General features: G+C 65.4%; 45 protein-coding genes and 6 tRNA genes (1 of these 51 running past the window's edge). 14 read left to right on the forward strand and 37 right to left on the reverse strand.

Features of this window, described 5'->3' with window-relative positions; genetic code table 11:
• Positions 1–280: hypothetical protein (locus ABG80_RS23650; RefSeq protein ID WP_235513951.1), on the forward strand; the 280-nt coding region annotated here is incomplete at its 5' end.
• Positions 281–996: 716 nt separating this feature from the next.
• Here the strand turns inward: ABG80_RS23650 and ABG80_RS22160 are convergent.
• From ABG80_RS22160 to ABG80_RS18575, 9 genes are all read right to left on the reverse strand, one after another.
• Positions 997–1,599 (reverse strand): hypothetical protein, encoded by a 603-nt coding sequence (locus ABG80_RS22160; protein WP_160322605.1) that lies wholly within the window; start codon positions 1,597–1,599, stop codon positions 997–999.
• Positions 1,600–2,193: 594 nt separating this feature from the next.
• The gene (locus ABG80_RS18540) at positions 2,194–2,943 is read right to left on the reverse strand and encodes an FkbM family methyltransferase (RefSeq protein WP_058089060.1); all 750 of its coding nucleotides are present in this window, start codon (positions 2,941–2,943) and stop codon (positions 2,194–2,196) included.
• A 45-nt stretch (positions 2,944–2,988) separates the two neighbouring features.
• Positions 2,989–4,173: a glycosyltransferase family 4 protein gene (locus ABG80_RS18545; RefSeq protein ID WP_058089061.1), complete on the reverse strand. Its 1,185-nt coding sequence runs from the start codon at positions 4,171–4,173 to the stop codon at positions 2,989–2,991.
• The gene (locus ABG80_RS18550; protein ID WP_152987748.1) at positions 4,170–5,549 is read right to left on the reverse strand and encodes a TolC family protein; all 1,380 of its coding nucleotides are present in this window, start codon (positions 5,547–5,549) and stop codon (positions 4,170–4,172) included. The genes ABG80_RS18545 and ABG80_RS18550 overlap by 4 nt, the downstream gene beginning before the upstream one ends.
• Before the next feature lie 5 nt (positions 5,550–5,554).
• Positions 5,555–6,808, reverse strand: coding sequence for an HlyD family type I secretion periplasmic adaptor subunit (locus ABG80_RS18555; protein ID WP_235513952.1), 1,254 nt, complete (start codon positions 6,806–6,808; stop codon positions 5,555–5,557).
• On the reverse strand, positions 6,805–9,264 hold the full coding sequence (locus tag ABG80_RS18560; RefSeq protein WP_058089064.1) for a type I secretion system permease/ATPase: 2,460 nt from the start codon (positions 9,262–9,264) through the stop codon (positions 6,805–6,807). Before ABG80_RS18560 ends, ABG80_RS18555 begins: the two co-directional genes overlap by 4 nt.
• Positions 9,265–9,301: 37 nt before the next feature.
• Positions 9,302–11,185 carry an O-linked N-acetylglucosamine transferase, SPINDLY family protein gene (locus tag ABG80_RS18565; RefSeq protein WP_058089065.1) on the reverse strand — a complete coding sequence of 628 codons (1,884 nt, stop codon included), beginning with the start codon at positions 11,183–11,185 and terminating at the stop codon, positions 9,302–9,304.
• Positions 11,186–11,354: 169 nt separating this feature from the next.
• Positions 11,355–11,428, reverse strand: a tRNA-Cys gene (locus ABG80_RS18570).
• Positions 11,429–11,477: 49 nt separating this feature from the next.
• A tRNA-Gly gene (locus tag ABG80_RS18575) sits at positions 11,478–11,553 on the reverse strand.
• A gap of 235 nt (positions 11,554–11,788) precedes the next feature.
• Between ABG80_RS18575 and ABG80_RS18580 the strand changes: the two genes are divergently transcribed.
• Positions 11,789–11,880, forward strand: a tRNA-Leu gene (locus ABG80_RS18580).
• 70 nt (positions 11,881–11,950) lie between these two features.
• Here the strand turns inward: ABG80_RS18580 and ABG80_RS18585 are convergent.
• From ABG80_RS18585 to ABG80_RS18625, 9 genes are all read right to left on the reverse strand, one after another.
• Positions 11,951–12,024 (reverse strand) — tRNA-Cys (locus ABG80_RS18585).
• 97 nt (positions 12,025–12,121) lie between these two features.
• Positions 12,122–12,197: transfer RNA gene (locus tag ABG80_RS18590), tRNA-Gly, on the reverse strand.
• Between the two features lie 130 nt (positions 12,198–12,327).
• Entirely contained in the window at positions 12,328–14,748 is a 2,421-nt protein-coding gene (gene lon / locus ABG80_RS18595; protein ID WP_058089066.1) for an endopeptidase La, read from the reverse strand.
• Between the two features lie 118 nt (positions 14,749–14,866).
• Positions 14,867–16,144 carry an ATP-dependent Clp protease ATP-binding subunit ClpX gene (gene clpX, locus ABG80_RS18600; RefSeq protein WP_058089067.1) on the reverse strand — a complete coding sequence of 426 codons (1,278 nt, stop codon included), beginning with the start codon at positions 16,142–16,144 and terminating at the stop codon, positions 14,867–14,869.
• Between the two features lie 59 nt (positions 16,145–16,203).
• Positions 16,204–16,812: an ATP-dependent Clp endopeptidase proteolytic subunit ClpP gene (gene clpP / locus ABG80_RS18605; protein WP_058089068.1), complete on the reverse strand. Its 609-nt coding sequence runs from the start codon at positions 16,810–16,812 to the stop codon at positions 16,204–16,206.
• A gap of 320 nt (positions 16,813–17,132) precedes the next feature.
• Positions 17,133–18,452 (reverse strand): trigger factor, encoded by a 1,320-nt coding sequence (gene tig, locus ABG80_RS18610; RefSeq protein WP_058089069.1) that lies wholly within the window; start codon positions 18,450–18,452, stop codon positions 17,133–17,135.
• Between the two features lie 43 nt (positions 18,453–18,495).
• Positions 18,496–18,582: transfer RNA gene (locus ABG80_RS18615), tRNA-Leu, on the reverse strand.
• Positions 18,583–18,733: 151 nt separating this feature from the next.
• Entirely contained in the window at positions 18,734–21,880 is a 3,147-nt protein-coding gene (locus ABG80_RS18620; protein ID WP_058089193.1) for an efflux RND transporter permease subunit, read from the reverse strand.
• A 45-nt stretch (positions 21,881–21,925) separates the two neighbouring features.
• The gene (locus ABG80_RS18625) at positions 21,926–23,095 is read right to left on the reverse strand and encodes an efflux RND transporter periplasmic adaptor subunit (protein ID WP_058089070.1); all 1,170 of its coding nucleotides are present in this window, start codon (positions 23,093–23,095) and stop codon (positions 21,926–21,928) included.
• Positions 23,096–23,337: 242 nt separating this feature from the next.
• Here ABG80_RS18625 and ABG80_RS18630 point away from each other — a divergent pair, with 242 nt between their 5' ends.
• Positions 23,338–24,207 carry a phytoene/squalene synthase family protein gene (locus tag ABG80_RS18630; protein ID WP_160322606.1) on the forward strand — a complete coding sequence of 290 codons (870 nt, stop codon included), beginning with the start codon at positions 23,338–23,340 and terminating at the stop codon, positions 24,205–24,207.
• 3 nt (positions 24,208–24,210) lie between these two features.
• On the opposite strand, the gene ABG80_RS18635 is transcribed toward ABG80_RS18630, so the two are convergent.
• On the reverse strand, positions 24,211–25,296 hold the full coding sequence (locus ABG80_RS18635) for a TIGR03790 family protein (protein ID WP_058089194.1): 1,086 nt from the start codon (positions 25,294–25,296) through the stop codon (positions 24,211–24,213).
• Between ABG80_RS18635 and ABG80_RS23045 the strand changes: the two genes are divergently transcribed.
• Together ABG80_RS23045 and ABG80_RS18640 are read left to right on the forward strand one after the other, a co-directional pair.
• Positions 25,286–25,444, forward strand: a complete 159-nt coding sequence (locus ABG80_RS23045; RefSeq protein ID WP_160322607.1) for a hypothetical protein — start codon at positions 25,286–25,288, stop codon at positions 25,442–25,444. The genes ABG80_RS18635 and ABG80_RS23045 overlap by 11 nt on opposite strands.
• Before the next feature lie 47 nt (positions 25,445–25,491).
• On the forward strand, positions 25,492–26,247 hold the full coding sequence (locus ABG80_RS18640; RefSeq protein WP_058089072.1) for an IclR family transcriptional regulator: 756 nt from the start codon (positions 25,492–25,494) through the stop codon (positions 26,245–26,247).
• 93 nt (positions 26,248–26,340) lie between these two features.
• Here ABG80_RS18640 and pbpG read toward each other — a convergent pair whose 3' ends face one another.
• The 6 genes from pbpG to ABG80_RS18670 all read right to left on the reverse strand — a co-directional run bounded on the left by pbpG (position 26,341) and on the right by ABG80_RS18670 (position 33,143).
• Entirely contained in the window at positions 26,341–27,561 is a 1,221-nt protein-coding gene (gene pbpG / locus ABG80_RS18645; protein WP_083506270.1) for a D-alanyl-D-alanine endopeptidase, read from the reverse strand.
• A gap of 151 nt (positions 27,562–27,712) precedes the next feature.
• A complete protein-coding gene (locus ABG80_RS18650) occupies positions 27,713–29,254 on the reverse strand; it encodes a 2-isopropylmalate synthase (protein WP_058089073.1) in 1,542 nt (513 codons plus the stop codon).
• An 82-nt stretch (positions 29,255–29,336) separates the two neighbouring features.
• Positions 29,337–30,185, reverse strand: coding sequence for a CDP-diacylglycerol--serine O-phosphatidyltransferase (gene pssA / locus ABG80_RS18655; protein WP_058089074.1), 849 nt, complete (start codon positions 30,183–30,185; stop codon positions 29,337–29,339).
• Complete coding sequence (locus ABG80_RS18660; RefSeq protein ID WP_058089075.1) at positions 30,182–30,829, reverse strand: phosphatidylserine decarboxylase; 648 nt, start codon at positions 30,827–30,829, stop codon at positions 30,182–30,184. Before ABG80_RS18660 ends, pssA begins: the two co-directional genes overlap by 4 nt.
• Positions 30,826–32,085, reverse strand: a complete 1,260-nt coding sequence (locus ABG80_RS18665) for a mechanosensitive ion channel family protein (protein ID WP_058089195.1) — start codon at positions 32,083–32,085, stop codon at positions 30,826–30,828. Before ABG80_RS18665 ends, ABG80_RS18660 begins: the two co-directional genes overlap by 4 nt.
• Positions 32,086–32,207: 122 nt before the next feature.
• Complete coding sequence (locus ABG80_RS18670; RefSeq protein WP_058089076.1) at positions 32,208–33,143, reverse strand: histone deacetylase family protein; 936 nt, start codon at positions 33,141–33,143, stop codon at positions 32,208–32,210.
• Positions 33,144–33,218: 75 nt separating this feature from the next.
• Between ABG80_RS18670 and ABG80_RS18675 the strand changes: the two genes are divergently transcribed.
• The 5 genes from ABG80_RS18675 to ABG80_RS18695 all read left to right on the forward strand — a co-directional run bounded on the left by ABG80_RS18675 (position 33,219) and on the right by ABG80_RS18695 (position 39,218).
• Positions 33,219–34,169 carry an AAA family ATPase gene (locus ABG80_RS18675; protein WP_058089196.1) on the forward strand — a complete coding sequence of 317 codons (951 nt, stop codon included), beginning with the start codon at positions 33,219–33,221 and terminating at the stop codon, positions 34,167–34,169.
• Entirely contained in the window at positions 34,166–35,221 is a 1,056-nt protein-coding gene (locus tag ABG80_RS18680) for a DUF58 domain-containing protein (protein WP_058089077.1), read from the forward strand. Before ABG80_RS18675 ends, ABG80_RS18680 begins: the two co-directional genes overlap by 4 nt.
• Positions 35,218–37,356 carry a transglutaminase family protein gene (locus tag ABG80_RS18685; protein ID WP_058089078.1) on the forward strand — a complete coding sequence of 713 codons (2,139 nt, stop codon included), beginning with the start codon at positions 35,218–35,220 and terminating at the stop codon, positions 37,354–37,356. The genes ABG80_RS18680 and ABG80_RS18685 overlap by 4 nt, the downstream gene beginning before the upstream one ends.
• 185 nt (positions 37,357–37,541) lie before the next feature.
• The gene (gene mltB / locus ABG80_RS18690) at positions 37,542–38,720 is read left to right on the forward strand and encodes a lytic murein transglycosylase B (protein WP_235513959.1); all 1,179 of its coding nucleotides are present in this window, start codon (positions 37,542–37,544) and stop codon (positions 38,718–38,720) included.
• 30 nt (positions 38,721–38,750) lie between these two features.
• Positions 38,751–39,218: an H-NS histone family protein gene (locus ABG80_RS18695; protein ID WP_321166069.1), complete on the forward strand. Its 468-nt coding sequence runs from the start codon at positions 38,751–38,753 to the stop codon at positions 39,216–39,218.
• Between the two features lie 106 nt (positions 39,219–39,324).
• Here ABG80_RS18695 and ABG80_RS18700 read toward each other — a convergent pair whose 3' ends face one another.
• The 12 genes from ABG80_RS18700 to ABG80_RS18755 all read right to left on the reverse strand — a co-directional run bounded on the left by ABG80_RS18700 (position 39,325) and on the right by ABG80_RS18755 (position 53,720).
• A complete protein-coding gene (locus ABG80_RS18700; RefSeq protein WP_058089198.1) occupies positions 39,325–42,012 on the reverse strand; it encodes a M16 family metallopeptidase in 2,688 nt (895 codons plus the stop codon).
• 136 nt (positions 42,013–42,148) lie between these two features.
• Positions 42,149–42,700 carry an outer membrane lipoprotein gene (locus ABG80_RS18705; protein ID WP_235513954.1) on the reverse strand — a complete coding sequence of 184 codons (552 nt, stop codon included), beginning with the start codon at positions 42,698–42,700 and terminating at the stop codon, positions 42,149–42,151.
• 96 nt (positions 42,701–42,796) lie between these two features.
• Complete coding sequence (gene ntrC, locus ABG80_RS18710; protein WP_058089081.1) at positions 42,797–44,386, reverse strand: nitrogen regulation protein NR(I); 1,590 nt, start codon at positions 44,384–44,386, stop codon at positions 42,797–42,799.
• 52 nt (positions 44,387–44,438) lie between these two features.
• A complete protein-coding gene (gene glnL / locus ABG80_RS18715; protein ID WP_083506275.1) occupies positions 44,439–45,563 on the reverse strand; it encodes a nitrogen regulation protein NR(II) in 1,125 nt (374 codons plus the stop codon).
• Between the two features lie 28 nt (positions 45,564–45,591).
• Positions 45,592–46,107 (reverse strand): hypothetical protein, encoded by a 516-nt coding sequence (locus tag ABG80_RS18720; RefSeq protein WP_235513955.1) that lies wholly within the window; start codon positions 46,105–46,107, stop codon positions 45,592–45,594.
• 184 nt (positions 46,108–46,291) lie between these two features.
• Positions 46,292–47,710, reverse strand: coding sequence for a type I glutamate--ammonia ligase (gene glnA / locus ABG80_RS18725; RefSeq protein WP_058089082.1), 1,419 nt, complete (start codon positions 47,708–47,710; stop codon positions 46,292–46,294).
• Positions 47,711–47,982: 272 nt separating this feature from the next.
• Entirely contained in the window at positions 47,983–48,801 is an 819-nt protein-coding gene (locus tag ABG80_RS18730; protein WP_058089083.1) for a competence/damage-inducible protein A, read from the reverse strand.
• Positions 48,794–49,696 (reverse strand): EI24 domain-containing protein, encoded by a 903-nt coding sequence (locus ABG80_RS18735; protein ID WP_083506301.1) that lies wholly within the window; start codon positions 49,694–49,696, stop codon positions 48,794–48,796. The genes ABG80_RS18730 and ABG80_RS18735 overlap by 8 nt, the downstream gene beginning before the upstream one ends.
• Positions 49,697–49,795: 99 nt before the next feature.
• Entirely contained in the window at positions 49,796–50,773 is a 978-nt protein-coding gene (locus tag ABG80_RS18740; protein ID WP_407638779.1) for a sterol desaturase family protein, read from the reverse strand.
• A gap of 52 nt (positions 50,774–50,825) precedes the next feature.
• The gene (locus ABG80_RS18745) at positions 50,826–51,656 is read right to left on the reverse strand and encodes a polysaccharide deacetylase family protein (protein WP_083506276.1); all 831 of its coding nucleotides are present in this window, start codon (positions 51,654–51,656) and stop codon (positions 50,826–50,828) included.
• Positions 51,640–52,656 (reverse strand): YncE family protein, encoded by a 1,017-nt coding sequence (locus tag ABG80_RS18750; RefSeq protein ID WP_235513956.1) that lies wholly within the window; start codon positions 52,654–52,656, stop codon positions 51,640–51,642. The genes ABG80_RS18745 and ABG80_RS18750 overlap by 17 nt, the downstream gene beginning before the upstream one ends.
• 239 nt (positions 52,657–52,895) lie before the next feature.
• Complete coding sequence (locus ABG80_RS18755; RefSeq protein WP_058089085.1) at positions 52,896–53,720, reverse strand: TIGR00266 family protein; 825 nt, start codon at positions 53,718–53,720, stop codon at positions 52,896–52,898.
• A 118-nt stretch (positions 53,721–53,838) separates the two neighbouring features.
• Between ABG80_RS18755 and ABG80_RS18760 the strand changes: the two genes are divergently transcribed.
• The 4 genes from ABG80_RS18760 to ABG80_RS18775 all read left to right on the forward strand — a co-directional run.
• The gene (locus ABG80_RS18760; RefSeq protein WP_058089086.1) at positions 53,839–55,077 is read left to right on the forward strand and encodes a GGDEF domain-containing protein; all 1,239 of its coding nucleotides are present in this window, start codon (positions 53,839–53,841) and stop codon (positions 55,075–55,077) included.
• A gap of 49 nt (positions 55,078–55,126) precedes the next feature.
• Positions 55,127–56,413: a BaiN/RdsA family NAD(P)/FAD-dependent oxidoreductase gene (locus ABG80_RS18765; protein ID WP_058089087.1), complete on the forward strand. Its 1,287-nt coding sequence runs from the start codon at positions 55,127–55,129 to the stop codon at positions 56,411–56,413.
• Positions 56,414–56,432: 19 nt separating this feature from the next.
• On the forward strand, positions 56,433–57,164 hold the full coding sequence (ubiE, locus tag ABG80_RS18770; RefSeq protein WP_058089088.1) for a bifunctional demethylmenaquinone methyltransferase/2-methoxy-6-polyprenyl-1,4-benzoquinol methylase UbiE: 732 nt from the start codon (positions 56,433–56,435) through the stop codon (positions 57,162–57,164).
• Positions 57,165–57,254: 90 nt separating this feature from the next.
• A protein-coding gene (locus ABG80_RS18775) for a MerR family transcriptional regulator (protein ID WP_152987750.1) crosses the window boundary here: on the forward strand, positions 57,255–57,671 show its 5' portion. Its footprint extends 435 nt past the window's final position; the window shows 417 of its 852 coding nt (coding positions 1–417); the start codon lies at positions 57,255–57,257; its stop codon lies off the right edge, out of view.

Below are 57,671 nucleotides of genomic sequence, written 5' to 3' on the forward strand. Positions count from 1 at the left end.
ACCCCAATTGCGCCACTACAAAGCATTCATGCAGTTGCCACTACAAAACTTCCGCAAAAATGTGCATAAGTCGTTGATTCACATGGAAACGGCTTCACCAAAAATGCGAAATCGGCATTTTGGTGTCGAACTCGGGCGGGCAGGCTTCAAGGGTGACGGTCCTGCCTGCGGCAGGACTGCCCTGCGGTGCTCGACTCGCTCAGGTGGCTGCGGAACTCGCCCCCTTCAGGGGCTCAAACAGTCCTCGCCATCCCCTTGGCTGCGCCAAGGGGCAACCTGATCGAATCTCCGCTCCTCGGCGCCACCCAGGCGCCCGCCCGCACAGCGCCTCCGCCCTTTTTCGCCTCGCTGGTGGCGTGCGGTGGTTTTTGTCGTGCGTGCGGTTGGGCTTTGGGGGCCGGTGGTTGACTGCGGCCGGTGGGGGGCGGTGGGGGGCGGTGGTGGCGCGGCGGTTGGCCGCTTGGGCAGCGTGCGCCGAGCTGATTGGGTGGGGCGCCAAGCTTTTTCGGTGGCGCATGGCGCTTTTTGGGTGGCGCGCCGAGTGTTTTGCTCGGTGAGCCGAGCTCTTGGGGTGGCACGCCGAGCTCGGAGCTCGGTGAATGCACCTCGATGGGGCGTGAACGGGTGTTGGAGCTCGGCGTTTGTCTGAAATTACTCGGATCTTGTCCGGAAAAGACTGGCGGGTGGGTGTTGGCGCAGGGGTGCTGTCGCAAAATAGCGCGCAGCCCACACCAAAGTTCAGGGGCGTACGCTGAGCGTGGGTGCAACCCGCGGTGGCGACGGCGCCCGTGCCACATCCCATCAGGCCTCTACGCGAAAACACAGTGTGGTGAATTTCTAGCGGTTCACATGGAAGTAGTACGCGTTGCCCAATTTGTACCGCTCGCTGTGCACACCGTGCTTAAAATTCAGTCAAACCGGAATATCAGGCACAGACAGCCAAATTAACCTTGTTCACAAAAACGATACGAAGACACCACCCCCATTAAAGGCAGGCTACAGAAATTCCAATAGCTGCGGAGTAGTAAGAATTTCGTGACCCATTTGCCGAAGATCGCAGAGATGCCCATAAGGCACAGGTCCACCCACCTCCTTTTCGTCCATATGAAAAAATATATTAACCACCCCATCTCGAAGAGCAGCATATTCTGGGGTGAGTCTCTCATCTACGTGAGCCCCCCCGTCTTTGTTGGCTGCCCCCAGCACGATTTGCATTCTAGAAATATTTTTCCCATTTAATCTATAAATGGTTTGCTGCCCCCATAATTTCCACGGCATAAGCAACTGCTTCGGCTCGCGCGTGTCCAGGTTTGGCATATGAAAAGAATTAAACGACCCATCTTCAGAAACCATCAACCTCGTGGTGCTTAAGCCTCCAGTGAAGTGAAAAACATTATCCTCAAGAAGATAGCAGGTTGTTCTTAGATGGAGGTCATTGATACCCAATTGAGTAAATAGTGATGTCGACCTCGCTGTGTCGTGCACGAGTACCCTTAGAACGACTGCGATTCTGACAGCCTCGTCACAAAAGCCCTCATCAAAGCTGGCACAGGATCGCTTGAGAAAGCCCATCTGCTTTCTTAGGTGTTGGATGAGCATATTTTTATCTTGCACTTCTCACACCATAATAAAAATTTCCAAAAACGCCCAACAAAACCAATATCAAACCAAACAAGAAGACCACAATCGCGAGCTAGCTGCAAATGATCGGCCTGCACAAACATTGGCTCTCAATGGATTTTTATGTGGGGACTTGGGGATAGCCTAAACCAACCCACCCAAAATGTGGAGTCCCCACGCGCCACACCTCCACCGCAAGCCCACAGCGGGGCACAAAGCGCGAAGCCGGCATCGGCTCGGGCGCCTTGCGGGTGCCGAGGAGCGCAGCGGCAAGGTGGGCGCGCGCAGCGCGCTTCGTCATCTAGCTGGCCTGAGTTGTTTGAGCGGAGCGCCCAAAGGGCGCGCAGCGAGTTCGAAGGCCCCACCTTGCCGCGAGCACCGCAGGGCAGTCATGCCGCAGGCATGACCACCCGCTTGGCGCCCGAGCCGATGCCGGCGCAGCGCCGCCCCGCGCTGCCCCGACAAAGCGCCCCACCCCACGCACGCCAGGACAAAAACAAAAAGGCCCCACCAACCAGGCAGGGCCCCCTCACCTCGCGAAGGCCCAACAGCCCTCGCCAGCATCAAAACCAATCAGAACGGGTTCATCACAATGTCCGCCCGCCCCGGGTGATTCGGCCTGTCCAACGGCCCCGGAATCGGCTCGTTCGATCGGCAAGGGAAGCTGTCCAGGTCACGCCGCAAAAAGCTCAGCTCGATCACCGACGGCATCGGCACGCCTTCCACCAGCACCACCCCCGCGTAGTTGTTGGCATGCAAGTGCACCGGCACATGGCTCACCAGCATCTTCTCCATCGTCTGCCGAAACCGCGCATGGAAAGCCGGCTCCGCCAACTTGCCCAGGTCGTGCAGCTCGCAAGCGATCACGTCAAAGCGCTTGAGGTCGGCATCGGCCACCGTCGGCAAGGCCTCGTACTCCGCGCCTTCCACGTCGAACTTCAGCAAAGCACGCTTGGGCTGCAGCGCATCCATGCGCCGCACCATCTCCGCAAAGCTCACGAAGTCGCCGAAGGTCTCCGACGCCCAGCCCTTCTTGTCGAAGATGAAGTTGGCGTGCGGCGTCGGCGGGCCCTCCACCGTGTGGTCGAACTGCAGGATGCGCGCGCCGCGCTCGGCCATCACGTGGTCAAAGCTCACGTCGTGCCCCACCCCGATGGACAGCACCACATCGCATTGCAGCGCCACGGCCGGCAGCACGTAGCCGCCGTCGTAGTCGTTGCCCACGCGAACCTTCGGTGTGCGCCGCGTGGCCCAGGGCCGCAGCAGGTCCAGGGCTTCCAGCACGTCCTGCTGGGTCAGCGGTCGGATCTCGTTCATGTTCATCGTGGGCTCCGGTCGGAGAAAACTGGGTTGGGGTGAAGGTCGCGCTCAGTCGTCGCGGCCAATGAGGGTTTCGAGCCGGTCCACGGCGCGGGCCCAGGAAAACCGTTGCGCCAGGTCCATGCAGTGGTCCTGCAGGCGCGGGCGGGCGCTGCGCCAGCCGTCGACGTGCGCCAGCAAGGCCTGCACAAAGGCTTCGTCGTCGACCTCGCGGTAACGGCCGGCCACGCGGCCTTGCGCGTCGAGCTGGTCGCCGGGGCGGCTGGCCACGCGAATGGCCACCTCGTCGCTGACGAAGTCGTCGGTGGCGCCGCCGTCGGTCACCACCACCGGCGTGCCGCAGGCAATGGCTTCGAGCACCGGCAGGTTGAAGCCCTCGCCACGGTAAGGCGAGGCGTAGCAGTCGGCCACGCCGTAGAGCAGGCGCAGCTCGGCGGGGTTGAGGTTGCCCGGCACCACCATGATGGCGTTGAGCACGCTGTCGGTGAACAGCGCGGGGTGTCGCTGCACCACGTCCTTGATCACCGGCTCGATCGACAGGCCGTAGAGGTCTCGCTGGTCTTTGAGGATCAGGCGCAGGTGGCCGTGGCGTTGGCGCGCACGCGCAAAGCCGATCAGCAGAAGGTCCAGACCCTTGTTCCAGGTGGCCACGCCGAGGTTCAGAAAGACGAACTCGTCGTCACGCAGGCCCAGGTTGGCGCGGTTGGTGGCGCGTTCTTCGCGGCTGAGCGGGTGAAAGGTGGCCATGCGCACGCCGTGGCTGACCACCTCGATGCCGTCTCCGTCAAAGCCGAAGTCCACCAGCCGGTCACGCGACCAGTTCGTGGGCGTGACGATGCGGTTGCCGCCAGCGGTGTAGGCCGCGGTGAGGGCCGCGCGGTCGGGCGCGCCGCCCTCGAAGCTTTTCTCGCCCAGGCCCAGCTCGGTGACCATGAAGGTCAGCTGCCGCACGCCGTCCTGGCGCACCGGCGCAATCGGCGAGGACAAGCTCAGCACCACGTCGGGCCGCTCGTCGCCCGGCTCGGGGATGGCGTCGATGCGGGCCATGTCCTCGGGCGTGAAGCCGCTGGCGTTGGCCTGGCGGTTCCAGCTCGCGATGGCAAAGGGCCGGTCGCGGTGCGACAGGCGCAGCGTGGGCCGCCTGACCAGCTCCAGCAGCTGGTGCTGGTTGACCAGGGCGATGGAGTGGTTGACGCCGCGCCAGCCTTCGACCAGGAGGTGTTTTTTCGTCATGGGCGGGCCCAGCTCATCAGGCCCTCGCCCACCGAGCGCAGGCTGGCGTTGGACTGGGCGCTGTCCATCAGCGCGTTGACGTAGGCCACGCGCTGCGAGAAGTGGTCCGTCTCGGCCGACATCACGTCGAACAGCGAGCGGCGGCCCAGTTGCGACCATTGCTGGAAGGTGGCCAGGCGCACCTTCTCGGTGTCACGCAGCAGGGCCACGTAGCGGCGCGCGCGCTCCATCGAGGTCTGTGCGGCGTCGTGCAGTTGGGCGGCGCGGGTCTGGCGGTCCAACACGGTCTGGCTCAAACCGGCGCGGGCCGACTGGGCGCGCTTGTAGGCCGCCATCGAGGCCGCTTCCTGCGCGCCACCGTTGAACAGCGACACGTTGACCGACACGCCGGCGCTCCAGCCGCGCACGGTCTGCTCGCCACTGCGCCCGCCGTTGCCGGAGAACTGCCAGTTCAGCTGGGGCTTCTGGCCGGCCTTGACGGCCTCGGCGTAGCTGTCCAGCGCCTCGGCTTCCTGGCGCGCGCGCAGCACCTCGGGGTGGCGCTCGATCAGGCGGTTGACCTCGCCGAGGTCGGGCGTGGCCATCAAGGCGCCCACGAAGCTGTCGTTGAGCGAGACCTGCTCGCCCACGAACTTGCGAAGCGTGAACTCGACCTGGCGCACCAGCGCCACCGACTGGTCGCGCGAGAGTTCGGCCTGCTGCAGCGACTTGCGCGCCTGCACCAGCTCGCTGGTGCGGCCCTTGTCGGCGGCCACGATCTGTTCCAGCGCGTCCACCAGGCAGCCCATCTTGCGCACCTGTTGTTGGTAGACCTGCGATTGCAGGCGGTAGCGCTGGCGCTCCAACGCGGTGTTGACCACCTCCAGCGCCACGCGCTCCTGGCTGACGTTCTCGCCCAGCTTGGCGGCGTCGGCCAGGCGCGTGCGCCAGTCGATCAGGGACTGCAGCCGGCCGAAGTCGTACAGCGGCGCGGACACGTTCACGCCCACGGTGGCGCGCGCGCCATTGGCCGTCTTGCTCACGCCATCACCGTAGGTGCCGCCAGCACCCAGAAAACCGTTGAGGCTGACCTGGGGCAGGCGACCGGCGCGGATCTCATCGAGGTCGAACCCGGCGGCTTCGGCCAGCAAGCGCGACGCCCCCACCTCCTGGCTGCGGCGCACGGCCTCGCGCACCAGCAGTTGCAGGCTGCTTTGGGGGTCCAGCGGAGCGGCCTCGCCCTGGTTCAGGGGCACGGGCTCGCGGATGCCGCGTGGCTCCGAGTTGGACAGGTCGTTGCAGCGGCCACCTGTCTGGGCCAGCGCCAGGCCCGACCACAGGCACAAGCCAGCGGCCAGCGTGGACAACAGCTGCGGGGAACGTCGATGAGCGCGCATGGCCTTCACCTCTCTGTGAAGGCTTCGTTGTATCGCAGCATGGGTTTGAGCAAATAGCGGAGAACAGACTGTTCTCCGGTGCGTATTTCAACGCTCGCCGTCATGCCAGGGATGATCGGCAGGGGCTTGCCGTGCTGTTGGAGGGTCGACAGCTCGGTGCGGATGAGCGCCCGGTAGTAGCTGGTGTCGGCCGACGCGGCCTTGCCCTCTTCGGTCAGCGCGTCCGGGCTGATGTAGTCGATGCGCCCCTGCAGGCCGCCGTAGGTGTAGTAGTCGTAGGCGCTGAGCTTGACCAGGGTCGACAGGCCCAGGCGCACGAAACCGATGTCCGCCGGCTTGACCCGCGCTTCGACCAGCAGCTGCGCGCCCACCGGTGCGATCTCCATGATGGGCGCTCCCGCCTGCACCACGCCGCCGATCGTCGCCACCTTGATGTGCTTGATCACGCCTCGGATGGGAGATTTGAGCGAGGTGCGTTGCAGCACGTCCTGCTTGACCACCATCTGCTCTTCGATCTGGGCCAGCTCGGTGCGGGCCTTGACCAGGTCGCTGCTGGCGTCCTGCCTGAAGCGGTTGGTGCGGTCCTGGATCTGCAGCATCAGGTCGTTGACCTGGCGGCGCAGGCGCATCACCTCGACGTCCGACAGCAAGCCCCGGCTCGCCAGGGTCTCGGACATGCGCAGCTCGCGCTGCAGCAAGCCCAGGTTGCGCCTGTTCACGGCCACGGCCTCGTCCAGCGAGAAGCGCCGGGCATCGAAGGCATCGCGCTCGCCTTCGACCAGGGTTTCGTCCTTGGCCACATCGGGCGGGAACTTCAAAGGCCGGCCCGTGGCCTCGGCGCTCAGCCGCGCGATCATGGCCTTGAGCGCCAGGCGCTTGGCCTGGCCTTCTTGCTGGGCGGCCTCCACGCGCGTCGGGTCGAGCTGCGCCAGCTCCTGGCCCTTCTCGACGACCATGCCCTCGCGCACCTTGAGCTCACGCAGGATGCCGCCTTCCAGGCTGGAGATGACCTGCTCGCGCCCATCGGGCACGACCTTGGCCTCGGCGCGCGTGATCATGTCCACGCGCGCGGTCGCGGCCCAGAACACCGTCAGCGCCACGAAACCGGCCATCAGCCACAGCACCCAGTTGGCGCGCGGCGTGCCCTCGGCCATGCGGGCCTGGCTCACGCCAGACAGAAACTGCTCGTCCCCGGGGAAGAAACGCCCCGAGGACGGCGAGCGGTTTTTGCGACCGAAACCGGGCAGCCTCATCTTCATGATGGCACCCGGTACGGTGGGTCAGACAAGTCGACGAAGGACTCATCTGGTTGATCGGGCGGACCTGGTGGCGGCGTGGGCTGCGCCTGCGCCGCTGCGGCCACCGTTTGCGGACGCGGTGCGGTGGGTGCCGGCTGCGTGGCGCCTGCGGCCACCGCAGCGGGCGCCGCACCAGCCGCCGCAGCGGCACCCACTGGCGCCCCACCCTGCGGGCTGGCCACCGGCGAAACCGGCTGGCGCCCGGAGAGCGCCGCCATCACCTGGGCCTTGGGCCCGCTGGCCACCACGCGGCCCGAGTCCACCACGATGACGTGGTCCACCAGCTCCAGCAGCGCCGGCCGGTGCGTGACCACCACCAAGGTGCGCTTGGGCAAGATGCCCGAGAGGCGCCGCACGAAGTCCACCTCAGCCTGCGCGTCCATCGCGCTGGTCGGCTCGTCCATCAGCAGCACCGCGGGCTTGGTGATCAGGCAGCGCGCCAGGGCCACCAGCTGGCGCTGGCCACCCGAGAGCATGCAACCGCCCTCGCCCACCTGCATGTCCAGACCCATGGGGTGGTTGGCCACCACCTTGTCCAGGCCCGTCATCTGCAGCACCGAGGCCAGCAGGCGCGGGTCTGCATGCGCTCGGCCCAGGATGACGTTGTCGCGCAGCGTGCCGGTGAACAGGCGCGGCTCCTGCGCGACGAAGCCCACGTGGGCACGGTAATCGGTCGGGTCCACCTGCCGCAGGTCCAGGCCATCGACCTCGACCATGCCGTCGGTCGGCTGGTAGAGCCCGGCCAGCAAGCGCAGCACGGTCGACTTGCCACTGCCCATCTTGCCCAGGATGGCCACGCGCTGGCCCGGCAGGATGTTGACGTTCAAATCCTTGAGCACCGACTGCGCGTGGTCGTGCGCGCCCTTGGGGTAGGCGAACGACACCTCGCGCAAGGCCAGTTGCCCGCGCAGCTTGGGCATGGGCAGGTAGGGCCGGTCGGGCACGCGCTCCGAAGGTAGGCCCATGATGCGGTCGAGCATGCGCAAGGCCGCGCGCGCGCCCTGGTAGCGCGTCGCCAGGCTGATGACGCTGCCCAGTGGCGCCACCGCACGCCCCGCGAACATCACCGAGCCGATCAGCGCGCCACCGGTGATGACGCCGTCGTGCACCAGGTGCACGCCCCACACCAGCATCACCACCGTGATGAGTTGCTGCGACACCGTAGAAGCGTTGTTGACCCAGCTGGAGAGCGCCCTGGCCCGCACGCTCGACTGCGACGCCGCGGCGTTGGCCTCTTCATAGCGGCGCAGGAAGTGCCCGGCGGCCCCCGCAGCGCGGATGTCCTCGATGCCTTCCACGGCCTCGACCATCACGCCCTGCATGTCCGCGTGCTGCTTGACGTTGGCGTTGAGCAGCTTGGCCAGCACACCCTGGATCAGCCACGACAGCCCCAGCAGCACCGGCACCGCGATCACCAGCACCCAGCCCAGCGGGCCCGCGGTGATGAAGGTCATGGCGATGAACAGGAACACGAACGGCAGGTCGGTCAGCGTCGACAGCGTGGCCGAGGCGCTGAAGTCGCGCACCGTCTCGATCTGCGTGAGCTGGTGCGTGAAGCTGCCCGACGAATCGGGCCGGTTCTCCAGTCGCAGGCTCAATGCCTTCTTGAACAGGATGTTGCCCAGCATCAGGTCGGCCTTCTTGCCGGCCAGGTCAAGCAAGTGGCTGCGCAACTGGCGCGCCAGCAGGTCGAAGACCAGGGCCACGAACACACCGGCCGCCAGCGACCACAGCGTCACCAGCGCCTGGTGCGGGATCACGCGGTCGAACACCACCGACGAGAACAGACCTGTGACCAGCATCAGCACGTTGGTCAGCAGCGCTGCGATCATCGCCGAGCGGTAGTACGGCATGAAGCGCTTGAGCGTGTGCCACAGCCAGTGGCCATCGGGCTCGGTGAACTCGCCGTCGCGGTGCACCGTCTCGCTGGCCGTGGGCGAGGCCATCAGCGCAAAACCCGTGTACTCGACCAGCAGGTCGGCCGCAGCCGCCTCCATGGTGATGCCTTCCACGGGCATCACCACCTCATAACGTTCCTGCCCAGGCGATGCCGCATCCGACTCGATGCGACGCACCAGGATGCAGACCTCGCCACCACGCAGCAGCAGCACCACCGGGAACAGCAGCCCCAGGATCTGGTGCGGCTCGCGCTTGACGATGGCCGCCTGGAACCCCGCGTCGCGCATCACGCGCACCGCGTTGGTCGGCATCAGCGGCGAGGTGAAACCGGTTTCGCCCAACAAGGAAGCCGCCGTGCGCTCGCGCCCATGGTGACGGCACAGCCACAGCAGCGCGTCCAGCAGCGGGTCTTCCGCGCGCGCATCCGCCGCCGTGCCCGGCGCGGGCTCGGTGTTGCCAGGCGGCACCGTGGTGTCGGCCGGCAGCTCGGTGGGGGGGGCGCTGTCCTGCTGCGTCAAGTAGAACTCCGTCGCGTCACGTCGTCGCTGTGGGGCCTCAGCCCTCGCTCAGGGTGCCGGCCACGAGGGCCTCGAGTTGGTTTTCAAGGTCGCGCACCAGGCCCGGCGTGTCGAACAGCGGGGTCTGGAACCGGTGCTCGGCCAGGTAGCGGCGGTGGCTGGCCACGCGCGCCGGCTCGCGGCCCAGCGTGATCGCCATGCGCTCGTAGGCCTCGGGGCTGTCGGTCACCAGGTCGGGCAGGCCGACCGCGTGCAACAGGCTGCCCGCCATGCGCGACACGAAGGTGCGCCCCGAGCAGGTCAGGATGGGCACGCCCATGAACAACACGTCGTTGGCCGTGGTGCCCGCGTTGTAGGGGAAGGTGTCGAGGATCAAATCGGCCGCCGTGAAGCGGGCCAGGTAGTCGGCTGGTGCCACACGCGGCGCGAAGTTCAGCCGAGCCGGGTCCACGCCATGGGCGCTCGCCTCGGCGCGCATGTTGGCCTCGGCCCAGCGGTTGTCGGCCAGCAGCCACAGCACGCTGCCCGGCACCTGCGCCAGCACGCGCATCCACAGCTGGAACAGCGCCTGCCCCATCTTGAAGTTGTTGTTGAACGAGCAGTAGACGAAGCCCTCTTCGGGCAGGCCGCACTGCGCCCGCGTGGGCGGCTCGGATGCCACGCGCTGGCGGTCGCTCGACTGGAAGCACTTGCTCAGGTAGAGCGGCCGCTCGGTCATGTAGGGCAGCAGCTCGGGCGGCATCACGAAGCGGTCGGCGATGACGCGGTCAATCGACGGCAGGCCCGTGGTGCCCGGAAAGCCCAGGTAGGTCAGTTGATGCCGCGCAGGACGCCAGCTCAGGATGTCGGCGCGCGCGCCCGAGGTCAGGCCCTGCAGGTCGATCAGCACGTCGATGTCGTCGGCAGCGATGCGGCGCGCCACGGCCTCGTCGCTCAGGCTGGCCACGGGCACGTGGTGATCGAGCGATCCACGGATACGGGCCTGCAGCGCGCTGCCGTCCTCGCGGCTCCAGCAATAGGCAAAGGTCTCGAAGCGGCTTCGGTCGATCAGCTCGATGAGCTCGACCGTCAGCAGCCCGACGGCGTGCATGCACAGGTCGCCCGACAGGAAGGCCAGGCGCAGCTTGCCGGGACGCTGGCGCACCGGGGCAGCCAGTTTGGTGGTCACGGGCTTGACGCGCTCGTGCACGAAGGTGCGCGCGGCCAGCAGCTGCATGGCCGGGTCGTCGCTGGCGCCCAGCATGGCCAAGGGCGAGGTGCCCAACTGCAGCGCGCAGGGCGTCACGCCAGGCACGGGTGCGTAGACCGGCCATTCGCACTGCTTCTGGCGGATGTGCACCAGGTGCTGGATGACCCGCGACTGATCGGGCTGCAGCAGCAGGCTGCGCTTCATCGCGGCCTCGGACTCGTCGTAGCGGCGCTGCTGCTCGAGCATGCGCGCGGAATTGTTCAGGGCGTGCAGCGGCAGCTCCAGGTCCACCTGCTGCCCTGCCTGGCCTTGCTGCGCCGAGAGCTGCAGCACCATGTCCCAGGCAGCCAAGGCCTCGTCATGGCGGCCCTGGTGCTCCAGTTGGTGGCCCAGGTTCAGGTGCGCCTGCATGAAGCCTGGCGCCAGCTGCAAGGCCTCGCGGTAAGCGGCTTCGGCGGCCACGTGCTCGCCCATGCCGCCCAGCACCGTGCCGTGGTTGAACAGCGCGATGTGGCGTTGCGGCGACTGGGTGTTGGCCAGCCAGGCCTCATAGAGGTCGCGCACGAGCTCGGCACGCGCCACCACCTCGGGGCGCTGCGCCACCTCCAGCAAGCTCATCAAGGGCATCTGACCCGAGCGGGCTTGCGCCAGCGCCTGCTCGAACGCACTGGCGGCCAACGGCGGCTGCCCTGCCCCTTGGCGCATCAACTGATCGTCTCGGCTTCGGTCCATCGACACACGTCCTGTTCTGCCCCCTTGGCAGGCGCCATGGGGGATGTGTCGATGCTAGGCAAAGGGCCGTGGGGGCTTGAGCCGGATTACAGCGGCTGGAGGCGGCCAATTCTGGCCTCAGCCAACAAAAAAGCCCCACCAGCGTGAGCGAGTGGGGCTTTGTTGATTCTGGAGGCGCGGCCCGGAGTCGAACCGGGCTAGACGGATTTGCAATCCGGTGCATAACCGCTTTGCTACCGCGCCAGAGCTTGAAAAAAGGGAAGCCAAGTCAAACCGGGCTTCCCTTCGAATTTGGAGCGGGATAAGAGACTCGAACTCTCGACCTATACCTTGGCAAGGTATCGCTCTACCAACTGAGCTAATCCCGCATGTGTTGCAACAACTCAGAGCTTTGCAACGCTCGCTTGGCTGAACTTTTCAGTTTTTGCCTTGATCCCGTCTGGTGTCGCGATCAGCGAAGAACGCAACTATACATCGAAATTCTCGGCTTTGGCAAGGTGTTGCAAGTTTTCATCGCCGTCGTGACGCGACACCCCGCCTGCGGTGGGCCGCCAGGTCCAGCAGGCGGGTGTTGCACCTGGCCGGCTTACACTTGCCGCCCAGGCCCCGATGGTGAAATCGGTAGACACAGCGGACTTAAAATCCGCCGCTTGCTGAAAGGCAGCGTGCCGGTTCGACCCCGGCTCGGGGCACCAACACGCCCATGGCACCGAGGTGCCCAAACAAAAAGCCCCACCAGCGCGAGCGAGTGGGGCTTCGTTTTTCTGGAGGCGCGGCCCGGAGTCGAACCGGGCTGGACGGATTTGCAATCCGGTGCATAACCGCTTTGCTACCGCGCCAGGGTGTTGAGAGTATCCAGCAAAACCGGCGGCAGGTGCGCACGCCATCGACTTCACCAGAGAAAAAGGGAAGCCTTTTGGGCTTCCCTTCGGAATGTGGAGCGGGATAAGAGACTCGAACTCTCGACCTATACCTTGGCAAGGTATCGCTCTACCAACTGAGCTAATCCCGCATTTCGCAGGCTTCAGATTGCTCTTTCAGCCTACCGTCTTCGCTTGCGTTGATCGCGTTTGGCGCGTGATCAGCGAAGACCTGAACTATAGCGCGTTTTTAGCGCCTTCGTCAACGTGCTCTCAAAATTTTCAGTGTTTGAGCAACTCGTTGCTGACGGGCGACGCCGCGGCTTCCGGTTTGGCTTCCACGACCTTGGCTTCTTCTTCCGGCAGCGGCGTCGGCTGACGCTCCAGGGCCACCTCGAGCACCTTGTCGATCCACTTGACCGGCACGATCTCGATCTGGCTCTTGACGTTCTCGGGGATCTCTGCGAGGTCCTTGACGTTCTCTTCCGGGATCAGCACCGTCTTGATGCCACCACGGTGAGCCGCCAGCAACTTCTCCTTCAGACCACCGATGGCCGTGACCTCACCGCGCAGGGTGATTTCACCCGTCATGGCGACGTCAGCGCGCACCGGGATGCCCGTCAGCGCCGACACGAAAGCCGTGGTCATGGCCGCACCGGCGGACGGACCGTCCTTGGGCGTGGCGCCATCGGGCACGTGGATGTGGATGTCGCGCTTCTCGAAGAGGTCGTCCGTGATGCCCAGGCGGCGAGCACGTGAGCGCACCACCGAACGGGCGGCCTCGACCGACTCCTTCATCACGTCGCCCAGCTGACCCGTGCGGATGATGTTGCCCTTGCCCGGCATGATCGCGGCTTCGATGGTGAGCAGGTCGCCACCGACCTCGGTCCAGGCCAGACCCACGACCTGGCCCACCTGGTTTTCCTTGGTGGCCTCGCCGTAGCTGTACTTGCGCACGCCCAGGAAGTCGTTGAGGTTCTCGTCGGTGACGACGACCTTCTCGGTGTGCTGCTTGAGCGCAAAGCCCTTGATCACCTTGCGGCAGATCTTGGAGACCTCGCGTTCCAGCGAGCGCACGCCGGCCTCGCGGGTGTAGTAGCGGATGATGCCGCGGATGGCGCTTTCAGCCACCTCCAGCTCGCCTTCCTTCACCCCGTTGTTCTTGATCTGCTTGGGCAGCAGGTAGGTCTGAACAATGTGTACCTTCTCGTCTTCAGTGTAGCCCGCCAGGCGGATCACTTCCATCCGGTCCAGCAGCGCCGGCGGGATGTTCAGCGAGTTCGACGTGGCGACGAACATCACATCGGACAGGTCGAAGTCGACCTCGATGTAGTGGTCACCGAAGGTGTGGTTCTGTTCGGGGTCAAGCACTTCCAGCAGCGCCGAGGACGGATCGCCCCGGAAGTCCATGCCCAGCTTGTCGATCTCGTCGAGCAGGAACAGCGGGTTGCGCACGCCCACCTTCGAGAGGCTCTGCAGCACCTTGCCCGGCATGGAGCCGATGTAGGTGCGGCGGTGGCCACGGATCTCGGCCTCGTCGCGCACGCCGCCCAGGGCCATGCGCACGAATTTGCGCCCGGTGGCGCGGGCGATGGACTGACCCAGCGAGGTCTTGCCCACGCCAGGGGGGCCGACCAGGCACAGGATCGGGGCCTTGACCTTGTCGACGCGCTGTTGCACAGCGAGGTACTCGAGGATGCGTTCCTTGACCTTGTCGAGGCCATAGTGCTCTTCGTTGAGCACGGTCTCGGCCAGGGCCAGGTCGTGCTTGACCTTGGACTTCTTGCTCCAGGGCAGGTTGACCAGGGTCTCGATGTAGTTGCGCACCACCGTGGCCTCGGCCGACATGGGCGACATCAGCTTGAGCTTCTTGAACTCGGCATCGACCTTCTTGCGCGCCTCCTTGGGCATGCGAGCGGACTCGATCTTCTTGGCGATCTCTTCGAGGTCAGCGCCCTCTTCGCCTTCACCGAGCTCCTTCTGGATGGCCTTGACCTGCTCGTTGAGGTAGTACTCGCGCTGCGACTTCTCCATCTGGCGCTTGACGCGACCACGGATGCGCTTTTCGACCTGCAGGATGTCGACTTCGTGCTCGAGCAACTCGAGCAGCTTTTCCAGGCGGGCGGACACGGTCACCAGGTCGAGCACCGACTGCTTGGCTTCGAGCTTGAGCGGCAGGTGGGCGGCGATGGTGTCGGCCAGGCGACCGGCGTCGTCGATGCCGGAGATCGAGGTGAGGATCTCGGGCGGGATCTTCTTGTTGAGCTTGACGTACTGGTCGAACTGCTGCGTCACGGCGCGGCGCAGGGCTTCGACTTCGGGCGTGACCTGGGCCTCGGGCGGCACGGGCACGACCACCGAGGTGAAGAACTCACCGCTGTCGTCGATCGATTGCGTGTTGGCACGCTGCACGCCCTCGACCAGCACCTTCACGGTGCCGTCTGGCAGCTTGAGCATCTGCAGGATGCTGGAGACGCAGCCGACGTCGAACATGTCGTCGGCCTTGGGCTCGTCCTTGCCGGCGGCCTTTTGCGCCACCAGCATGATCTGGCGGCCGGACTCCATGGCCGACTCGAGGGCCTTGATGGATTTGGGGCGTCCCACGAAAAGCGGGATGACCATGTGCGGGAAGACCACGACATCGCGCAGCGGCAGCAGCGGCAGCGAGATGGGATCGGAAGGAAGAATGGGGTGTCCAGACATGATGGGCTCACTTTCTCTGAAGCCCACTTGGGGCCTCAGTGGCTAAACACAAGGGCACCGCGAAAACCCGTTTGGAAAAGGTTCTCAGCGGTGCCCCACGGAGCGCATTCAATCGCGCTCAGGCACTGGCCTTGGCCTGTTCCCGATACACCAGCAATGGCTTGGCGTTTTCCTCAATGGTGGATTCATCCAGCACAACTTTTTGCACGCCCTCCTGTGTGGGAAGTTCGAACATGGTGTCCAGCAACGATTGTTCCAGGATGGAACGCAGGCCACGGGCACCGGTTTTGCGCGCCAGTGCCTTGCGGGCGATGGCGGCCAGGGCGGCCGGCCGGATTTCCAGCTCGACACCGTCCATGTTCAGCAACTGCTGGTACTGCTTGACCAGCGCGTTCTTGGGTTCGGTCAGGATCTTGACCAGGGCATCTTCGGTCAACTCGCCCAGCGTGGCCACCACCGGGAGGCGGCCCACCAATTCGGGGATCAGACCGAACTTGATGATGTCTTCGGGCTCGACCTCGCGGAAGACCTCACCGGCCTTGCGATCGTCCTTGCTCTGAACCGATGCGCCAAAGCCGATGCCCGACTTGATCGAGCGGTTCTGGATGACCTTTTCCAGGCCATCGAAAGCACCGCCGCAGATGAACAGGATGTTGGTCGTGTCGATCTGCAGGAAGTCCTGGTTGGGATGCTTGCGGCCGCCTTGCGGGGGCACCGAAGCCATCGTGCCTTCGATGAGCTTGAGCAGGGCCTGCTGCACGCCTTCACCCGACACGTCACGCGTGATGGACGGGTTGTCGGACTTGCGCGAAATCTTGTCGATCTCGTCGATGTAGACGATGCCGCGCTGGGCCTTGTCCACTTCGTAATTGCAGTTCTGCAGCAGCTTCTGGATGATGTTCTCGACGTCTTCGCCCACGTAACCGGCTTCGGTCAGCGTGGTGGCGTCGGCGATCACGAAGGGCACGTTGAGCAGGCGGGCCAGGGTTTGGGCCAGCAGCGTCTTGCCGGAACCCGTGGGGCCGATCAGCAGGATGTTGCTCTTGTTGAGCTCGATGTCGGGCTTCTTGCCGTCGCCCGAGCCCATGTGCTTGAGCCGCTTGTAGTGGTTGTAGACCGCCACCGACAGCGTGCGCTTGGCCGTGTCCTGGCCGATCACGTACTGATCGAGGCTGGCCTTGATTTCGCCGGGGGTGGGCAGGTCACCGCGCGAGGGCCTGGTCTGCTCGGACTCCGCCGCCACTTCGTCGCGGATGATGTCGTTGCACAGGTCGATGCACTCGTCGCAGATGAAGACCGACGGTCCGGCGATGAGTTTCTTGACCTCGTGCTGACTCTTCCCGCAGAAGGAGCAGTAGAGGATTTTTTCGCTGGAAGAGCCTTTTTTGTCTGCCATGGTGCAGGCCTGTCAGGTGTCGGCAAGGGCCGGAAAAGAGGATTGCGGAGAGGTGGTGCTCAACCGCGCTTTTCCAGCACCTTGTCGATGAGTCCGTAGGTGGCGGCCTCTTCGGCCGTCATGTAGTAGTCGCGTTCGGTGTCGTTCTGGATTTTCTCCAGAGGCTGGCCGGAACGCTCGGCCAGGATTTTGTTGAGCTGCTCGCGGGTTTTAAGGATCTCGCGGGCATGGATCTCGATGTCGGTGGCCTGACCCTGGGTGCCGCCCAGCGGCTGGTGGATCATGATTTTGCTGTTGGGCAGCGCGAAACGCTTACCCTTGGCGCCAGCGGCCAACAGGAAAGCGCCCATGGAAGCTGCCATGCCCATGCACAGGGTGGACACATCAGGCTTGATGAAATTCATCGTGTCGAAGATCGACATGCCTGCGCTGACGGAGCCACCGGGCGAGTTGATGTAGAACGAGATGTCCTTGTCGGGGTTCTCGCTCTCGAGGAACAGCATCTGAGCGACCACCAGGTTGGCCGTGGCGTCGTTGACGGGGCCAACCAGGAAGATCACGCGCTCGCGCAGCAGGCGGCTGTAGATGTCGTAGGCGCGCTCACCGCGACCCGATTGTTCGATGACCATGGGCACCATGCCCAGGTTTTGAATGTCCAGTGCGCTCATGTGCTTCCTTGTACGCGTAGGTAGCGAGGCCCCCGCCGGGGGAAATCGACCTCGGTTGAAATCATTATGACGTGCGATGCGGGTGCGCCGAAGGCCGGAAAAGGCGTCGCTACCTTGACGTCGTTTTTCCGTTGCGCGCAAACAGCGCGGAAAAACACCGCAGTGGCCTGTCAGCCTCAGGGAATTTCCCGTGACGAAATCCTCAGATCGCGTCCCAGAAGGTTGCACAAAACAAAAGGCACCGGCAATCACTCAGGATTGCCGGTGCCTCGGGCTGAGCCGCAACTGAAAGCCCGCCAGGGCGGGTTTCAGTCAGGCGATCAGGCGCCTTGCTGGCCCATCAGCTCTTCGAAGCCCAGGGCCTTGTCGGTCACCTTGGCCTTGGACAGCACGAATTCAGCCACGTTGCCTTCGATGACGACGGCTTCGACTTCGGCCATGCGCTGGCGGTCGCTCATGTACCAGGCCACCACTTGGGCGGGCTGTTCGTAGCTCTGGGCCAGTTCCTGGATGTGGGCTTGCAGTTGCTCGGGCTTGGCCTGCAGGTTGTTGGCCTTGACCAGCTCGGCCACGGTCAGGCCCAGGCGCACGCGACGCTCGGCCTGGGGCGTGAACATTTCGGCGGGGATCGGTGCCTTGTCGGCGTCGGGGATGCCGCGCGACTTCAGGTCGGCGCGAGCGGCCTCGACCATGCGGTCGGTTTCGGCGGCCACCAGGGACTGGGGCAGGTCGAAATCGACAACCTTCAGCAGGGCTTCCATGACGGAGGCCTTGTTGCGGGCCAGGACGCGGAACTTGACCTCGCGCTCGAGGTTGCGCTTGACGTCGGCGCGCAGGGCTTCAACGGTGCCTTCGGCCAGACCCAGGGACTTGATGAAGTCTTCGGTCAGCTCGGGCAGGTTCTGCTGCTCGACCTTCTTGAGGGTGACCAGGAAGTCGGCTTCCTTGCCGGCCACGTCCTTGCCGTGGTAGTCCTCGGGGAAGGCCAGGGGGAAGGTCTTGGAGTCGCCGGTCTTCATGCCGCGAACAGCCTTCTCGAAGGCTTCGAGCATCTGGCCTTCGCCGACCAGGAACTGGAAGCCTTCGGCCTTGCCGCCGTCAAAGGGCACGCCGTCGATCTTGCCTTCGAAGTCGATGGTGACGCGGTCGCCGTCTGCGGCGCCTTCGGCAGCCGGACGCTGGGCGAAGGTGCGGCGCTGCTTGCGCAGGATCTCGACGGTGCGGTCGATGGCAGCGTCGTTGACTTCGGAGCTCACGCGCTCGACTTCGGCTGCGGTCAGGTCGCCGATGGTGACTTCGGGGTAGACCTCGAAGGTGGCGTCGAACTGGAGTTGGCCTTCAACGGGGCCGCCTTCCTTTTCGGCGATGCGGGGCTGGCCGGCCACGCGCAGTTGCGCTTCCTGGGCGGCCTTGGCGAAGGCTTCGCCGAGTTGGTCGTTGATGACTTCGTACTGGACGGAGTAGCCGTAGCGCTGGGCCACGACGTTCATCGGCACCTTGCCGGGGCGGAAGCCGTCGGCCTTGGTGGTGCGAGCCAGCTTCTTGAGGCGGGCATCGACTTCGCTCTTGAGGGCATCGGCTGCCAGCGACAGCGTGATGCGGCGCTCCAGCTTGTCGAGGGTCTCCACGGTGATCGCCATGATTTGAACTCTCTGCAAAAGGTAAAAAGAAAAGGGTTGTCTGTGGTGCGCGGGGGGGGACTCGAACCCCCACACCATTGCTGGCGTCAGGACCTAAACCTGGTGCGTCTACCAATTTCGCCACCCGCGCACAGACAGCGGAAGGTTCGTCGGCGCACCCCTGGAAACTCCAGAAGCGCCTGCCGGCGAACCAGGTGATTCGGTCTGAACCTGGGATTCTACTGCGGTGCGGGCCACGTTTTGCCCAAGGCGCGCCAAAGGAAAACGCGCAGCCGCAGCCGTCAGGTGGCAGCCTCCTCGGGACGGCGCACCCTGAACCAGGCCGCGTACATGGCCGGCAGGGCCAGCAGGGTCAGCAAGGTGGCCACGATCAGCCCGCCCATGATGGCCACGGCCATGGGGCCCCAGAAGACGCTGCGGCTGAGCGGGATCATGGCCAGCACCGCAGCCGCCGCCGTCAGCACGATGGGGCGGAAGCGCCGCACGGCCGCACCCACGACGGCATCCCAGGCCGGCACGCCGCGGGCGCGGTCCTGCTCGATCTGGTCGATCAGGATGACGGAGTTGCGCATGATCATGCCCATCAGGGCGATGACACCCAACAGCGCGACGAAGCCGAACGGTCGGTTCAAGGCCAGCAGGGCCATGGCCACTCCCGCGATGCCCATCGGGCCCGTCAGGAAGACCAGCATGGCGCGCGAGAAGCTCTGCAGCTGCAGCATCAGCAAGGTGAAGATGATGAACAGCATCACCGGCATGTTGGCGAAGATGGAGCCCTGCCCCTTCGAGCTTTCTTCGGCGGTACCGGCCAGCTCGATGCGGTAGCCCGGCGGCAGCTCGGCCTGCATGGCCTGCAGCTTGGGCCACAAGGCCATGCTCACCGTCGGCCCCTGCACGCCGTCGCGGACGTCGGCCTGCACGGTGATGGCGAAATGGCGACCTTCGCGCCACAGCACGCCCGGCTCCCAGACCAGCTTGGGCTTGGCCACCTGCAGCACCGGGATCATGCGACCCGTGGCGCTGGGCACATAGGCGTTGTCCAGGGCTTCGAGGGTCAGGCGCTCGGATTGCGGCACGCGGAATTCGATGTCGATGAGGCGATCGCCCTCGCGGTACTGCGCCAGCGTGGCACCCGATGTCAGGATGCGGCTGGCCTGGGCGATGGACTGCGAGCTCACGCCCAAGGCGCGGGCCTTGTCCTGGTCCACAGACAACCTGATGGCCTTGACCGACTCGTTCCAGTTGTCGTTGACACCGTGGAGGTCGGGGCTGGTGCGCAGCACGTCCTTGGCGCGGTCGGCGATGCCGCGCAACACCGTGACGTCTTCCCCCACGATGCGGAACTGCACCGGGTAAGGCACGGGCGGGCCGTTGGGCAGCAGGCGCACGCGACCGCGCACCTCCGGGAACTCGGTGGCCAGGATTTCCGGCAGTGCTTTGCGAAGGCGTTCGCGCTCTTTCGGGGTCTCCGGAATGAGCACGACCTCGCTGATGTTGCTCTGCGGGAAGATCTGGTCCATCGGCAGGTAAAAGCGCGGCAGGCCACTGCCGATCCAGGTGCTGACGGTCTTGACGCCCGGCTCCTTGAGCATGCGGGCCTCGAAGCGCCTTGCAACATCCTCGGAGGCACGAACGCTGGCGCCCTCCTCCAGCCACAGGTCGACGATGAGCTCGGGGCGACTGGAATCCGGGAAGAACTGCTGCTGTACCTTGCCCATGCCCATCACGCCCAGCACCAAAGCGGCGATGGTCAGACCGATGGTGACCCAACGGTGCTGCACACACCAGTTCACCAGCGCGCGAAAGCGGGCGTAGAAGGGCGTGTCGTAGAGGTCGGCGGAGTTGCCTTCGGAGACCTTCGGCTTGGTCTTGAGCAGCAGCAGGCCCAGGTAGGGCACGAAGTACACCGACACCAACCAAGACAGCAGCAGCGCCGCTGCGGTGACTGCGAAGATGGCGAAGGTGTACTCACCCACGGCCGACTTGGCCATGCCGATGGGCAGGAAGCCTGCCGCGGTGATCAGCGTGCCGGTCAGCATGGGGATGGCCGTGATGTCGTAGGCGGCCGTGGCGGCACGCACCTTGTCGTAGCCTTCTTCCAGCTTGTGGACCATCATCTCGACGGCGATGATGGCGTCGTCGACCAGCAGGCCCAAAGCGATGATGAGCGCGCCCAGCGAGATCTTGTGCAGGCCCACGTTGGCGTAGTACATGACCAAGAAGGTCATGGCCAGCACCAGCGGGATGGTGATGGCCACCACCAGGCCAGGCCAAACATCCAGGCGCAGCGGCTTGGTGTGCAGACCCAGGCTGATGAAGCTCACGGCCAACACCACGACCACGGCCTCGATGAGCACCTTGAGGAACTCGCCCACAGAAGAAGACACCGCCTGCGGCTGGTCCTGGAGCTGGTCCAGCTCGATGCCCACCGGCAGGCTGGCTCGGATGCGCTCTGAGGCCGTCCTCAGGTCCTTGCCCAGGGCGATGATGTCACCCCCCTTGGCCATCGAAATACCCAGGGCGATGACCTGTTTCCCTTGGTGGCGCACCTTGACGGTGGCCGGGTCCTGGTAACCGCGGCGGATCTGGGCGATGTCGCCGAGCTTGAGGTTGCGCGACTGCCCGGTGGCCGGGTTGGTGACGCGAATGGGCACCTGGCGCAATTGATCGATGTTCTGGAACGCGCCGTTGACGCGCATTTGCACCGTCAGGCGCTCACCGGTGTAGACACCGCCGCTCTCGATGGCGTTTTGCGCGTTGAGCTCCGACACCACGTGGTTCATGTCGATGCCCAACTGGGCCAGCTTTTGCTGCGGGATCTCGACAAACACCTTTTCGGCTTGAACACCGAACAGCTCGACCTTGGCGACCCCAGGCACGCGCAGCATGTCCGAGCGAGCCCGCTCGGCGAATTGCCGCAACTCCTCTTCCGTGAACCCATCGGCCGACAGCGCATAGATGCTGCCGTAGACGTCGCCGAACTCGTCGTTGAAGAAAGGACCGATGACACCCTGGGGAAACGTGCCCCGCATGTCACCGACCTTCTTGCGCACCTGGTACCAGAGGTTGGAGATCTCCTTGGGCGGCGACGAGTCCTTGACCACCATCAGCGTGAACGACTCGCCCGGCTTGGTGTAGGACTGGATGCGGTCGGCGTAAGGCACCTCCTGCAGGGTGCGCTCGATCTTGTCGGTGACTTGCTCGGCCATCTGCTGAGCCGTGGTGCCGGGCCAGTAGGCGCGCACCACCATCACGCGAAAGGCAAACGGCGGGTCCTCGTCCTGCCCCAACTGGAAGTAGGCCGCAAAACCCAGCAGCATCAGCACCACCATGAGGTAGCGCGTGAGGGCGCGGTGCTCCAGCGCCCAGCGGGAAATGTTGAAGCGCTGAGCCTGGGGCTCAGCCGTGTCGTGTTCGGTGTGACTCACCACCAGCTCCTGATCGGGTCGGTTGCTCGATGATCCGCGCAGGGATCAGGAACGAGATGGCATCGGGGTCGACGCCGAAGACGCCGCAGCAGGCGGCACGGCCGGGCGCTCACCCAAGCCGGGCTCGACGTAGCGCTTGACCTTCTGCCCAGGGTTGAGGACGTGCACACCAGCGGTCACCACCTCCTGACCAGGCTTGAGCCCGTCGGCCACCAGGACCACGTTGCCAACGATGTCGCCGGTGACCACGGGCTGCGGCTTGACGGTCATGGACTGGCCATCCAGCACCCAGACCACCGAGCGGCCTTCGCGCTGTGCCAGGGCGTGCAGAGGCAGCTGGATGCCACCCTTGATGCGGGTGGGGGTGCGCACGAGCACGGCAGCCGTCTGGCCAAGCTCGGCCTGGAGTTCGCCGATGTCGGCCTTGACCAGCAGGGTGCGGGTGAGGCTGTCGGTGGCGCCCGCCACCTCACGCACCTTGGCCGCTGACCATTCCGTCGCGCCCCAACGGCGCACCTGGATGCCTGCGGATTTGCCAATCAACGCGCGCACAGCGGGGCCCATGTCTTCCGGCACGGCAAAAACAACGTCACGGGGGCCGTCCTGAGCCAGCGTCAACACGGGCTGCCCTGCCCCCACGACCTGCCCTGGCTCGACATCAACCGAGGTGATCACGCCGGCAGCGCCCGCGGTCAGCGACGCGTAGCCAGCCTGATTGAGCTGAACACCAGCCTGGGCACGAGCCTGGCGAAGGCTGGCCTGCGCAGCGCGTTCGGCCGTGGTGTGGCGCTCGAGCTCGGCTTCGCTGATGAAACCTTGTGAACGCAGCTCTTTGAAGCGCGCCAGGTCAGCGCCGGCCTGCCCTGCCTGGGCCTCCGCCGCAGACAAGGCCGCTTTGGCCGCGTCGGCGCCCAGCCTCAGGTCCTGCGGATCGACCTGTGCCAACAACTGGCCAGCCTTGACCCGTTGCCCCAGCTCCACCGCGCGCTGCGTCACCTTGCCACCCACCCGGAAGGACAAGCGAGATTCGGTGCGGGCTCGGATGTCGGCAGAAAACTCTCGTTGCAACGAGGCGCCGCCATCGGACAGCACCATGGTGCGCACGGCCCGAATCGGGGCCACTTGCTCGGCCTGCTTGCCGCAAGCAGACAAGAAAACAGCAGAGACGAGGAGGATCGCGACCAGGGGCGCGGCAGAAGGCGCAGAACGAGACATGGAGGGAGCAGGAGTTGCCAGGGGCCAGCGCATGGTGTGCAGGGGTTCGGATGCAAGGAGGACAACCGCCGTCGCGGTCGGGTCGGATCACCCATGCCAACCTGGTGGCGCAGCAACTGACCCGCGGGTCAGTAATGTAGGCACGCGCGCCTGCCCATGTCAATTCAGCTGTTGAGACAATGGCGACCTCTTTGTCCGCCCCTTGTTGTTTGTTGCGGGCAAACCCGAACCCTCACACCACCATGTCCGAGACCCCCCATCCCTTGTCGCCAGATTTTCCTCGCCCTGGCAGCAGCCTGGCTCACGCGATGCGCCTAAGCCCTGCGGCGCACGCACCCGCCCTGCTCTGCTGGCTGAATTGGTGGCACGAAACGGCCCGCATCCCGTTGGACGTCCAGGACCCGGGCGTGGCCGAAACCAAGCTGCGTTGGTGGGCCAACGAGCTGCAGGCAACCGAACGGGGCGAGCCCAACCACCCCCTCACGCGCGAGAAAAACAACTTGCGCCTGCCCGAGGGAGCCACTTGGCCAGAAACCGCCGTTTGCATGACCCAGATCGAGGGCCTGGTTCAACTGGTGCATCAAAACCGCTGGATGGACGAAGCCCACTTCGTGCGCCACGCTCAGCAGACCACCGGACTGGCCTGCGAAAGCGCTGCACGCCTGCTGGGGGCCACGAGCGATGAGGCGCGCTCGGCCGCCGCCTTGCTTGGCACCGGCCTGCGCCTGAGCCACCGACTGGGGCGCCTGGGCCAGGACGCACGCGCTGGCTGGGTCATGGTGGGCATCGATTTGTTGCAGACCCACGACGTCAAGGCACACCAGCTGGTCAAGCCGGTTCCTGAGCAGGCGCCGCCAGGCTGGCCGCAGCTGCTGGCGGACCTCGCGCAACGCGCTCGCACGCCACTGCATGAATCCCTGGGTCAGATTCGGCGCCTGCCCAAAGATCAGTCCAAGGCCCTGCGACCGCTGGTGCTGCTGGCGCACCTGGCGCTCACCCAGGTCGAGGTGGTGGCCAACGCGGGCGACGCCGTGCTGCACCAGCGCCTGCTGCTGACGCCCTGGCGCAAGGCCTGGACCGCTCAACGCGTGGCCTGGGGCTGGATGCGCTGAACCTCAGCGGCCAAAAGGCGCGGCCAGGGGCTCACCCACGAACAGGCTCTGACGGGGCCATGCGACGCTCTTCCAGTAAGCCTCCATGGCCGAGGCCCCCTGGGCATAGAACAACAGCAGCAACTGTGGGTGCGGGAACTTCTGCAGGTGTGCGCAAGGCTCGCTCACCGTGCCATGGCTGGCCGTGGCGCCAGCCTGTATCCAGGACATCACCGTCATCTGGCTGTTGGGCTTGTCGAGGACACCTCCGAACGAGGTCAGGTGATCGGCCAAGGCGCCTGGCAGGAAGTTGACGCTCTCGAGGCCGTCCACGTGCGTGCGACCGGTCAGGTACATCAACACCCGGTCAGCGTGACGCAAGGCGTCGGTCTGGTCCAGGTGGACGTCGATGCCAAAAGCCGGCACCGGACCGGCCGGCGGAAACAGTTGACGACGCACGCTGCGCAGGGCGTCGGACGTGGCCACGAAATGCACGTTCGCAGGCTGCGCCCCACGCTCACCGAGTGTGCCGTCCGAAGCCACCCCGCGGTTGATGAGGGCCCTGGCCTGGGCCACGTCGGGTGCGGCCAGCAACATGCTCAGGCGAACGCCCAAGTCACGCATCGGGTGGGTGCTGGAGGAGCCGAAGTACCGCGATGGCTTGCTGGGTGCGCAGGTCTTTTCACAAAGTGCCGGATCGAACCCCAGGGCCAGCGCCCCGGTGATGCTGTGGCACTCGACCGCGTGCGGCTGGCGCCAAGCCAGGGCCAGGCCCTGGGTTCGCACGCCGAAAAAGCCATCGACCTGGCGCCTGAAAGCCTGGAACTCCTGGCGATCCAGGGTGGGCCTGACGGGCAGGCGCAACCTCAGCACCTGGCTGGGCGAGATCTTGCGCGCGCGGATGTAGTGCTCGCCCACCTCGACGGAGTACGGGTCGTCCACGTTGATGACCACACCGAGTTCTTCTGCGGTGATCCGCCCCCACACCCGCGGCACCCTGATCCATTGGCGGCTGCTGGCGTTGGCACCAGCGCCCTCGTCGGATGCCTCGACCGCACGAGATGCCGCTGGCGACGTGGCCGATTGAGCCCGCACAGGCGTGGACGCCATCGAGCAAATCAGGGCCAGGAAAGCGGACGCCAACACGGCGGCGCGGGGCAATGAAGAACCAAACCTGTGCATGGCCGTATCAGATGCCAAAAAAGGCACATGGGAAAAGTGGAACTGCACTCAAGGAACCGCCAGTTTCGCCGATTGATGCTTCATCCCACGTCCCAAAAGGCCATTGCGCCGAAGGAAAACCCGATGAGCGATTCCAGACCAGACGGCACGTCGATCCAGGTGTTGGGCAGGATGTTCTCCCTGCTCGACACCCTGGCCCACGGCAACGAGGCCATGTCGTTGAAGTCCATCAGCGAACAGACCGGCCTGCACCCCTCCACCGCCCACCGCATCCTCAATGACCTGGCCTCGGGCGGCCTGGTCGAGCGCTCGGGTCCCGGCGCCTACCGGCTGGGCATCCGCCTGCTGGCCTTGGGCAATCTGGTCAAAGCCAGGCTGGACGTGCGTGACCTCGCGGTTCGCCCGATGCAGGAACTCCATCGCGTCACCGGTCAATCGGTGTCGCTGTTCGTGCGCCACGATGACGAAGCGCTGTGCGTGGAGCGCACCGTCTCAGAGCGAAGTGGCGTGCAGGTGACGCGGGTCATGGGCTTGCGCTTGCCGATCACCGGTTGCGCCGCCGGAAAGGTCCTGCTGATCAACGAATCGGGCCTGGTGCTCAACGCACTGAGCCAATCTGCCAACTTGCGCACCGAAAACCTGCAGGCCGAACTCAGCCAGATCAGACAGGCTGGCATGGCCATCGACGTAGAGCCGGGCGAGCCGGGCTCTCAAACGGTGGTCGCACCCATCCACGATGACCTGGGCGGTGTCGCCGCCAGCCTGGCGCTGAACATCGGCCATTCTCGCGGGCTCCCCGCAGAGTGGCAGGAAGCACTCAAGGGCTGCGCCCAGCGCATCTCGCTGGCCCTGGGCTGGCAGGACCCCTCGGTGACATGAACCAGCGGGTGCAGCGCATTCAAATGGAAAACGGGCCCTTCGGGGCCCGTTTCACGAATGGAGCTGCCGGATTGCCCCCGACGCCGGCACCCGTCAGGATGTGACCTTGGCCGAAGCATGGGTGCTCAAAGCACCCTTTTGTGCGGCGTTCTCGATCCAGCGGCGAACGCGCTCGGCATCGGCCTGGCGAGAGTACTTGCCCGCAGAGTCCAGGAACACCATGATGAACTTGCGGCCGGCCATGCTCGCTTGCATGACCAGGCAGCGCCCGGCCTCGACGATGTAGCCCGTCTTCTGAAGACCGATGTCCCAGGATGGGCTGCGCACCAGGCTGTTGGTGTTGCGGAACTGGAGCTGGCGGTTGCCCAGGCGAACCGCGTGCTCGGGCGACACAGACAGTTCACGGATCAGAGGCTGCTGATAAGCGGCCTTGACCAGCATGGCCAGGTCTCGCGCGGTGGCCTGGTTGCCACTGTTCAGACCGGTCGGGTCAACGTAGCGGGTGTCGTGCATGCCCAGCAGGCGGGCCTTGGCGTTCATGGCGCTGACGAAGGCAGGCATCCCGCCTGGGTAGGTTCTGCCCAGGGCATGGGCGGCGCGGTTTTCGGACGACATCAGCGCCAGGTGCAGGAGCTCGCCTCGGCTGAGGCTGGAGCCCACTGCCAAGCGAGAGCTGCTGTTCTTTTCGGTGTCAACGTCGTCGTTGGTGATGGTGATCGAGTCGTCCAGGGGCAGGTGCGCCTCAACGACAACCACCGCCGTCATGAGCTTGGTCAGGGACGCGATCGGCAGCACCGCCTCGGGGTTCTTCGAGAGCATGACCTCGTTGGTGTCCTGGTCCATGACGAGGGCGACGCTGGACTTGAGCTCGAGCGGGTCTTGCGTCTGGTGCAAGCCGTACAGTTGCCCGAAGGACGCGCCCTTGGCGCCAGATGCGGCGACCAGGCTGGCCGTGGGACGGGACAAAGCGTTGGGCGAACTCACCGCGATGCGCGAGAACGCGGGAACTTCTGGGGTGCGAGCGACGCTGGCGGCTTGGGCGCGTGCCGAGGAAGCGGAGCGCTTGCCCGTTGCTCGCGTGGCTGCAACCCGCGACTCGCTCCGGGAGCCGACCACCTTGCGTTGGCGAGCCTGGGCAGCGGCCGTGCGCTTGCCGGCCTGTTTGCGAGAGGCCACCTTGGACTCTTTGGCTGATTTGGCCTGCTTGACGACCTTGACCTTTTTGGTGGCCTGGGACTTGGCCTCGCGTGGGGTCGACTTGGCCTCGGCCAGCTGGGGCTGAGAAAAGCCTGCCACGCAGGCCACCAACGCCATCAACACCCAGTGGGATGCCTTCAATTTTCTGTCCACCACGTTACAGCCCTTTCGTCCACACAGGGAGTGTAATGAAAATGACGCGTAAATCAAGGACTTACGCGTCATTCATCAAGCGGCCTGGAGCATCAGGCCATCGGGGCGAGGGTTTTCACCCCTGAGCGGCCACCCTTTCGGCCTTGCTGTGCAGCTTGTTCAGGGCTGCCAGGTAGGCTTTGGCGGACGCCACCACGATGTCCGGGTCGGCTCCGACCCCGTTGACGACGCGACCGCCATGCTGCAGACGGACTGTCACCTCACCCTGTGATTCTGTGCTGCCGGACGTGATGGCATTCACGGAGTACAGGAGCATTTCCGCGCCACTTTTCACGACAGCCTCGATGGCCTTGACGCTGGCGTCCACCGGGCCATTGCCTTCGGCCTCGCTGCGATGCTCGACGCCGCCGGCCGCGAACACCACCTGAGCCTGAGGCCGCTCACCCAGTTCAGACTGCTGCGACAGCGCGACCAGGCGGTAGTGCTCCTGCTCGCTCGTGACGCTTTCATCGCCAACCAGGGCGATGATGTCCTCGTCGAAGATCTCGCTCTTGCGGTCGGCCAGTTCCTTGAACTTGGCGAACGCGGCGTTGATCTCGGCTTCCGAATCCAGCTCGATGCCGAGTTCCTGCAGGCGCTGCTTGAAGGCGTTGCGACCCGAGAGCTTGCCCAGCACGATCTTGTTGGCCGACAGGCCGACGTCCTCGGCGCGCATGATCTCGTAGGTGTCGCGGGCCTTGAGCACGCCATCCTGGTGGATGCCCGAAGCGTGTGCGAAGGCGTTGGCGCCCACCACGGCCTTGTTGGGCTGCACGACGAAACCGGTGGTCTGCGAGACCAGGCGCGAGGCCGGCATGATCTGGCGGGTGTCGACGCCGACGTCGAGGCCGAAGTAATCGCGGCGGGTCTTGATCGCCATGACGATTTCTTCCATGGCGCAGTTGCCGGCGCGCTCACCCAGGCCGTTGATGGTGCACTCGACCTGGCGCGCACCGCCGATCTTCACGCCGGCCAGCGAATTGGCCACGGCCATGCCCAGGTCGTTGTGGCAGTGCACCGACCAGATGGCCTTGTCGGAGTTGGGCACCTTGGCGCGCAGCTCGCGGATGAAGTTGCCGTACAGCTCGGGGATGGCGTAGCCGACCGTGTCGGGGATGTTGATGGTGGTCGCGCCTTCGGCGATCACGGCCTCGCAGACGCGGGCCAGGAAGTCGATCTCGGAGCGGAAACCGTCTTCGGCCGAGAACTCGACGTCGGAGGTCAGGTTGCGGGCAAAGCGCACCGAGGAACGGGCCTGCTCCAGCACCTGCTCGGGCGACATCCGCAGCTTCTTTTCCATGTGCAGCGGGCTGGTCGCGATGAAGGTGTGGATGCGCCAGGCGTTGGCGCCCTTCAGGGCCTCGGCCGCACGGGCGATGTCGCGGTCGTTGGCGCGGGCCAGCGAGCACACGGTGGAGTCTTTGATGACGTCGGCGATGGCCTTGATGGCCTCGAAGTCGCCGTTCGACGAAGCCGCGAAACCGGCCTCCATCACGTCCACCTTCATGCGCTCGAGCTGGCGGGCGATGCGCAGCTTTTCGTCGCGGGTCATGGAGGCGCCGGGCGACTGTTCGCCATCGCGCAAGGTGGTGTCAAAAATGATCAGCTTGTCGGTCATGGGGGTCTCCTCGCCCTGTGGTGGGGCAAGCGGGGGCGGCGGTTCGCACCCCGTGTCAATCAGCTTGGGTGGGCTTAACGCTTCAGCGGTGCAAACCAGCTTCCTCGGGCTCGTCCGTGGAGGTGGAAATCACGCTCACACGCTTGCCCTGACTGAGTTTCCAGGCGTAGACGCCGTAGCCGGACAGGCCATACACCACGAACACGCCGAACAGCACGATCGGCGGGTGGATGGTGATGACGGCGATGCCCAGCGCGATCGCGACGATCACGATGAAGGGCACGGTCTTGCGGAAGTTGACGTCCTTGAAGCTGTAGAACGGGATGTTGGTGACCATGGTCAGCCCCGCATACAGCGTGAAGGCAAAGGCCAGCCAGGTCAGCCAGATGGCATCTTGCGGCACATAGCCGGCATCGGTCACAACCCAGATCAGGCCCACCACCAAGGCGGCAGCAGCCGGACTGGGCAGCCCCTGGAAGAAGCGCTTGTCGACCACCGCGATGTTGGTGTTGAAGCGCGCCAGTCGCAACGCGGCGCAGGAGCAGTACACGAAGGCGGCGATCCAGCCCCACTTGCCCATGCCCTTGAGCGCCCATTCATAGACGATCAGAGCCGGCGCGGCACCAAAGGACACCATGTCCGAGAGGCTGTCCATCTGCTCGCCAAAGGCGCTCTGCGTGTTGGTCATGCGCGCGACGCGGCCGTCCAGGCTGTCGAGCACCATGGCGCAGAAGATGCCGACGGCAGCCTGGTCGAAGCGGTCGTTCATGGCCATGACGATGGCGTAGAACCCACCGAACAGCGCGGCCAGGGTGAACAGGTTGGGCAGGATGTAGATGCCCTTGCGGCGCGGGCGAGGCGGCTCGGACGGGGTTTCGGCGCAGGCGTCAACGGCCTCGTCGGCACCCGATTGAGGATCAGGGAGGTTCATGCGGTCACCAGGGTCGCCAGGACGGTGGTGGTGGCGGACACGCGCTCGCCTGGGGCGACCTTGGGCACGGCGTGCGGCGGCAGGTAGATGTCAACGCGAGATCCGAAGCGGATGAGGCCATAGCGCTGGCCACGGGTGAGCGTGTCACCGGGCTTGACGTGGCAGAGGATGCGGCGGGCGATCAGGCCGGCCACCTGTACCAGGGTCACCAATTGGCCATTGGACTCGATGACCACGGCATTGCGCTCGTTGCGTGGGGAGGCAGTGTCCAGGTCGGTGTTGATGGCTGCGCCCGGGAAGTATTTGACGTCACGGATCACGCCATCGACGCTGGCGCGGTTGGCGTGGGTGTCGAACACGTTCATGAACACGCTGATGCGCAGGGCCTCGCGGTCGGCGTAGGGATCACGCGCCTTTTCGATGCGAACCACGCGCCCATCAGCGGGGCACAGCACGGCACCCGCCTGGCTGGGCACAGGGCGCGGGGCGTCTCGCCGGCTGAGCATCAGCCAGAAGGCTGACAAGGCGAGCGCCAGCAGGCCCCAGGCGTCGCTGACCAGGAAGGCCAGGAGCACGGTTGCCAGCAGCAGGCCCAAAGTGAGTGGGCGATGGGTCCGGGTGAACAACTGCAGGATGGACATCATGGTGCGGGCGAGGATACCACCCCGCCCGCCTGGGGCGCCGAGGGGAGACTGGCCTGGCGCAGCACCCGCTGCGGAAAAGGAATTTCAACACCCAGCCGGTCCAGTTCGGCCAAAAGAGCCAGGTTGACGGCCGAGCGCACGCCCAACTGGCCGATTTCCGGGTCCATGATCCAGAACGACACGGTCAACTCCAGGCCGTCGGCCGCAAACTGGGTCAACAAAACCGACGGCGGCGGATCCTGGACCACACGGGGCACCTGGGCGACAGCGGCCTGCAAGCAGGGCATCACCGACTGCAGGTCGGTGCCATATGCCACCTGCACCACCGTCGTGACCGACACGCGCCGGTCAGCCAGCGAGGCGTTCTCGACCCGCTGGGTGATGAGCACCTCGTTGGGCACGATGGACTCCCGCCCGTTCGTGGCCCGGATCACCGTGAAGCGGGTGTTGATGTCGGTGATGACGCCCTCGAAGTTGTCCACCCGCACCAGGTCACCGATGCGCAGGCTGCGCTCGGCCAGGATGACGAAGCCGCTGACGTAGTTGGCCGCCAGCTTCTGCAGGCCCATGCCCACGCCCACGCCCAGGGCGCCACCGAACACCGACAGCGCCGTCAGGTCGATGCCCACCGCCGACAGCGCCAGCATCAGCCCGGCCACCAGCAGCAACGCACGCAGGATGTTGGCGGCCATCTTGCGCAGCGAGAGGTTGTCCGTTGCCCCCTTGAGCAACCTGGCTTCCAGGGCCGAAGAAAGCGACAGCGACAGGATCATCACCAGCACCGCGCTCAAGGTGCCCTCGATCAGGTTGCGCAGGCTGACCCGGCTGGAGCCGATCTTCCAGGTGATCTCATCGAGTTCCATCAGGATGATGGGCAGCAAGCCGGTGATCCAGAGCACCGTGGCCAGCCAGGCGCCCCAGGACACCGTGCGCTCGACCACCCTCAGGGCGCTGGACGCCGGGAAAGCAGCGCCCAGCACCTTGACCGTCAGTCGGATGACCGCCAGGGACGAGAGCACCGGTATGGCAACGCGAAACACCGCCAGCGGGATCGCCTCCTGCAGCACACGCCGGGCGATGAGCGCCAGCAGCAGTGCCAGCACCGGAAACAGGATGCCGTCGATGACGTGGTGGCCGAACCAGATGGAGCTTGGATCAGGCTGTTTACCCCGCAGGAATCGGATGAGCAGCCACGCAAAACCCAGACAGCCGATGACCACCCCCAGCTCGATCAGCGCGGTGGGCTGCTGCAGCATGGACAACAGTTGCTCCAGCTCGGCGGCGGTCAGGGGGCGGGTGTGGGCGCCGGCGAAAGCAGCCGACGAGGGAGCCGACGCTGCGGCAAAGGAAACAAGGGAGGTCACAGGCAGAAGAAGGGTCAGTATTCGATCAGCGTGCGCACATGTGCCGCGACGCTTCGCGCCAGGGCGTTGAGGTTGTAGCCGCCCTCCAGGCAGGAGACGATGCGGCCCTTGGCGTGCACACGGGCGATGTCCATGACTCGCTGAGTGATCCAGGCGTAGTCGGCTTCGACCAGACCCAGGCCGCCCATGTCGTCCTCGCGGTGAGCGTCAAAGCCGGCCGAAATGAAGATCATCTCGGGCTTGAAGTCTTCCAGTCGGTAGAGCCAGTAACTCTCGATGACATCTCGGACCACCTTGCCGTCGCTGCGCGCCGGCACCGGCACGTTGACCATGTTGCCAGCGCGGCTCTCGGCACCGCTGAACGGGTAAAACGGGTGCTGGAACAGCCCGACCATCAGCACTCGGTCGTCGTTGGCCAGGATGTCTTCGGTGCCGTTGCCATGGTGAACGTCGAAGTCGACCACCGCCACGCGCTGCAAGCCCCGCACATCCAAGGCATGGCGGGCCGCCACGGCCACGTTGTTGAAGAAGCAAAAGCCCATGGTGTGGTCGTGCGTCGCGTGGTGCCCGGGTGGGCGCACGGCGCAAAACGCATTGGCCAGCTTGCCGTCGATGACCGCATCCGTCGCGGCCACCGCCGCCCCCGCGGCACGCCAGGCCGCCGATCGGGTTCCCGGGCACCCCCAGGTGTCAGGGTCCAGCGCGCGGGTGTCCCCCGTGGCCTCGAGCTGCTGCAGGAAGTCATCGAGCGTGAGCACGTAATTCAAGTCGTGCGCCAGTGCCAGGTCCTGGTTGGACGCCATGGGCACGTCCTGGGGCAGCATGAGCACGTCCAGGCCCACGGCACGCAGGTGATCGTCGATGGCGTGCAGCCGGGCCGGGCACTCCGGGTGCCCCTTGCCCATGTCGTGAGCAAGGCAGTCCGGGTGAGAGAAATAGCCGGTGGTCATGGTTCAGAAAGCGCTTCGGCGCTCCCGGGAATCGGTTAAGGTCTTGCCATGCTTCGCAACGATTCGCACGCTTCCATGCCCGCCAGCCTGCCATCGGGTTTGACTGCTGGGAAGGCCACGCACCTCACGTCGCTCATCGATCAGGTTAGCACGATCATCGTGGGCAAGAAGGAGCAGGTCTCGCTCAGCGTGATCTGCCTGCTGGCCAGCGGGCACCTGCTGGTCGAGGACGTGCCAGGGGTCGGCAAAACCACGCTGTCGCAGGCCCTGGCCAGGTCGCTGGGGCTGAGTTGCGCTCGCGTGCAGTTCACCGCCGACTTGCTGCCCTCCGACCTGATCGGGGTGAGCATCTACGAGCGCCAGAAAGAATCGTTTGTCTTTCATCCCGGGCCGGTGTTCGCGCAGGTGCTGCTGGCCGACGAAATCAACCGGGCCGGGCCTCGCACCCAAAGTGCGCTGCTCGAGGCCATGGAGGAGCGGCAGGTTTCCGTGGACGGGCAGACCTTGCCTTTGCCAAGCCCCTTCTTTGTGATCGCCACGCAAAACCCGGGCGAGCAACTGGGCACGCACCCGCTGCCTGAATCACAACTTGATCGCTTCGCGATGCGACTGTCGCTGGGCTACCCCGATGCCATCGCCGAGCGCTCGTTGCTTCAGGGCTCGGACAGGCGCCAAGCCCTGCAGTCACTGCAGCCGGTGATGTCGCCCGAGTCCTGGCTGGCCTGCCAGAGACAGGTTGACAGCGTGCACGTGTCGGACAGCCTGCTTGACTACGTGCTGGCGCTCATCCATGCCACCCGGGACGGACGCTGGTTCGCGCAGGGTCTGAGCCCGCGCGCAGGCCTGTCGCTGCTGAGGCTGGCCCGTGCGCGGGCCTTGGTCATGGGCAGGCAACACGCCTCACCGGAAGACATCCAGGTGCTGTGGGTGCCAGGCGTGGCCCACCGGTTGCAAGCACTGAACCAGTCAGGGCGCAGCGCCGCAGCCCAGGCGCGAGCCCTGCTGGAGGCGACGCCGGTGCCATGATGGCCGCCGTGACGTCGCGCTTGAGGCAACGCTGGTCGGATTGGTGGGAGGCCAGGTTGCCCCGCCAAGACAAGTTGCGGCTCACGCAGCGCAACCTGTACATCCTGCCCACGCGCGCTGGCTGGGGATTTGCCGCCGTGGTGAGCGTGCTGTTGCTGGCCTCCATCAACGAGCAGGTCAACCTGGGCTACGCGCTGGCCTTCTTGCTTGGCGGCTCAGGTCTGGCGGCCCTCTACCAAACGCACGGCAACCTGCAAGGCATCAGCCTGAGCCTGGGCAGCCCGCCCAGCGTCCATGCCGGGCAATTCGTGCAACTGCCCGTCACGATCACCAACCAGCACAAACGGCTGTGGCGCTGTGCGTTGGCAGTATCGGCTTCGGGCCCTGAGCCCAGGTTGGCAGGCGCAGTGCAGTTCGCCGACCTGCCCCCCGGGCAGGACACCTGTTTGCTGATCGACATCCCAGCGCAGCAGCGCGGCCAGCAAGCCCTGCCTCGCCTGGTCATCGAGACGCGTTACCCGCTGGGGCTGTTCAGGGCCTGGTCGTACTGGCGCCCGCGCTCGCAGGTGCTGGTGTGGCCCGCACTGGACACCCTCGCCCCGCAACTGCCTGACAGCGACAGCGTCGACCCCAACCTGGCCACCACCCACCAAAGCCGTCAGGGACAGGACCTGCCCGAAGGTTTGCGTGACTACCGCAGGGGCGACCCGGTGCGCTGGATCGCCTGGAAAAAATCCAGCCTGACGCTGGCCACCGGCGCAGGTCTGGTCACCCGCGAGCCTGCGGCGAGCAGGGCACCCGATCGCTGGCTGGACTTCGAGCGCAGCCCAGGGCTGGCGAACATGGACACAGAAGAACGGCTGTCTCGGCTGACATCGTGGTTGTTGATGGCCGAACAGGAGTCTGCGGCACTGGGGCGCGCTTATGGCCTGAGGCTGCCGGGACAAGTGGTCGCCTGCGGCCAGGGGCCCGCCCACCTCAGGCATTGTCTGGACACCCTCGCCACCTGGCCAGGTGGTGCCGGGTCTGCCCGCGGAGGTCGCCACCCTTGAGCCGCCCCCGCACCAGCCTGAGCCGGGACGGCCGCGACACATTGTGGTTGCTGGCCGTGATCACGGTTTGCATCCTGCCTCACCTCGGTCGCCTGCCGATTTGGTGCAGCGTGGGCACGGGCCTGGCCATCGCCTGGCGCGCCTGGCTCGCCTGGCGCGACGCCCCACTGCCGCCACGCTGGATGCTGGTGTTGGCCTTGATCGCTGCCACAGGCCTGACCCTGCTCACCCACCAGTCCATTTTTGGGCGGCAAGCCGGCGTCACGCTCGTGACCCTCCTGACCGCCCTCAAGACCCTGGAGCTGCGAGCCAGGCGCGATGCCTTCGTGGTGACATCGCTGGGCTTTTTCCTGGTGCTGACTCAGTTCCTGCACTCTCAGGCCATTGGCTTGGCTGCACTGATGCTGGTGGCCACGCTGGGCCTGCTCAGTTCGCTGGTGCTGGCGCAGCGGCAGCAAGGTCGCCCGCCCATCACCGCGGCCGTGGGCGCTGCCGCCCGGTGCATGGTGATGGGCGTGCCCGTCATGCTCGCGCTGTACCTGCTGTTCCCCCGGTTCGGACCGCTGTGGAGCGCACCGTCAGACAGCGGTCCACGCACCGGCCTGTCCGACAGGATCGAGCTGGGAGAGATGTCCGAGCTGGCCCTCGACGACAGCGTGGCCATGCGCGTTCGCTTCCTGGGGGCAACGCCGCTGCACCACGAGATGTACTTTCGGGGGCCGGTGCTGGACCGCTTCGATGGCAAACACTGGACCAGCAGCGCGGCGCTTCGCCAACCATCCCCGATGGGCGCAACGGCCGCGACGACCTCTCAAATCGACGCACCCGAAGCCTTGGGCCGACAAATCAACTACCAGTTGACGCTGGAGCCCAATCGCCTTCGCACCGTGCCCTTGCTGGATGGCACGCTGGTCGCCAAGCCGGCGGCCAACGGCTCGACCACGACGCTGCAGCGAGACGGGCTGAGCTGGCACGCGCGAGCCCCCTTGACCGAGCGAACCCAGGTTGACGCGAGCGCGTGGATGGGCACCCGGGACACGCTGGATCCGCGCACTCGCGAGACCGGCCTGGGCAACCTGGCCTTGCCTCTGGGCCACAACCCCCGCACCCTGGCCTGGGCGGCCCAATGGCGGGAGCGAGGCAACCTGAAGGAAGCCGACGCTGACGCGCTGGCGCAGTCCCTGCTCAGCCACATTCGCCAGGGCGGCTTCAGCTACACCCTCGCGCCGAATGATGGCCCAGGGGATGGCTCGGAGCCCCGCCCGCATCCCATCGACCGTTTCTGGCTGGATCGCAAGACCGGTTTTTGCGAACACTACGCCACCGCCTTCGTCGTGATCTTGCGGGCGATGAACGTGCCCGCGCGAGTCGTCACCGGCTTCCAGGGCGCCGAGGTCAACCCTGTCGACGGGCTGCATGTGGTGCGCAACAGCGACGCCCATGCCTGGGCGGAATATTGGTCGGTGCAGCGAGGCTGGGTGCGCATCGACCCGACGGCCGCGGTCGCGCCGAATCGAATCGACCGCCCTCGCCCACCGATCCGCTACCCCGAGCAACTGCCACCGGCCCTGCGAGGGCTTGACCCGGCATTCTGGAGCGGCCTGCGAGCCTACACGGATGCCGCGAACCACCGATGGAACGTCTGGGTGCTGCAGTATTCAAGGCAACAACAGATGTCCCTGCTTCGCGACTGGGGTTTCGAGTCCCCAGACTGGGTCACGCTGGTGCGGATGTGCGCAGGCATCGTCGGCGCACTCGCCATCGCGGGGCTGTTGTGGCTTTGGTTGCAACGTCCCAGGAAGGGTCGATCTCCCTGGCATGCCCCGCTGATGAAAGTGCACCGTGCATTGCTGGCGGCCGGACTAAAGGCCCCAATCGATTGCCCTGCCCCGGCGCCAGCGTTGAATTGGGCCAGCGCCATCGAGCGACAAGCACCGAGCCGCCGTCATCCGGAGCTTGCGCTGGCGCTCATCGAACGGCTCCAACGCCTGGACGCATTGCGCTACGCCCCCGAGCAGCCCCGCGCGCGACAACAACGGCAGGCCCTGGTCAAAGAGGTCACGAAGCTGGCTGCGCAGTGGGCCAGTCAGTCAGGTCGCCCCCACACCACGCCCGTGATGCGCCCACGTGGCTGAGCGCCGCGGCATTTGGCACACTGCCCCCTCGCGTGCGCCAAAGCACACGCCCATGCACACGCCCATGCACACGCCCATGCACACGCACCATGCCCCGCTCCTGCCTCGCTCCCATGTTAGACCGCCCCACTCGAGCCCTGCCCGCATCGCCCTGTCACACCAGGCCGCTCATCTCCTTGACCTCTGTGCTCCTGGCCTTGGGCGTTGCGGCCTGTGGCTCGTCGCCCAGCACCGCCCCTGACACGGGAGCCGCCATCCCCGCAGCGCCCCGTGCGCTCGAGCAGCCGCTCCAGCAGCCCACGCCTTCGGCCCCAGCTCCTGCGGCATCCTCACCAGCGCTGGTGGCGACCCCCATCGCCACGTCGAGCGCGCAAAACGAGCAGCCCAGGCCATTGCCGGCAGACCAGGCCAGCTACGCGGATCGCGGCGATGCAACGCAGCTCGCCGACGAGCTGGCCCGCCGCCATGACCTGCCCGCGCCGTGGGTGCGAGAAGCCATCGCCCAGGCTCGCTACCGCGAGGTCGTGGGCAAGCTGATCATGCCGGCGGCCAACCCAGGTGCCAAAAACTGGGCGGCTTACCGCAGCCGGTTCGTCGAGCCCCAACGCCTGCGTGCCGGACAGCGCTTCTGGCAGGCGCACGCCGCCGACCTGCAACGCGCCGAGGCACGCTACGGCGTGCCGGCGCACATCATCGCTGGCGTGATTGGCGTGGAGACCCTTTACGGACGGGACACCGGTCGCTTCCGCGTGCTCGACGCCTTGACCACGCTCTCACTTGACTTCCCGAAAGGTCGCAGCGATCGCAGCGCTTTTTTTCGACAGGAGCTCGGTGAGTTCCTGACGATGTGCCACGAGCAGGGATTGGAGCCGGGCCAGGTGCTGGGCTCGTTCGCCGGCGCCATTGGCTGGCCACAATTCATGCCGAGCTCGATTCGTCGCCATGGCGTGGATTTCGATGGCGACGGACACATCGACCTGATGAACAGCCCCAGCGATGCGATCGGCAGCGTCGCGAATTTCCTGGCCGCGCACGGCTGGCAGGCGCAATGGCCCACCCATTTCTCCGTGCAAGCGCCCGGCAGCGGGCCACAACTCGACACCCTGCTGGCGCCGGATATACGCCCCACATTCACCGCAAGCCAAATGCAGGAGCTCGGCGCCAAGCTCCCAAAAACCGCGATGGATCACCCCGGGCCCCTGGCCATGGTGTTGCTGCACAACGCCGGCAAGCCCCCCACCATCATCGCTGGCACCCGGAATTTCTACGCCATCACGAGATACAACCAGTCCAGCTATTACGCTCTGGCGGTGATTGAACTCGGGCAGGCGATTTCCAGCCCACCGAAGCGCGACAATCAATAAGCGATTTACCTTGATTCACACTTGCTTGCCATGTGGATTGGCGGCGGCAAAAACCTGGGTATAGAATTCGCCAATCTGCCGCGCCCCTCTTTATCCACCGCCGCAGATCCGGACTGGTCCTCGATTAAGTATCCAAGCCTGGGCATCGGGCAACAAAGGAAGCACATGAGCAACTATCAGGAACTCCTCGCGCAGAAGGCAGCTCTCGAAAAACAAGCCGCCGACCTCGAAAAGCAACTTCAAGAGGCCCGTCGCGCAGAGCGCTCCTCCGTGATCAACCAGATCAAGTCCATGCTGGCCGAGCACGGCCTGACCGTCGCTGACCTTGGGATCAAGCCCGGCAAACCTGCGGCTTCCGGCTCCACCGCAGGCAAGAAGGTCGCCCCCAAGTACCGCAACCAGGCCACCGGTGAAACCTGGACAGGCCGTGGCCTGCAGCCCAAGTGGATTCAGGCTGCCATCGCGTCGGGCAAGAAACTGGAAGATTTCGCGATTTGAACGGCTTCAAACCCGAATGAACCCAAAGGGCCGGAATCATCCGGCCTTTTTCTTTTGCCACCCAAACCACGCTTGGCGCTGCCCCCAACTCACGCAGCCATCTGGCTCAGGGCGCCGACGCAAAGTCTCCGGCCACACCCCTGACAAAAGCCTCAGGCCGAATGTGGCGCCGCCAGACGTCGTTGACCTGATCCAGCGTGAGCGAACGCAGGGCTGCATCCACCCTGTCAGACAGCGAAAAATCCCGCCCCAGCTCAAGGTTATTGGCCCAAGCGCTCGCCAAACGGCCGTCATTGGCACGCCCAAGCTGCCTGAAACTCAGCAAGCTGCCCTGAGCAGCGCTCAACTCGGCTTGCGTGAAGCCGTTTGCGAGCGAACGCTCCAATTCTTCCTGGAACGCCCTTTCGACCTTCAACCGATTTTGCGGTGCGAAAATCGCACTGACCACCCATTGCGAGTTCAGGTCACGTTGCCCCCACTCGATGGCGCTGTGAACACTGTATGACAAGCCCTCTTGCTCGCGGATGCGGCGCCACAACCTGGCATCGCCACCGCCACCCATGAGGTGATTGGCCATCATCAATGCCGGGTAATCGGGATGGCTGTCGTTCACGGGCATGCCCAGGCGCACCACCATCGTGGCGTTTTGTTTGTCCGGCGTTTGCAAACTCAAGCTGACCGCTGGCACAGACAAAAGCGGCATCGCAATGGGTGCGCGAGCCTCGTGTGAGCCCCAATCGCCAAAGGCCTCACTCAAAGCCTGGCGCACCTGCTGCACATCGAAATCACCGACGATGCCCACGCGCGCATGCGAGGCCGACAAGAAGCGCCGATGGAAGGCCTGCACCTGCGCCAGGTTCACACCGCGCCAGTCGGCTGCCATCTCATCGAAGGAGCGCGCGTGACGCACGTCGCCCGCCGGATAAGGGTCACCGTGGCGAGACAGCGCCTCGGCAAGCACAGCTGAGGGCTCTTTGCGCTGTGCCTCGATCGCGGACAAAGCTTGCCGGCGCACCTCCTCCAAACCCTCGGCCGGAAGCAATGGGCGTCGCAGCATGTCGGCCACCACGGAGATGGCCGCCAGCAAGTGCTCCCGCCTGGACGACAAGGTCACGGCCAACTGCCCTGCCGAAGCGTGAACGCTGACCTCGGTCTGCAGTGCGTCCAGCCGGTCCTGCAGGGCTTGCCTGGACATGGTCTGCGTGCCCTGATCCAGCAACTCGGCCAGCGCGGAAGGGGCCTCGCCCCAATTGGCCAACGACTCGGACGTGCCATGGTGAAAGACCAAGGTGGCCTGCACAGCGTGTGAGCGCGTGGGTTTGGGCAGCAGGGCCACCTTCATGCCCGGCGGCAGATCAAAGCGCTGCGTGCGGGCATCGATGTTGGCTGGGGTGGCGTCGAAAGGAGCCACGTCATCGGCCGCAGCCTGCGGCTTGAAACCCTTGAGCACCTCGGCCAGGTCAACCCGCGCGGGCGCAGGTGCGCGCACCGGCTGCGCCGTTGGCACGTACTCGCCCAAGGTGCGATTGGACCGCACAAGGTAAGCCGCCGCCACACGCTGCACATCGGCCAGCTTGATGTCGCGCACGCGATCGCGGTTCAGGAAAAAAAGCCGCCAGTCGCCCTGTGCAACCGACTCGGACAGCGCCACCCCGACGTGCTGTGGATCGGCAAACAACGCTTGCCAGTCCTTCAACCAGCGGGCCTTCGCTCGGGCCAGCTCCGCTTCGGTCACGGGCTGCGAAGCGAACGACTCAACGGCCTTGAGCAACGCCTCGCGGGCGGGGCCGACCTCCTGATCCACCCCCAGCTGAACGCCGGCGATGAGGAACCCTGGGTCGGCCAGTCCTTGAGAAAACGCGAAGGTGGATGCCGCCAGCCGACGCTCGGACAGTTGCTTGTGCAAGCGACCTGACGGGGTGTCTCCCAGGATCAATGACAACAAAGCAACCGCTGCATGGTCAGCATGGACGCCAGGCATCACGTGGTAGCCCGCGTACAGCAAGGGCACACCCCCGCTGCGCCGCAAGGTGACGCTGCGCTCGCCATCCTGGACGGGATCCAGCGTGTACGGCTCGCGCAAGGGGGCCTTGGGCTTGGCGATGGGGGCAAAAGCGTTTCGGATCCAGGCCAATGTGCGAGGCACATCGAAGCGACCTGACACGATCAACGTGGCGTTGTCAGGGCGGTAATGCCGACGATAAAAGGCCTGCAGCTGCGAGATGTCCACGCCCTCGACGTCGGTTCGTGCGCCGATGGTGGACTTGCCGTAGTTGTGCCACTGGTACATCGTCGCCAGCGTCTTTTCGAGCAAGACGCGGCCCGGGCTGTTCTCACCCATCTCCATTTCGTTGCGCACAACGGTCATCTCGCTGTCGAGGTCCTTGCGCGCGATGAAGCTGTTGACCATCGCATCGGCCTGCCAGTTGAGGTACCAGCGAAGGTTGTCCTCGTTGGCGGCGAAGCTGGCGTAGTAGTTGGTGCGATCCAGCCAGGTGCTGCCGTTGGCGCTGAGGCCGCGTTGGGTGAACTCGGCCCACACCTTGGGGTGTTTGGGCGAGCCTTTGAACAGCAGGTGCTCAAGCAGGTGAGCCATGCCCGTTTCACCCAGGCCCTCGTGGCGCGAACCCACGCGGTAGGTCAGGTTCACGGTGGTGGTGGGCCGCGCAGCATCCGGGATCAGCAGCACCTGCAGGCCATTGGGCAAACGCCATTCGCTGATGCCTTCCGCCTGGGCCACAGGCAACCAAGGGTCGGCGGCCTTGCCCGCCTTGGTGACGTGGGCCGATGCCACGCGAGGGCCCGATGCAGCCGGTTTGGCGACAGCCACCTCCAGCAGCAAACTGGATGAGAGGCTGGCAATGGCCAGAAGCAAAGCAGGCCGCCAAAGCGACCGACCGATCAAGGACCGCATGGCGATGGCAGAGCGCTCAACGAACGCTGGTAGCCGGGGCCACGGGCGCAGCGGGTGCGACCGGCGTCGTCTTGGGCGCGAGCATCACGCGGGTCTTGCCACCGGTGGTGACCAGGATGACGGCATCCCCGGGCTGAAAGCTCTCGCTGCCTGCAGCTTGGACGATGGCCCGCCGCTCACCGCTGGGCATCTGCAGCAGGATCTCCAGGGCGGACTCGCGGGTGCCCAAGCGCTCGACCGCGTTGCCCACCACGCCACCCACCACGGCCCCCACCACGCCCACGGCGGCGGAGGTCGGGTTGTGGCTGCTGGCCATGCTGCCACCGATGCCACCGACCACGGCGCCCGCTGCGGCACCGATGCCACTCTGGGACCCCTCCACCGTCACCGGCCGCACCCCCAGCACCACGGCGTCGGAGACCTGCGAAAGCCTTTGGGCATCGCCTGGCTTGATGACATCAGAGCTGGTGGTGGAACAAGCCGTCAAGCCCAGGGCCAGGCAGGCGCCAGCCAAGGCAAACACCGGCCGGGTTGAACGGGTGGAAAGGAAGCGGAGGGCAAAGCGCATGATCAAAACCTGGGTTGGATCGATCTACTTTAGCGCAGCACCTCCACGCGCCGTTGACAGACGCGTTTCCCAACGTAAAACACCTCGAGACAAGCCTCAGTCGTCGATGCCGAGTTCCTGGATCTTGCGCGTGATGGTGTTGCGCCCGATGCCCAGCTTCTGCGCGGCCTCAATGCGGCGTCCACGCGTCAGCTCCAGCGCCGTGTGGATGAGTTGGGCCTCGAACTGCCGGGTCAAGGCGTCCCAGACATCGGTCTGACCCGCATTGAGCCGCTCGCGGGCCTCGCGCTGCAGATCAGCCAGCCAACTGGCGCCCGAAGGCGTTGCAGCCAGGGTCTCCGTGGCGATCACGTCGCCAAAGCCACCCAGGCCGGACGCTGTCACCGGTGCCACGTCGGCATGCGCGCGGACAGCATCGGTGAAAGCCGACGGCAATGCCGACGCGGACATCGGCACTGGCGCAGGTGCAGGGGCTGCCACGGGCGCCCAATCTGCCACCGCAGCGGTGGCCTGCTCGTGAACGCCTGTCACCACTCCCTCAAGCAACTCAGGCGGCAGGTCCTTGGTCTCGATGACTTGGGCAGGCGCCATCACCGTCAGCCAGTGGCAGATGTTCTCCAGCTGGCGCACGTTGCCGGGAAAGTCGAAGGTCGCCAACTTGGCCAGCGCCGGCTCTGAAATGCGCTTGGCCTCGACGCCCAGGTCCTTGGCGCTTTTCTGCAAAAAGAAACGCCCCAGCGTTGGGATGTCCTCGCGGCGCTCGCGCAGCGCGGGCAAACGCAGGCGGATCACGTTCAGTCGGTGGAAGAGGTCTTCCCGGAAACCACCCAAGCGCACGCGCTCTTCGAGGTTCTGGTGGGTCGCAGCGATGACGCGCACGTTGCTCTTGAGCGGCTGGTGACCACCCACGCGGTAGAACTGACCGTCCGACAGCACGCGCAGCAGGCGGGTCTGCAGATCGAACGGCATGTCACCGATTTCATCGAGGAACAGCGTGCCGCCGTCGGCCTGCTCGAAGCGACCACGGCGCATGGTCTGCGCGCCAGTGAAGGCTCCGCGTTCGTGACCGAACAGCTCTGACTCCAGCAGGTCCTTCGGGATGGCCGCCGTGTTGATGGCCACGAACGGGCCGTTGGCGCGAGGGCTGTGCTTGTGCAGCGCTCGCGCGACCAGCTCCTTGCCGGAGCCGGACTCGCCGGTGATCAGCACCGTCACGTTGCTCTGGCTGAGGCGGCCGATGGCACGGAAGACGTCCTGCATCGCTGGCGCCTGGCCCAGCATTTCCGGCATCTGCGTGACGCGGTCGTCGAGCACCTCTTCGCGCACGCTCTCGTCCACGGCGCGGCGGATGAGCTCGACCGCCTTGGGCAGGTCGAACGGTTTGGGCAGGTACTCGAAAGCGCCTCCCTGGAAGGCCGAAACGGCGCTGTCCAGGTCGGAGTAAGCGGTCATGATGATGACAGGCAGCCCGGGGTGACGGGCCTTGACCTTGCTCAGCAAATCGATGCCTGAGCCACCCGGCATGCGGATGTCTGACACCAGCACCTGGGGCTCATCGACCTCCAGGGCCGCGAGCACGTCGCGGGGGTTGGTGAAGCTGCGCACCGGCAGCTCCTCGCGGGCCAGTGCCTTTTCAAGCACAAAGCGGATGGATTGGTCGTCGTCAACGATCCAGATGGGTTTCATGCTGGCCTGTGGTTGTCTGCGTCATCGGGCGATCCGTCCACCGGGCCAAGGATCATGGCAAGGGGATGAGGATCCTGAACACCGTGCGACCGGGTTCGCTTTCGCATTCGATGGTGCCCTGATGCTGTTGAACGAAGGTTTGTGCCAAGGTCAGGCCCAGTCCGGATCCGCCGTCACGTCCCGACACCAAAGGGTAGAAGACGCGATCGCGGATGGATTCCGGGATGCCCGGGCCGTTGTCCTCGATATGCAAGACCAGTGCCAGTCGGTGCAAGGCGCGGTTGATGGTGACGCGCCGGACCACGCGCGTGCGCAACACGATGCGCGCATCACCCTGGGCGATGCGATCGATCAAGGCTTGCGCTGCGTTGTGCGCGATGTTCAACACGGCCTGGATCAACTGCTCACGATCACCTCGAAAGTCGGGCAGCGAGGTGTCGTAATCGCGCTGGACCTTCAGGCCCTTGGGGAACTCGGCCAGGATCAGCGAGCGCACCCGCTCGCAGACCTCGTGGATGTTGACGTCACCCACCACGTGCGGGCGGCGGTGCGGCGCCAGGAGCCGGTCAACCAGCGATTGCAGGCGGTCGGCCTCGTGGATGATGACCTGGGTGTACTCGGTCAGTGATTTGCTCTCGAGCTCCATCTGCAGCAACTGCGCCGCGCCCCGGATGCCGCCCAGCGGGTTTTTGATCTCGTGGGCCAGGTTGCGGATGAGCTCCTTGTTGGCCTGCACCTGATCGAGTGCGCGCTCTTCGCGGTCCTGGCGGGTCTGCTGCTCGACCTCGACCAGCTCGACCAGCACCAGGCTGCCCTGCCCCAGGCGCGTGACGATGACCTGCACCGGCAGGGGCTCGCCATGGCCGCGCAGGTGCCGGCGAAGGTCGGTTTGCAGGCGGCTGGTGGCGAACTCGTTGCGAGCCACCGCGGACACCAAGTCGCGCAACAGGCCGGGCGAGACGACCCAGTCGTAGATGGATTCGCGCAGCATGGACTTGCGCGACAAGCCCAGGCCTTCTTCAAAGGCGGAGTTGGCGTAGAGGCAGCGGCCATCGGGGACCACCACGCACACCATCGTGCCCAGGTGGTCGAAGGCTTCGAGCCCGCCGGGCACGATCGGATCAACACGGGACACCGCCTGCACGATGTCGGCAGGCGCATGGGGAACAGCAGTCATCGGGAAAAGCTTTGTCTGGTGGCTCGCGTCAGCGCTGGCCGAACTTGCCCAACTCGCGCCGCAAAGCGGCAACGTCCGCTTCCTTGCGTGTGAGCGCGGCTTTCATCTCCTCGATGCGATCGAGGTACTTCTGGTAGTTGCGCTCGTCACCGCGGCGCTCAGGCTGACCGTCGTTGAATTCCTTGCGCAGGGCGGCCAAGGCGTCTTCTTCCTTCTTGAGTTCGGCCTCGAGGATGCGCTTGGCATCGCTGTCGCGGGCTTTCTGGTCGTCGGCGCCGACCTTTTCACCCTGAGCGGACGAAGCGCCGGCTGGCCGGGCGGCATTGCCACGCGGAGCCTGGGACTGGATCACCGTGATCGGTGCGCCCTCCAGGGTTTTGCAGCCCTTGTCGCGGGCCTCTTTGGCGCTCAGCGAGTCGGTGTAGAGGTTGCCCGGGCATCGGTAGACGGGCTTTTCCTGGGCCCACACGGCAGCACCAGCGCTCAGGGCGCAGACCAGGGAGATCAGCTTGAGAGACACGTGCAGCGGATTCGTCATCGTCATGCAGTCAGTCGGCGTGCAAGCCGGATGCCTTGCAGTATGCCCGCAAGCGGCGCCCCATGGCAGACAAGGCCGGCACAAACGAAACGAAAGGCACGTCGCCACAACATGGGCAAGGAGCGAGGCACAAGCGAACAAAAAAAAGAGCGGCCGAAGCCGCTCTCTGTTTGCGAACCGCTTGCGCGGATCACAGTGCGTAGTACATGTCGTACTCGACCGGGTGAACGGCCATGCGGAAGCGGGTGACTTCCTGCATCTTCAGGTCGATGTAGGCGTCGATGTAGGAATCGGTGAACACACCACCCTTGGTCAGGAACGCGCGGTCGGCGTCCAGGGCGTCCAGAGCCTGGTCCAGGCTGTGGCAGACGGTGGGGATCAACTTGTCCTCTTCGGGCGGCAGGTGGTACAGGTCCTTCGTGGCGGCTTCGCCCGGATGGATCTTGTTTTCCACGCCGTCCAGACCGGCCATCATCAGTGCCGAGAAGGCCAGGTACGGGTTGGCCGAGGGATCGGGGAAGCGAGCCTCGATGCGGCGACCCTTGGGGTTCGACACGAACGGGATGCGGATCGAAGCGGAACGGTTCTTGGCCGAGTAGGCCAGCTTCACCGGGGCTTCGAAGCCGGGCACCAGACGCTTGTACGAGTTCGTGCCGGGGTTGGTGATGGCGTTCAGGGCGCGAGCGTGCTTGATGATGCCGCCGATGTAGTACAGGGCGAACTCGCTCAGGCCGGCGTAGCCGTCGCCAGCGAACAGGTTCTTGCCGTCCTTCCAGATGGACTGGTGAACGTGCATGCCGGAGCCGTTGTCGCCAACCAGGGGCTTGGGCATGAACGTGGCGGTCTTGCCGTAGGCGTGGGCCACGTTCGTGATGATGTACTTTTGCAGTTGCAGCCAGTCAGCGCGCTGGGTCAGCGTGGCGAACTTGGTGCCGATTTCCATCTGGCCGGCGTTGGCCACTTCGTGGTGGTGCACTTCGACCGGGATGCCCATCGATTCGAGGATCAGGCACATCTCCGAGCGCATGTCCTGGCCGGAGTCGACCGGGGGCACGGGGAAGTAGCCGCCCTTGACGGTGGGACGGTAGCCGGTGTTGCCGTGTTCGTACTTGGTGCCGGTGTTCCAGGCGCCTTCTTCGGCTTGGATCTCGAAGAAGCAGCCGGACATGTCGTTGCCCCAACGGATGCCGTCGAACACGAAGAACTCGGGTTCAGGACCGAAGAAAGCGGTGTCGCCCAGGCCCGAGGACTTCAGGTAGGCTTCGGCGCGCTTGGCCAGCGAGCGGGGATCGCGCTCGTAAGGCTTGTGGTCGGTCGGGTCGATGACGTCGCAGGTCAGCAGCAGGGTCGGCTCTTCGAAGAAGGGGTCGACGTTGGCGGTGTTGGGGTCCGGCATGAGCAGCATGTCGGATGCTTCGATGCCCTTCCAGCCAGCGATGGACGAACCGTCGAACGCGTGGCCGGACTCAAACTTGTCTTCATCGAAGTGCGAAACAGGCACGGAGACGTGCTGTTCCTTGCCACGGGTGTCAGTGAAACGGAAGTCAACGAACTTGACGTCGTTGTCCTTCACCATCTTCATCACGTCGGCGACGGTCTTGTTGGCCATCAGGAGCTCCTAGCAACAGGCTTAATGAAAGCAGGAAGAGAAATTTTTCTGTCTCTGGTCCAGAAACAGCGCGCAGTGTAATAGCAGAAAGCGTGCCTTCAGGCTGAGCGCGGACAAGCCGCACCCGGATTCGGTCCATGGCAGAGGGGGCGCAACCCCGGGGTGCGCCATCTCTGGGCGCACCGCGAAGGGCCATGGCGCACATCGTGAAAACGAAGCTGGCCACGCCCTTCCTAAATTTGCACCATATTCGTGCAAATCGGGGTTCAATATCAGCCTCGCACCGATTCGGGGCCTATTTCCGCACCAAACTGGACCAAGCCGTCGCGCAAGGCGACGAACGCCGCATCCACCTCGCTCGCCAAGCCCTTCACACCAAGCTCGATGTGGCGCCCATGCACCGGGTGGTCAACGCTGGGCAGGGAGAACACCTTGATGGGCGAGAAACGCGCCTCGATCTCGACCATCAGGGGCGTCAGGCGAGACTCGATGGCGCCGTAAACCACCACCGAGCGCTCCACCAGGCGCCCTTGCCCGTGCAAGTCGGCATGCAAGGTGTCGAGCGCCCAAGCCACCATGGGCCAGGCCATGACCGGAAAGCCCGGCACGAAGTGCACACGCCCGGCCAGCGAAAAGCCGGGGATGCGGTTGTAGGGGTTGGGGATGATGCTGGCACCCTGAGGGAAACGCCCCATCTCCAGGCGCCGGAGGGTGTCGGCCGATTCCGGTTCGAAGGGCACGCCCTCTTGCTCGGCCATTTCGCGACAGCGCATCAGGATCAAGTCGCGGGCCTCGGGGTGCAGCGCCAAGGGCTGACCGGCGGCTTCGGCCGCACAGGCACGGGTGTGGTCGTCGGGTGTGGCCCCGATGCCGCCAAAGGAGAAAACGACGTCGCCGCTGTCCAGCGCGTGACGCAGGTCGGTGGTGATGCTCGCGGGGTCGTCGCCCACATAGCGCACCCAGGAGACCGCCATGCCCCGCTCGGTCAGCAGCTCGATGGCCTTGACCAGGTGCTTGTCCTGCCGGCGACCACTGAGGATTTCGTCGCCGATGATGATGAGGCCGATGCGCGGGTTCTGAGTGTCAGGCATGTTCTGAGTGAGGGAGGTTGGCCAACGAACTGGGCAGGGTCTCGGCTCGCAGCGACGCCAGCGCCGCCAGCAGGAAGTGAGCAAACCACAGGCTGGAAAAAACGAACACCAGGGTGTAGAGCCACAGCGAGACGACCAGGATGAAAGGCGCCAGGACGATGGCCAGCACGCCCAGGGCCCACACGGCGGCAGGCGCTGCGCCCAGGTAGCCACAGACCACGCCCATGAGCAGCAAGGTCGTGCGGTGGCGCTGGATCAGGGCGTTTTGCTCTTGAGGCGTGGCGAAGTCGGCGAGGGTGTCGTGGGTCATGACGCGGTAGGTCAGCCAGCCCCAGATCAAGGGTGGCACCACCAACGCGAACAATGGGATCAACCACAGCGGCAGGCTCAGCACGAGCGCGCCCAGCGCGACGACGGTGGAGGCCAGGGACAAGGCGACCGACCGCCAAAGCGACGTCCGGTGGCGCGAGGCCAGATCCGGGAATCGCCGCGCGCGCACCAGCTTGACCGCAGACGGGGTGATCATCCAGGCCACCAGCAGCAGGCTCAGGACCACCACCAGGGGCACCACCAGGATCAACATCAACACGGGCACCAACGCGGCACGCAAGCCTTGCAGCCCCATGCTGTCGAGCCAGGACAGGAGTGATTGGCTGAGCGACCAGTTGTCCAGGGCCTGCCTGAGTGCCTCGTTGGCATCGGACCAGCCCCACCAGGCCAGGCCCAGCAACAACGTGGCCGACAACAGGATGGGCAGCAAGGTCAGCCAGATGACCCTCGGGTGCAGGCAGTAAGCCACGGCGCGCCAGGCGGCATCGGCGGCCAGGCTGGCGGATGGCAAAGGGCGTTGAGGCAAGGCAGAAGGGGGCGTCAGAGGTGGCGTGGAAGCGTCCATGTCGAACAGCATACCGAAGTGGCCCCAGGCCTGAAGCGATCGGCACCAAAACCCCTTGGGCCCCGCTCGCGACACCCTGGCGGCCAGGCGGCCGGTGCGTCAGCCCCTGCCCAGCAAGCGCCGCAGGCCCAGCCACTGCTGCGCCCAAAAACCCAGGCCGTAGTCACGCGCGCCGTTTTCAGGCAGCTGGTCGCGGATGCCGGTCGGCTCGTAGCGACCATCGAACCGCGCTGTGCCAAACAACAGGTCCCACACGGGAAACAGCACCGCGAAATTGCAGCCACCCAAGGAACCCGGGCCATGGCTTTCGTGGCCAACGCCGATGGCGTGGTGTTGTCGGTGAAAGCGGGGGCTCACCAGTAAGCGCTCACCCAACCAGCCAAAGCTCACCCGAGCGTTGGCATGCGAAAGGCTTTCAAGCAACTGTGTGACGGCCACGACGGCCACGAATTGCCCCGGTGCCACGCCGATGGCTCGGGCAGTGAACGCCAGCAGCACGTCGCGGATCAGGTCATCGAGCAGGTGGTTGCGGTTGTCGCTCCACAGGGTCATCTGCCGCTGGCTGTGGTGCACGGCGTGCAAGGCCCACCAGCGGTCGAAGTGGTGTTGGCCTCGGTGGATCCAGTAGTCCAGCAGGTCAAAGACCAGCAGATAGAGCAGGAAGCTGGCCCAGGCGGTGTCGAGCACACCTGGCCACAGGGGTGCCACCAGGGCGTCGAGCTGGATGCCTTGCACCCCCTGCACCGCCGCCTCGCCGAACACGGTGTCCAGCAGCGGATCGACCGAGAAAAACATGGCCAGGCGGAACAGGCCCAGGCGGTGCAACAGGGTGTAGAAGATGTCGACGCGCACGGCTGGCCCGCCTCCGAACTGCTGCTCTGCCGGACGCCAGCGTTGCAGGGGCGCGAACAGCAACAGCATCAGCACCAACTGGATAAAGCCCACCAGCAGCCAACCGGTGGCGGCGTAGCCGTCCTCCAGCAAGTTGCCCTGGCCGGTGTGGAACAACAAAGGCTGGACCACCGACTCGAACAAGGCCTGCTGCAGTCGCCCGAAGGCATCGGTCAGGGGCTGGATGATCAGTTCGTCGAGCATGGGCTGCAGCGGTGTTGCATCGGTTCAGCGGGGTTCAGCGGGGTTCAGCGAGCGCTTCGTGCGGAGCTGGGCCTGCTGCGCGATAGGTGGGGTGCTGCCTGAGGGTCTCGAAGCAGAAGCCGCGCTCTTTCAAGCCCACGATGAGCGGCTCGAGCACGGCGGGCGCCCACGCGTCCTGCCGACTCCAGATGCCCAGGTGCATCAGCAAGATCTCACCCGATCGCACGCGCTGCAAGGCCTGCCCCAACAAGGCCGCATTGGGGTAGCGCTTGCTGTCGAGCTCGTCCCCCAGGAAGCCATTGGGGGTCCAGGGCACGTGCTGCCATCCGCAGGCGTGGGCCACGGCCAGCAACCGTGGTGAGGTCCGCCCACCCGGTGCGCGGAAGATGGCGCGCATGCGCTGGCCGGTCATTTGTTCAAAACGGGTGGCTGGGCGCTGCAGTTGTTCGCAGTAAGCCGTGGCCGAAAGCGACTGTCGCTCACCGTTGCGGGGCCCTGCCGTCGGCTTGACCCGAAGGCCCTCTGCGGTGTCGGCCTGCCAGACCACGTGGTCCCAGGTGTGGCTGCCAAAGTCATGGCCCTGAGCAGCCAGCTGCTTCCACCAGGCGGCCCAGTGCTCGTCCAGGCTGCTGCCCTCTGGCCGGGCGCCCACCGCCTGCGTGCGCTCGTTGGCCAGAAAGAAAGTGGCTTTGACCTGATGGCGCGTCAGCACATCGGCCACCAGCGAGGCCACGCCCATGTGCCCGGTGTCGATGGTCAGGTAGACCGGTTTGTCGCAGCGTGCTGCGGCCAGGGCCTGACCCGACAGGCCGAGCCCCAGGGTCAGCGCCAGAGCGCAAGCCGTGCGGTCAATTGCGCGGCGCATGCTGCAACGTCCAGACGCCATGCGGCGATCGGCCCACAGGCACTTGCTTGATCACTTCGCCCTTGACCGTGTCGATGACCGTCAACTGGCGCGCCCAGCGCGAGGTCACCAGGATGGTCCGTCCGTCGGCCAGCAGGTCCATGCAATCGGGGCCACCCGGCGCAGGATAGGTTGCCACCACCTTCCAGGTTTGCAGGTCGATGCGGCTGATGGTGTTGCCAGCCCGGTTGCTGACCAGCACATGCCGCTTGTCGCCCCAGGCTCGGAAAGCGTGCGCGCCATTGCCGGTTTCGATGCGTTTGACGCGCTCGGGTTTCGCGCCGGACACGTTGTAGACCTCGACGTAACGGTCGCCCGTCAGGCCGATCAGCACATGGCGATCGTCGGGCGTGACGTACACATCGGCGGGCATCTTGCCCACGCGGATGCGCCAACGCGGGGCCTGTGTCGCCAGCTCGATGGCCACCATCTCGTCGCTGTCCTGCATGGTGACGTAGGCCACAGTGCTGCGCGAGTCGATGGCGATGTGGCTGGGCGTCTTGGCCGTTGGCACGCGCTTGATCAGCTTGAGGTCGACGCCGCCCTTGGGTGAAGGCGTGGACTGGTAGATGTCGACGTGGTTGAGCCGATTGGCCGCCGTCACGAACCACTTCATGTCGGGCGAAAAGCGCAGCTGGTAGGGGTCGACGATGCCTTCGATCACCCGTTGCACCGCGCCTGTCCTGGGATCAAACAGGGTCAGGGAGTCGGACAGCGCGTTGGCCACCATCAGCGACTTCTCGTCGGGCGAGAGGTAGAGGTGATGGGGCTCCTTGCCTGTCGGCACCCGGCGGATTTCGGTGTAGGTCACCGGGTCGATGATGCTGAGGTTCGCATCGAGCGAATTGAGCACGAAGATGGGGGGACGCGCGGGCGCAGGCGCCACCACAGGGGGACGGGGTTTGGGCCGGTCGCCCAGCGCCAGCGCCGGGGACGCAAGCCCCGCGAGCCCGAACGACATCAAACCTTGCGCAGCCAGCCCCAGGCCACCCAAAGCCACTGCCCGGCGTGAAGGCCCGACAGGCGTCGGCGTCGGCTTCGCCTCAGGCAACGCAGGCACCCCGCGCAGCAACATGTCCCCACTCATCCCCAGCGAACCTTTTGTCAGTCAAGCTCTCCAGTTTAAGCGCGGCAGACCGGGGCTGCGATGACATGGGTCAGCGCGCGACAACGCCGGTCCGCAGAGCCGGCGCGACAGGCTCACTCATCCCCACCCAACACCGAGCCCAGCAGCCCGCCCACGCCACCTGCGGCCACCCCGCTGAGCAAGCCGCCCTCCTCGCGACCACCACCACCGGGTGTCTGAGGCGCCGCAGCAAAGATGCGCGAGGCCAGTCGCGAGAACGGCAGGCTCTGCAGCCAGATCTGACCCGGGCCGCTCAGCTTGGCCAGGAACAGGCCCTCGCCGCCGAACAGCGCGGTCTTGATCTTGCCGACGTACTGGATGTCGAAGTCCACGCCGGAAGTAAAAGCCACAACACAACCGGTGTCCACCATCAGGCTCTCGCCCGCCTTCAGCTCGCGCCGCACCACGGTGCCACCCGCGTGCACAAAGGCCATGCCATCGCCCTCGAGCTTTTGCAGGATGAAGCCCTCGCCGCCGAAAAACCCGGCGCCCAGGCGCTTCTGAAAACCGATGCCCAGCGACACACCACGGGCGGCGCACAGGAAGGAGTCCTTCTGGCACATCAGCGTGCCGCCCAACTGCTTGAGGTCCATCGGCAGGATCTTGCCGGGGTACGGCGCCGCGAACGCCACGCGCCGCTTGCCCTGCCCCTGGTTCGTGTAGACCGTCGTGAACAGGCTCTCGCCAGTGATCAAACGCTTGCCTGCGCCCAACAGCTTGCCGAAGATGCCGCCTTGCTGTTGTGAGCCATCGCCGAAGACGGTGTCCATCTCGATGCCGGGCTCCATGAACATCATGCTGCCTGCTTCGCCGATGGCCGCCTCGCCGGGATCGAGCTCGACCTCGACGAATTGCATTTCGGCTCCGCGAATTTCGTGATCCACCACGTCCATGGCCATGTTGATTTGCTCCGTTGTGAAAAATCGAGGGGCCACCTCACCCTCGTCATGAGGGGTGGCCCGCCTGATGCCCAGCTCAATCGGGCGATACTCTGCCGCGAGATTGTGTCCGAAACCCATGCTGCCTCTTTTTGACCTGCACCTGCCAACCCTCACGCTCGTGGTGTGCGTGGTGCTGTTCACCGCCGCCTCCACCATGACGCTGGTGGGCCGAACCCAGCGCACCTACCTGGGCTACGGCTGGTGGACGACTGCGCAATGGCTCAACACGGCCGGTGCGATCTGCCTGGTCCTCAAAGACCACCATCCGTGGTTGCTGCCCGTCAGTGTCCTGCTGACGCTGCAATGGCCTTTGACCATGCTGGGGGGGCTGCGCCAGTTCTACATCCGCAGCGATTTCCGCACCGCTGCCTGGGTCGACCTCGTGGTGCTGGCAGCTGGGGCCGGGGCCTACATGGCGATGTGGATGCACTCGCCCAACGACCTCGGCGCGCGGGTGGCCACCTTCAGCCTGGCCAGCGTCACGGGTTATCTCTACGCCGCCTGGCTGGTGCATGGTGTTCGCCACCAGGGCCCCGGACGCTCGGGCCCTTACCTCAAGGCAGTGGGCCTGTTCATGCTGGCGGCGGCCGTCATCCAGCTGCCACGGCTCGTTTCGGCCCTCGGCGTGTGGGGCACCCCGGTCCTCAACCCCACCCAGATCCAGCAGCCCGTGGTGCTGGTCGGCCTGGTCGCTGGCGTCATGTTCTCGGTCTACATGTGCCTGCTGTTGACCTACGAGCGCACCGAGCAAGACCTGCGTGAGTCACACCACCAGCTGCGCCTGATGGCCGACTTCGACCTGCTGACCCTCGTGCCCCACCGGCGCCATTTCCAGGAGCTGGCCACCCAGGCCCTGAGCCTGAGCACGCCCGGCAGCGCCACCCTCATGCGCTTTGACATCGACCACTTCCGGCTCTTCACCGTTGACCATGGCCACGCCGCCGGCGACGAGGCGCTGAAGTTCGTGGCTTCCTCCGCCCGCTCGTTGCTGCGCAGCCGCGACCTGATGGGGCGCCTGGGTGGTGAGGCCTTTGTGGCCCTGCTGCCCGACACCGGCGTGGCCGATGCCCTGCACGTGGCCGATCGCATGGTGCGTCATGTCGACAAGGTGCGCAGCGGCCAGCAGCGGCCCGCGCTGAGCTTGAGTTTCGGCGTGGTGCAGATCCAACCTGGCGAGTCGATCGACGAAGCCATTCACCGTGCCGACGAGGCACTGGCCGAAGCGCGCCGCCAAGGTCGCAACCAGCTGGTGCGGGCCGATGACCTGGAAGGCCGGCCGGTTTTTTCAGCCAGCCGCCCCCTTGGGCTCGATTGAGTCCACCTGAGACCGCGGCAACACCCGCCACAGCCGCGACAATTGCCGCATGTCTGCATTCGACGTTGTCATCATCGGCGCTGGTGCCGCCGGGCTCTTTTGCGCCGGTGTGGCGGGCCAGCGCGGCTTGAAGGTCCTCCTGCTGGATCGCGCCCCCAAGGTTGCCGAAAAAATCCGCATCTCCGGTGGGGGCCGCTGCAACTTCACCAACCGCGATGTCGGCGTGGCCAATTTCCTGGGCGAGAACCCCGCCTTCTGCCGCTCGGCCCTGAGCGGCTACACGCCTCAGGACTTCATCGAGCTGATCGAGCGCCACGGCGTTCGCTGGCACGAGAAGCACCGAGGCCAGCTCTTTTGCGACCACCGCGCTGACGACATCATCCAGCTGCTGCTGCGCGAATGCGAGGCCGGGGGCGTGCAGCGCTGGCAACCCTGCAGGGTCGATGGCATCCGACCGCTGGGCCTTCAGGCCGAGGACGGCAGCCGCTTCGAGCTCGACACCGACCGAGGCGTGCTGCGCACCCACCAGGTCGTCGTTGCCACAGGCGGCCCCTCGATCCCCAAGATCGGTGCAACCGATGCGGGCCAGCGCTGGGCGCGCGAACTCGGCCACCGCGTCGTGCCCCTGCGCCCAGCCCTCGTGCCCCTGACCTTCGACGCAGCAACGTGGGCTCCCTTCGCCGAACTGGCCGGGCTCTCGCTCGAAGTCGTCATCGAAACGCCCACCACCGTGCCGCCGGTGCAGCGCGGCGGCAAGGCCAAGGGCCCGCACCTCGCGCGCTTCACTGAAGACCTGCTCTTCACCCACCGCGGCCTGAGCGGCCCGGGCGTGCTGCAGATCTCCAGCCACTGGCAACCGGGCCAGGCGCTCACCATCAACCTCAGCCCCGCGCATGACCTGGCAGGCGAGCTCAAGGCCGCCAAGGCTGGCTCGCGCAAGCAGCTGTCCACCGCCTGGGGCCTGGCCCTGGGCGAGGCCGTGCCGCAGCGCCTGGCCCAGACATGGCTGGCGCAAATGGCGCAAAACCTGCCCGCCCTGCAACCCCAGGCTGCGCTGGCCGAGCTCAAGGACAAGGACCTCGAAGCGCTCGGGCAAGCCGCCAACGCATGGTCCATCAGCCCGACGGGCACCGAGGGCTACGCCAAGGCCGAGGTCACCATCGGGGGCGTGGACACCCGTGAGCTGCAGCAACAAAGCATGGAAAGCCGCCTGGTGCCCGGCCTGCACTTCATTGGCGAGGTCGTGGACATCACCGGCTGGCTGGGCGGCTACAACTTCCAGTGGGCCTGGTCCAGCGCCATGGCATGCGCCCAAGCGCTTCAGCCCGCCCCATGAACGTTTAAGATGCGCCCCCATGAGCTCCACGCATTTCGGTTTCCAGCAAGTTGACGAGTCCCAGAAGGCCCAGCGCGTGCGCGGCGTCTTCGATTCGGTGGCCAACAAGTACGACGTCATGAACGACCTGATGTCGATGGGCCTGCATCGCCTCTGGAAGGCTTACGCCATCGCCGCCAGCGGCGTGCGCGAAGGCAACAAGGTGCTCGACATCGCCGGCGGCACGGGTGACCTGGCCGAGTCCTTCGCCGCCCGCGTCGGCCCCACCGGCACGGTCGTGCACACCGACATCAACGAAGCCATGCTGAGCACCGGCCGCGACCGCCTGCTCAACAAGGGCCTGGCGCTGCCCACCACGCTGTGCGACGCCGAGAAGCTGCCCTTCCCGGCCGAGACCTTCGACATCGTCACCGTGGCCTTCGGCCTGCGCAACATGACGCACAAGGACGCAGCCCTGGCCGAGATGTGCCGAGTGCTCAAGCCGGGCGGCCGCCTGCTGGTGCTGGAGTTCTCGAAAGTGGCCAAGCCGCTCGAGAAGGCCTACGACTGGTACTCGTTCAAGGTCCTGCCGCGCCTGGGCCAACTGGTGGCCGGTGACGCCGCCAGTTACCAGTACCTGGCCGAGTCCATCCGCATGCACCCAGACCAGGCCACGCTCAAGGCCATGATGAAGACCGCCGGCTTCGGCCACGTCGATGTGCACAACATGACCGGCGGTGTCGTGGCCCTGCACCTGGGCATCAAGTGCTGATTTGAGCGCAGGCGCATCTGCCCGACGTTTGACGGCGCGCGGTGACGGGGCTCGTTATCATTGGCGAGCCTGTCCCATTGGCCCATCAGCATGTCCGAAAACAAGATGCGCGCGACTCGGCCCCGCCGGCAAGCGCCCTCCCCTGCGGTCGACGAATTCACCGTTGAAACGCTGTCCGAGCGCACCGGCGTGAGTGTGCGCAACGTGCGCGCCTACCAGACTGCCGGCCTGATGCCCCCGCCTCGCCTGCAAGGCCGCACGGCGATCTACAACGCCGAGCACCTGGGCAAGCTCGAACTCATCCGGGAGTTGCGCAAGCAGGGCTTCAAACTCGACACCATCAAGGACATGCTCACGGGCACGCCCGATGGCGCCTGGAGCGAGTACTCGCTGGTCAGCCACCTGTTCTCCACCACGTTTTTCACCGTCGAGAAGCCTTTGCGCAAGGCGCTGTCCGAGATGGCATCGCACTGGGCGCAGCCCGCGACCCAGCAGCAAAAGGACAGG

The organism is Aquabacterium parvum (assembly GCF_001447195.1).
Classification (GTDB): Bacteria; Pseudomonadota; Gammaproteobacteria; order Burkholderiales; family Burkholderiaceae_C; genus Aquabacterium; species Aquabacterium parvum.

Excerpts from the sequence above, each read along its gene's own strand:
- ABG80_RS22160 (WP_160322605.1), bottom strand. The coding sequence starts at position 1,599 with ATGCTCATCCAACACCTAAGAAAGCAGATGGGCTTTCTCAAGCGATCC.
- ABG80_RS18540 (WP_058089060.1), bottom strand. The coding sequence starts at position 2,943 with ATGAACATGAACGAGATCCGACCGCTGACCCAGCAGGACGTGCTGGAA.
- ABG80_RS18545 (WP_058089061.1), bottom strand. The coding sequence starts at position 4,173 with ATGACGAAAAAACACCTCCTGGTCGAAGGCTGGCGCGGCGTCAACCAC.
- ABG80_RS18550 (WP_152987748.1), bottom strand. The coding sequence starts at position 5,549 with ATGCGCGCTCATCGACGTTCCCCGCAGCTGTTGTCCACGCTGGCCGCT.
- ABG80_RS18555 (WP_235513952.1), bottom strand. The coding sequence starts at position 6,808 with ATGAAGATGAGGCTGCCCGGTTTCGGTCGCAAAAACCGCTCGCCGTCC.
- ABG80_RS18565 (WP_058089065.1), bottom strand. The coding sequence starts at position 11,185 with ATGGACCGAAGCCGAGACGATCAGTTGATGCGCCAAGGGGCAGGGCAG.
- lon (WP_058089066.1), bottom strand. The coding sequence starts at position 14,748 with ATGTCTGGACACCCCATTCTTCCTTCCGATCCCATCTCGCTGCCGCTG.
- clpX (WP_058089067.1), bottom strand. The coding sequence starts at position 16,144 with ATGGCAGACAAAAAAGGCTCTTCCAGCGAAAAAATCCTCTACTGCTCC.
- clpP (WP_058089068.1), bottom strand. The coding sequence starts at position 16,812 with ATGAGCGCACTGGACATTCAAAACCTGGGCATGGTGCCCATGGTCATC.
- tig (WP_058089069.1), bottom strand. The coding sequence starts at position 18,452 with ATGGCGATCACCGTGGAGACCCTCGACAAGCTGGAGCGCCGCATCACG.
- ABG80_RS18625 (WP_058089070.1), bottom strand. The coding sequence starts at position 23,095 with ATGTCTCGTTCTGCGCCTTCTGCCGCGCCCCTGGTCGCGATCCTCCTC.
- ABG80_RS18630 (WP_160322606.1), top strand. The coding sequence starts at position 23,338 with ATGTCCGAGACCCCCCATCCCTTGTCGCCAGATTTTCCTCGCCCTGGC.
- ABG80_RS18635 (WP_058089194.1), bottom strand. The coding sequence starts at position 25,296 with ATGGCGTCCACGCCTGTGCGGGCTCAATCGGCCACGTCGCCAGCGGCA.
- ABG80_RS18640 (WP_058089072.1), top strand. The coding sequence starts at position 25,492 with ATGAGCGATTCCAGACCAGACGGCACGTCGATCCAGGTGTTGGGCAGG.
- pbpG (WP_083506270.1), bottom strand. The coding sequence starts at position 27,561 with ATGGCGTTGGTGGCCTGCGTGGCAGGCTTTTCTCAGCCCCAGCTGGCC.
- ABG80_RS18650 (WP_058089073.1), bottom strand. The coding sequence starts at position 29,254 with ATGACCGACAAGCTGATCATTTTTGACACCACCTTGCGCGATGGCGAA.
- pssA (WP_058089074.1), bottom strand. The coding sequence starts at position 30,185 with ATGAACCTCCCTGATCCTCAATCGGGTGCCGACGAGGCCGTTGACGCC.
- ABG80_RS18660 (WP_058089075.1), bottom strand. The coding sequence starts at position 30,829 with ATGATGTCCATCCTGCAGTTGTTCACCCGGACCCATCGCCCACTCACT.
- ABG80_RS18665 (WP_058089195.1), bottom strand. The coding sequence starts at position 32,085 with ATGCTGCAGCAGCCCACCGCGCTGATCGAGCTGGGGGTGGTCATCGGC.
- ABG80_RS18670 (WP_058089076.1), bottom strand. The coding sequence starts at position 33,143 with ATGACCACCGGCTATTTCTCTCACCCGGACTGCCTTGCTCACGACATG.
- ABG80_RS18675 (WP_058089196.1), top strand. The coding sequence starts at position 33,219 with ATGCCCGCCAGCCTGCCATCGGGTTTGACTGCTGGGAAGGCCACGCAC.
- ABG80_RS18680 (WP_058089077.1), top strand. The coding sequence starts at position 34,166 with ATGATGGCCGCCGTGACGTCGCGCTTGAGGCAACGCTGGTCGGATTGG.
- ABG80_RS18695 (WP_321166069.1), top strand. The coding sequence starts at position 38,751 with ATGTGGATTGGCGGCGGCAAAAACCTGGGTATAGAATTCGCCAATCTG.
- ABG80_RS18705 (WP_235513954.1), bottom strand. The coding sequence starts at position 42,700 with ATGCGCTTTGCCCTCCGCTTCCTTTCCACCCGTTCAACCCGGCCGGTG.
- ntrC (WP_058089081.1), bottom strand. The coding sequence starts at position 44,386 with ATGAAACCCATCTGGATCGTTGACGACGACCAATCCATCCGCTTTGTG.
- glnL (WP_083506275.1), bottom strand. The coding sequence starts at position 45,563 with ATGACTGCTGTTCCCCATGCGCCTGCCGACATCGTGCAGGCGGTGTCC.
- ABG80_RS18720 (WP_235513955.1), bottom strand. The coding sequence starts at position 46,107 with ATGACGATGACGAATCCGCTGCACGTGTCTCTCAAGCTGATCTCCCTG.
- glnA (WP_058089082.1), bottom strand. The coding sequence starts at position 47,710 with ATGGCCAACAAGACCGTCGCCGACGTGATGAAGATGGTGAAGGACAAC.
- ABG80_RS18730 (WP_058089083.1), bottom strand. The coding sequence starts at position 48,801 with ATGCCTGACACTCAGAACCCGCGCATCGGCCTCATCATCATCGGCGAC.
- ABG80_RS18735 (WP_083506301.1), bottom strand. The coding sequence starts at position 49,696 with ATGGACGCTTCCACGCCACCTCTGACGCCCCCTTCTGCCTTGCCTCAA.
- ABG80_RS18745 (WP_083506276.1), bottom strand. The coding sequence starts at position 51,656 with ATGCGCCGCGCAATTGACCGCACGGCTTGCGCTCTGGCGCTGACCCTG.
- ABG80_RS18750 (WP_235513956.1), bottom strand. The coding sequence starts at position 52,656 with ATGTCGTTCGGGCTCGCGGGGCTTGCGTCCCCGGCGCTGGCGCTGGGC.
- ABG80_RS18755 (WP_058089085.1), bottom strand. The coding sequence starts at position 53,720 with ATGGCCATGGACGTGGTGGATCACGAAATTCGCGGAGCCGAAATGCAA.
- ABG80_RS18760 (WP_058089086.1), top strand. The coding sequence starts at position 53,839 with ATGCTGCCTCTTTTTGACCTGCACCTGCCAACCCTCACGCTCGTGGTG.
- ABG80_RS18765 (WP_058089087.1), top strand. The coding sequence starts at position 55,127 with ATGTCTGCATTCGACGTTGTCATCATCGGCGCTGGTGCCGCCGGGCTC.
- ubiE (WP_058089088.1), top strand. The coding sequence starts at position 56,433 with ATGAGCTCCACGCATTTCGGTTTCCAGCAAGTTGACGAGTCCCAGAAG.